The following is a 56,310-nucleotide window of genomic DNA, read 5'->3' on the forward strand; positions in this document are numbered from 1 at the left end:
TTCGATGCGGCAGAGGCCCGGTTCGGCACGATCGATGGCGTGATCTGCAATGCCGGTGTCGGCACCGGCGGCCGTTCCACCGATGTGCCGGAAGACGGGCTGCGCCGCGTGCTCGATACCAATCTGCTCGGCGCGATGCTGGTCGCGCGCGAGGCCGGACGGCGGTTGATCGCGGGCGGCAGTCGCGAGCATCAACGCGGGCGCGTGGTGCTGATCGGGTCGATCACCGCGCTGCAGAACGGCACCGGCGATGCCCTATATGCGGCCACCAAGGCGGGTCTTGCCCACCTGGGCCGGCAACTGGCGCGCGAATGGGTACGGCAGGGGATCAACGTCAACACCCTGCAACCCGGCTGGATCGCCACCGAGATCAACACCGACTGGTTCGCCAGCGAGCGCGGACAAGCCGATATCGCCGCCCTCCACCGCCGCCGCCTGCTCGATGCCGAGGCGCTGACGCCCACCCTGCTCTACCTGCTTTCCGACGCCTCCGCGCAAGTGACGGGCGCCACATTCACGATCGACGACGGGCAATCGTTATGACGAGTAGAGGCGCCCTTGAAGGGCTTACCGTGATCGAGGTCGCCGAGCGGGTGAGCGGGGAATATACCGGCAAGCTGCTGGCCGATCTCGGCGCCGAAGTGATCAAGGTGGAACGCCCCGGCGGCGCTCCGACGCGCGCGATGGGGCCGTTCGCGGCGGGGGAATCGACGCTGTTCGCCTACCTCAACACCAACAAGAAATCGGTCGTGCTGAACCTTGCCGATGCCGCGGATCACAAGGTGCTGGACCGCCTGCTGACCCGCGCCCATGCGCTGATCGACGATCACGACGCGGGCTGGTGCCGGGCGATGGGCCTGACGCCCGAAGCGGTCGCCCCCGCGCATCCCGCGCTGGTCCACACGCTGGTCACGCCGTTCGGGCAGGATGCGCCGGAAGGCTGGCAATCCGCCCGCCCGATCAACGTCATCGCGGCGGGCGGCTGGGCCTACCACAGCCCCAGCGAAACGCCTGCCGACAAGCCGCCGCTGAAAGGCGCAGGCCGGTTCCTCTCCGACTACGAAGCCGGGATCGACGCCGCGCTGGCCACCATGGCCTCGCTGCTGCGCCTGCGCCGCAAAGGTCAGGGCCAGTTCGTCGATATTTCCGAAGTGGAAGTGCAGTTGAACCGCATCGACTGCGTGCTGGACCGCATGCTGGCGGGCGAGGCGGAGCCCAGCGACGCGCGCACCGCCTACGACATGGGCGGCCCCGGCACGTCCTTTGCCTGCCGCGACGGGCATGTTTTCCTGCTGATGACCAGCCGCGCGCACTGGAAGGGCCTCTGCGCGCTGATGGGCGATCCGGACTGGACGCAGGAACTGCGGGAGGACTGGCTGGAGTTCGACTGCACCGCGCCCAATGTCGCGAAATTCCGCGAACACTTCACAGGCTGGATCGCCCGGCAGGACAAGCATCCGATTACCGAGGCCGCACAGAAGGCGGGCGTCGCCATGGTGCCGGTCCAGACCGCGAATGACCTGCCCCGCCACGAACAGTTCGTCCATCGCGGCTTCTTCCAGCAGGCGGTGCATCCGGCGTTCGGAGACGTCTCCTACCCCACCGCCGCCTACCGCATGAGCGCCACGCCGGTTTCGGTGAAGGCGGCAGCACCCTGTCTCGGCGCCGATCAGGAGGAGATCCTCGATGCCGCTTCCTGACCGGAAAGGCCCCCTTGCCGGCATCCGCGTTGTCGAACTCACCAAAGTCTGGGCCGGCCCCTACGCGGGCAAGCTGCTCGCCCACCTCGGCGCGGAAGTGATCAAGATCGAATCCCGCTCCAACCTCGACGAGATGCGCGCCTATGGCGGCGTGGACATCGACGCCGCGCCCTATTTCCTGTCGATCAATCAGGAGATCCTCTCGGTTCAGGTCAACATGAAGACCACCGAGGGGCTGGACCTCGTGAAGCGCATGATCGCCGAGACCGACATTCTGATCGACAACATCCGCCCCGGCGCGATGGAACGGTCCGGGCTCGATTACGAAAGCCTCAAGGCGATCAAGCCGGACCTCATCCAGTGCGCGATCAAGATGTGGGGCAGCGACGGCCCGCTGGGCTATCAGACCGGCTACGCCCCCTGCTTCGCCGCGCTCTCCGGCCTCACCGCGCTGGTGGGGCATGAGGGCGAGACGCCCAAGGGCATGAACATCCGCTACGGCGATTCCACCGCCGGCGCGCTGGCCGCACTCGCCTGCGTGGCCGCGCTCCACCACCGCGAGAGCACCGGCGAAGGCCAGTTCATCGACCTGTCGGCGGTGGAGGCGATGACCAGCCTCGTCGGAGACAGCCTCTTCGCCGCCAGCGTCACCGGAGACGTGCCCAAGGCCGACGGCAACCACCACCCGGAGATGGCCCCGCACGGTTTCTACTCCTGCGGCGAGAGCGACTGGACAAGTATCGCAGTGGCGAACGAGGCCGAATGGCGCACACTCTGCAACACTCTGGGCGCCCCTGCCCTCGCCACCGATCCGCGCTTTACGACGCTGGCGAACCGGCTGACCAACCGCGCCGAACTCGATGCCGAACTCTCCGCGCTCACCCGCCCGCACCACGCCGCAGACCTTGCCGAAAAGCTCAGAAACGCAGGCGTTCCGGCGTTCAAGGCGATGAGTTCGATGGACCTCTGCTCGGACGGTTTCCTCTGGGGCCGCGACGCCTTCCGCATGGTCAGCGATCACCGCAACGGCACCCGTCCGATCATCGGCCCGTCATGGCGGATCAGCCCCGAAGGCCCGCAGGTCGAACGCGGCGCTCCCCTGCTCGGGGAGCACAATGGCTATGTCTACCGCGAGCTTCTGGGCTTGTCGGAAAGCGAAATGGACGATCTGATAGCCCGCAAAGTGATCGACTGAAGGGTGAATTCTTGAAACTCGCATTCGCGATGCCGCACATGCTCGAACTCAAGGCAACGATGCAGCCATGGGAACTGGCCGTCACCGGCGCGGACCAGACCGCGCTCGCCAAATGGGCGGAAAAGCTGGGGTTCGAGATGATCGCGGTGCCCGAGCATCACGTGATCCCGAAAGCCCACGTCGATCTTTCCGGCCCATTCTACTTCAACGCCTATACCGCGATGAGCCACTTTGCCGGGGCCACGGAGCGGGTGCGGGTCAATTCCTGCATCGCCATCCTGCCCGCGCAGCACCCGATCGTCACCGCCAAGGCGCTGGCGACGATGGACTGGCTTTCTTCCGGCCGCGTGACGATCACGTTCGCAGTCGGCTGGCTGGAGGAGGAGTTCGCCCTGCTCGGCATCCCCTTCCACGAACGCGGCGCCATGGCGGAGGAATACATCCAGGCGATCCTCGCGCTCTGGACCCAGGAAAACCCGGAATTCGAGGGCAAGTACGTCTCCTTCCGCGATGTCGCTTTCGAACCGAAGCCGGTGCAGAAACCGCATATCCCGGTGTGGTTCGGCGGCGATGCCGATGCCGTGCTGAAGCGCACCGCGCGCTATGCGCAAGGCTGGTGGCCGTTCCTGACGAAGCCCGAGACGATCCCCGACAGGATCGACTTCATCCGCTCGCAGCCGGACTACAACGGCCAGCTTGCCGACGTGTTCTACGGCATTTCCACAGCGCGCGTCGGTGAGGGGCACAAAGTACAGCACGACCCTTCCGCCCGGCCCGGCCAGACCGGGCAGCAGCTTCTGGACCGGCTTGGCCAACTGGCCGAATGGGGCGTTACCTGGAGCTCGATCCCGATCCCGAATCTGCCCGGAATCGAGGCCTATCGCGATTACACCCAGTGGATCGCCGAGGAGATCATGCCCGGCCTGCGCTGAGCGGTGAATGCGGGGAAAGGATCGCGCGCGCCCCCGCGATCAATCCCCCGCTCGCCTTGACGCAAAGCCCCGCCACACCGAACTGTCCCGGCAAAACAGGGGAGAGACCCGACATGAATCCACCCAGGCCCAAGCCCAAGCTGGACCAGGAAAACACCGCCTTCTGGACCGGCGGTGGCCAAGGACAGCTCAACATCACCCGTTGCGGCGATTGCGGAGAATTCACGCATCCGCCGCGCATTCTGTGCCGCCATTGCCAATCGGAGAACGTTGCCCCCCACGCCGTTCCCGGAACCGGCACGATCGACAGCTTCACGGTGAACCACCAGCCCTGGGCCAAGGGGCTGGAAGTGCCTTACGTGATCGCCCGCGTGAAGCTGGACGGCGCGCCCGGCGTGTTTCTCACCACCAACATCGTCGGTAGCCCCGTGGAAACCGTGGACTTCGAGGACAAGGTTCGCGTCACATTCGAGGAACAGGACGGCATATTCTATCCCCTCTTCGAGAAAGTCGCCTGATGGCCGGCAAGGAAGCCTATATCACCGGCGTCGGCCAGTCCGAAGTCGGCGTGCGCCTGCCGCGCCATCCGCTGCTTCTCACGGTCGATGCGGTGCGCGAAGCGCTCGACAATGCCGGGCTCCGGCTCGACCAGATCGACGGCGTCTTCACTTACCCCGGCAAGATGAACGGCTATACCGCCTTCTCCCCGGTCGGCAGCGAAGACCTCATCGAAGTGCTCGGCATCAAGTCGAAGTGGCACATGGGCGCGATGGAACAGCCCGCGCAGCTCTCCGCCATCGGCATGGCGGCCATGGCTGTGAAGCAGGGGGTCTGCCGCCACGTCATCTGCTTCCGCACGGTCTACGAAGCGGGCGGCATGGCCGATCCGGCTCAGTACATGTCCGGCGCGAAGCAGGATACCGTCACCGGGTCCTCGCAGTGGACCAGCCCGTTCTGGGCCACATCGGCAGCCTGCTGGACGGCGCAGTACGCGGCCCGGCACATGCACCGCTACGGCATGACGCGCGAACAGCTCGCCCAGATCGCCATCAACGGTTCGAAGAACGCCATGGCCAACCCGCGCGCCCGGGCGATCACCAAGGAAGAACTGACGCTCGACAAGTACATGTCGGCGCGGATGATCACCACGCCGCTGTGCCTCTACGATTGCGACCGCTTCTCGGACGCTTCCACCGTCGTCATCGTCTCGGCGGGTGACGCGCTGGACGAAGTCACGGCAACGCCGATCCGCATCGCCGCCATGTCCGGTTCGGTGGATCGCTACTCGTGGGATCAGGTCGAGGAATTCGCCGCCTACGAAACCGGCGCCGATCTCTGGACCCGCACCGACTACACGGCGGCCGATGTCGATACCGTGCAGTTCTACGACGGGTTCGCGTTCCTGCCGATCACCTGGCTGGAAGGGCTCGGGTTCTGCCCCAAGGGCGAAGGCGGCCGCTTCATCGAAGGTGGAAAGCGCATCGCGCGCGATGGCGAATTGCCGCTCAACACGTTCGGCGGGCAGCTCGGCGCGGGCCGGCTGCACGGTTTCGGTTTCGCGCACGAGGCCGTGACCCAGCTTCGCGGCGCAGCCGGCGAACGGCAGATCGGCGGCGACCCCAAGCTCGCGGTCGCCACCTCGGGCGGCGGCCCGATGGCGGCAGCGCTGCTGCTGGCGCGCGATTGACTTGTAGACTCCGACCTCGCGGGCTCTCCTCCTGCGAGGTCGGGGATGTCCTGCGGGGGCGAGACCGGCAACTTGCCGAAGCACGCTAGAACCGAAACTCAGCCGATCGAGGCCAGCGCCGGTTCCTTTTCACCTACAGGCTTGCGGGTGCGGTGCCGCTTGAGCCCGATCAGGGGGCGCAGCGGGCCGATTTCGCGCCCGAGGAGATAGAACAGCCAGGAACCGCCCGCCACGGTGAGGCAGAGAGTCAGGAATTCCGGAAGCGCGGTCAGTCCCATGTCGCGCAGGCCGTAGCTCACGAAGACCATCACCGTCTGGTGCGCGATGTAGATCGGGAAGACCGCTTCCACCAGCGTCACGCGCCAGCGGCTGTCGAAGTTCCAGAACCGGTCGGCAATGCCGAACAGCGCGATCACGGTGCCCCAGCATTGCATCGACTTGGCGAAGGAAAGCGGCTGCTCCCAGGCAGCCGGGGTCGGAATATTTCCCGGATAGAGCAGCGAATCCCGGATCACCCACGCATAGCCCGCGATCCCCAGCACCAGCGCCACTTTCCACTGCCGCGCTATCGCCTGCTGGATCGGCACCGATCCGCGAAGCAGGAAGCCGAACAGGAACATCCCGCCGTAATGCAGATGCGCGGCCCGATCCTGCAGCAGGTTGTGGATGTCGGTCCAGCCATAAGGGATCAGGCGGACAAGGAAGATCAGGCCGATGCCCACCGGAAGCAGGGCCGGACCGGACAGCACGCGCTCCGCGGCCTTTTGCAGCTTGGCACGCCATGCATCGGGCAAGGCCATCAGGGCGAAGCAGAGCAGGAGCGTGTAGACCAGCAGGTAGATCACGAACCACATGTGCATCGTCGCAGGAAGGCTTTCATAGCCCACCTTCCGGAAGCTGAAGGCGTCGTGCAGCAGGAAATAGCCGTAGCCATGCGCGTAGCCGCTGTTGATCAGCCCCATGTAGGGCTGCGGCGGCACCACCACGGTCAACCCGAACAGCAGCGGAATGCCAAGGCGCAGCACCCTGCTTTTCAGGAAAACGCGGTTGTTGCCGTCCTTCTTGAGTAGCGCCGCGCTGGCATAGCCGGAGATCGCGAAAAGCAGCGCCAGACGCCATGCGCTCAGGCCGAGCAGCGGGATCTCGGCCCACGCCACGACACCGCGCGTGGGGGTCTGATAGCCCCACGGCGTGAACGAAAAGCCGACGTGATAGAAGATCAGCAGAACAAACGCGCCGACGCGCAGCCAATCCATTCCATAGTGGCGTTGCGACGGGACGGGCTTCATCATTCTCCGGTGGGGTGGGCGGATCCGCCAGTGCGGAAGCACGGCCCACTTAGGGATTTCGCCCGTTTTCCGCAATAACGGGGTTGTATCAGGTCGTCGCAGGGGCATTGCCGGGCGACCGATCCGGATCGGGGCGGATTGTGCTTGGGGGGTCTGCGCAGCCCTCCCATGATGGCCGGATGCCACCTCCTTCGCGCCCCACCATGGACGATGTCGCCCGGCTCGCAGGGGTTTCGCGCAAGACCGTCAGCCGCCTGGTGAACAGCTCTGCAACCATCAGCGAACATACGCGCGGCCTTATCGAGGCGGCGATGGCGGAACTGGGCTTCGCGCATCGCCAACCGGCCAGCGCAGGGCTTCGCCCCGCGCTCATCGTCCTACTGCACGACGGCTCGGACCCCGCCCTTGCCAGCGTGATGGAAACCGAACTTCTCACACAACTTCAGGACGGTGGCCCGGCCCTGGCCGTCCATCTGCTCGCCGCCGATCCCGCACAGCGATTGCAGCGGTTCCTGGCCGCTCACCGCCCGAGCGGCGCGATCCTGCTGCCGCCGCTCTCGTCCGATCCCGCCCTTGCCCAAATGTGCGCAGCGGCGGGCGTGCCCTGCTCCCGGCCCGGCGAACCCGGCCTTGCCTGTGACGACCGCGCGGCGATGGCCGAACTCGTGCACTGGCTGGCGGCCGAAGGGCATCGCCGCATCGGCCTTGTCGCCGGACCGGAAACCTCGCCCGGACCGCGCCTGCGCGAACAGGGCTACCTCGATGCCATGGCGGACCGGGGCGGAAGGGGGCCGCCCCTCGTCGTTTCCGGGAACGGCACTTTCGAATCGGGGATCGAGGCGGGCCTGCTCCTGCTCGACGTCAGCCCCCGCCCCAGCGCGATCGTCTGCTGCAACGACGAGATGGCGGCCGGCGTTCTCCATGCCGCCGCGCGAACCGGAACTTCGGTGCCGGGTGAACTCTCGGTCGTGGGGTTCGGCGATACGCCGCTGGCGGCCCGGACCCTGCCGCCACTCACATCGATGCGCGTCCCCTGGGCCGCCATCGCGCGAGAGGCGCTCACCCGGATCACGGACGGAGCAATCGCCCGCCACACCTTCGCGGCCGACCTCAGCCTGCGCGGCTCGGTCAGCCGCTACACCGGGGAAGGCATCGGCTCCGATCCCCTCATTCCGCCCGGGCGCGCAGCGCATTTCCCTGGCCGAGTTCCTCCAGCGTGAAGCCGTTGCCCGGCATGCATTGCTGCACCTCGATCACGTTGCCCTCGGGATCGTAGCCGTAGATCGTGCTTACATGGCCCACGTCAACGAAATCCCGGTCGCCGAAGGTCATGCCGCAGGCCTTCAGGTGGAGAATGTCCGATTCGATATCGGTCACATCGATGCAGAAATGCGTATAGCCGCGATCGTTGGGCCTGAGCGGCCGGGCGATGTCGGAAGGCGGAGCGGAATACTCGAACAGTTCGAGATAGCACTGCCCCGCCCGCAACATCACGCCCTTCGCCGCCGATCCGGCCACATCGACGATGCGGTCCATCACCGGCTCGTCCGCCCAGCCGAACCCTTCGTCCACTGGCTCGAAACCGAAGGCTTCGCAGTAGAAACGCGTCATTCGCGCAAGGTCGCGGCAGTTCACGCCGACATGATGGATGCCCCGGATCATCGCCTCTTCCCGATCGATTGAGGCGGCATTATCGGCGCCCGGCGGCCGGCGAACAACCGCGCCAGCTTGACCGGGAGGGAGCATCGCCGTTGGCGAAACGGCAATGAATGATGCCCCCCGGAGACCATTCAAGACCCTATGCTTAGTATTCCTTTTACCTTAAGTGCTTACCCCTAAGCCAAGCTCCCGTAACGGAGCGCGACCCTCTTCCCCCCGAGGTTCCCGCCTTTTGGATCACGCCGTCATCCAGTCCCGCACGACCCCCGCGCCCGGCGCTGCCCGCATGATCGCAAGCGATCCGGCGCAGCTATACGCGCAGGCAGCGGCACTGACATCGATCGGCGCCTGGTCCTGCGATCTGCGGACGCAAGAGCTTTCCTGGACGGAAGGTGTGTTCCAGATCTTCGGCGCCCCGCTCCACCGCCAGATGGACCGCCGCGAAACGCTGGAATTCTACGCCGAGGATTCGCGCGCCACGCTCGAGCGGCTACGCTCGCAGGCCATTGCCGCGCGTTCTGGATTCTCGATGGAAGCGCAGATCAGGCGCGCCGACGGCGAACTGCGCTGGATGCGCCTGACCGCGGCAACCCGCGTCGAGAACGGCCGCCCCGTCAGTCTCTATGGCATGAAGCAGGACATCACCGAGGAACGCCTGCGCTGGGAACGGCTTCGCCAGATGGCCGAGAATGACGCGCTGACCGGCCTTTCCAACCGCGCCCGTTTCCAGTCCGAATTCCTCGACCGACCCGCCGGTGACGATAGCCTTTCGGACATCGGCGCCATCGTGCTGTTCGACATGAACGCCTTCAAGGCCGTCAATGACAGGTGGGGCCATGCCGCCGGCGATGCTTGCCTGACCGGCTTCGCCCGCCGGCTGCGCGCCACGTTCCCCGAAGCCCGGCTCATCGCCCGCATCGGGGGTGACGAATTCGCGATGATCCTGGGCCGCACGGGATCGCGGATGGGGCTCGAGATATGCGTGCGGCACCGCATGAGCGCCCTGGCCTCTCCCGTGATCTGGCAGGAACGCTACCTCCCGCTTGGCGCCTGCGCGGGCATGGCATTCCCCGACAGCGCCGGGGGCGTCGATCCGGAAGCCCTGTTCCACCGGGCCGACGCGGCGCTTTACGAGGCGAAACGGCGCGGCGGAAACGTGGTCTGCACCGCGCCTTAATCCCGCTTACTCTCCGTCAGGCTCGACCCATGTGGTGCGGGTGACGCGGGGCGAGAGGTATTTCGTCGCCGTCCAGCCGCCATCGACGACGATCGACTGGCCATTGATCATCTCGCTGCCGGGAAGGCAGAGAAACGCGATCACCGAAGCGATATCCTCGGGCTGGGCAAGCCGCGGATAGGGCGTGGTTTCGACATTGGCGCGCTTGAAGCCCTCATCCTCGAAACGGTGGCGCACCATGTCGGTCATCGTCACGCCCGGCGCCACGCAGTTCGAACGGATGCCGCGCGGGCCGTATTCGCAGGCCATGTGTTCGGTCAGCGACTTGAGACCGCCCTTCGCCGCCGAGTAGGCGCCGCCCCGCCGCCCGCCGATATGCGCGAAAGTGCTGGTGACGTTCACCACGCTCGCGCCCTGCGAAAGGTGCGGGATCACATCGCGGCACAGGCGGAACGGAGCCACCAGCATGATGTCGAGGAAATCGTCCAGCGTTTCGTCGTCGGTTTCGTCCAGCGGCTTCGGACTGCCGACACCGGCATTGTTCACCAGCGCGTCGATCCGGCCGAACCGGTCCAGCGCGGCCTGCACGATCCGCGCGGGCGCGGCAGGGTCGGTAAGGTCCGCCGATATCGCCAGCACATGGTCGGGGTTGCCGATCTCTGCCTCCAGCGTGGCCAGCTTGTCCTTGCTGCGACCGACGCCGACGATGGCGAAGCCTTCGCCATGGAGTATCTTTGCGGTTTCAAGGCCGATGCCGCTGCCTGCCCCGGTGATGATGGCCGTCTTCATCTCGCCCAGTCCCTTTTTCATGTGTCCGTTGCGCCCGCGCTAACCGGCTTTGGCGGGCGGGATAAGCCCTGACTTGGGCGGCAGGCCGCCTTGATCGTCGCTGCGATAAGCGCCGCCCCCCGCCTTGGCCCGCCTCTCCGCTCTGACTAGGTTCGGACGATGAGCAACAACGACAAGAGCGCCGCCAAGGCGGCATTGGCCGGCATCCGCGTGATCGACATGAGCCGCGTCTTCGCCGCCCCCGTGGGCGCGCAGATCCTCGGAGACCTCGGCGCCGACGTCATCAAGATCGAGCGCCCCGGCGTGGGGGACGACGGGCGCGGCTACGGCTTCTCGTGGGTGCCCGGCAAGGACGGGATCGAGACCCGCCATTCCAGCTTCTTCACCGTGTCCAACCGCAACAAGCGCTCCATCACGCTCAACCATTCCAAGCCGGAAGGTCAGGCCATCCTCAAGGAGCTGGTGAAGACGGCGGATGTGCTGATCGAGAATTACAAGGTGGGCGATCTGGCCCGCTTCGGCCTCGATTACGAGAGCCTGAAGGCCATCAACCCGCGCCTGATCTACTGCTCGGTGACCGGCTTCGGCCAGACCGGCCCGATGGCGGCGCGGCCCGGCTATGACGGGCTGTTCCAGGCCACCGGCGGCATGATGGCCGTCACCGGCCTTCCCGAAGGCCAGCCCGGCGGCGGCCCGCTCAAGACCGGACCCAGCCTCGTCGATTTCGTGACCGGCCACAACACCGCCCTCGCCATCCTCGGCGCGCTGCAATACCGCAACCGAACTGGCGAGGGCCAGTTCATCGACATCGCCCTGCTCGACAGTTCGGTGGCGATGGTCAGCCACATCATGCAGGATTACCTCATCAGCGGGCAGGCCCCTCCCCGCCTCGGCAACGGCGGCAACGGCGGCGGCCCGGCAGACCTGATGCGCTGCGCCGACGGCATCATCTACCTCACCGCCGGCACCGACGAGCACTATCGCCGCCTGACCGTGTTGATGGAGCAGCCCGAACTGTTCACCGACCCGCGCTTCGACAGCAACCTGAAGCGCGGCAAGACCAACCGCGCCGAACTGATGGACCTCATCAACGCCTGGAGCGCGGGCTTCACCGTCACCCGGATGCAGGACATGCTCGACGGCGTCGGCATCCCCGCCGCGCGCTACAACGAACTGGCGGACGTGTGGGAGGATGAGCAGGTCAAGCACCGGAACTTGCGCGCCGCCACGCCGCACGCCTGGGCCGAAAGCGGTTCGGTGGACCTCATCGCCAGCCCGCTCGCCCAGATGTCAGCCAGCCCGGCAACCATCCGCATGGCCCCGCCCATGCTGGGCGAACATACCGCCGAAGTGCTGGCGGAGATCGGTATCGATGAAGCAAGGATGGCGGAATTGCGGGAAGTGGGCGCGATCTGAGGGCTTGCTGGGTAGACGCCTGCCCAACGCTCAAACTCCGTCGCCCAGGCTGGAACCCGCAGCCTTTTACCGCGCCGCGTCCGTCGGAATAGCGGAATCCCCGCCGGCGCAAGGATGACGAAGATGGTTGTTGCGAAGGCAAGGTGCCGTCGCGCAGTTCCTCATCCTGAACTTGTTTCGGGATCCATCCCACCGAAAGCTTCGCCGCCAAATCGCCCAAACCGAGGGCAAGTTTCCATGCCCAACAACAAGCATGGGTATAGACATGGATCCTGACAAAAGTTCAGGATGACAACGTGGAGGCCGGTTGCGAAAAAGGCGTCTCACCGGCTCACATCGGCAGATAGCTGCCCATCGCCTTCGGTATAGCGCATCGCCGACAAAGGAGATTTCCTGCCATTCCGGACACGCCCCATGCCGGATATACAAACTCTCATCTCCGCGTCAGTCGAGCACCATTCGGCTAACCCAAATTCTACATATGATCTTTATTCGATCGTCTTTGACGAGTGCAGTTATGTGTGGGGGAATGGAACAAACCGAATTGGAGCATGGAACCATTGCTGTTAGCTAGAGTCGGAATCAATATCATCATGGGGTAATGGCAATGCTGGTGTGTTGGGGGCGTCGATCGAAACTGGTCAAGGCGTTGGGGCTCTTTGCGCTTTTGACGACCCTAACGGCAGGGCGATTGCCGCTGCAATCTGCACGATCCGTGCTCGTGCCAATGGAAACCAATTCCCCGGTTGGTACGCCATTTAAGATCAAGGTAGGGGAATCTATCGCTTCTAGCCGGTTTATGCGTTGGAATTTGGGCCGCCTTGATCGTAAAATAACCGTCTCGATCGATAGGTTCGTCCAAGACGTTGGTACAGATCTCGATTTGGAAGGATTTGCTGCCACGGGGGCCTCCGCGAAGCGAACTGGGCTTAATAGCGACCACTATTATTGTTCTGCGGAGATCAAGGCCCACAACGATCTGTCATACCAGCTGGTCGCTAGCGTCTTCTCAAATGTGGAACAGTATGTGCGTTTCTGCTTTGCTGACGAGAACGCCGACGGACTGCTCGACCATGTTTTTCTTGGGGGGGCGAAGTCCAAGGAATTGCAAGCCGCTCGCGAGATCGAGCCAGTGCCGTTCCATACGCTGGAACTCACTCCAGACGCAGAAGGGAAGCAATTCCATCTCACGCTTAAGCGGATCGAGGCTGACCGCAACAATCTCCTGATCTATCTACGCCCTATGCGCGACGGAAAGGAAACGTCGTGGGGTAAGTTTAGTTTATGGGATGTCAGGACCGGCGCCGAGAGCCCCTTCAAAGATAAACTGAACGTCGCATATGGAACAGGTAAGCCTATTCCACTGCTTAATGTTGCGGGATACGACCTGGCCGTGATGAGCGTCGACCCCGAAGCCGGGGAGGTGACCTTCATGCTGAACAGAATTAGCGAACCAATGTACTATCAAAGCACTCAGCCTGAATTTAATATGATTTTTATTTATATCTAATTTTCCGAGGATTGATCATCCAATTGGGTTTTGGCTCCAGACGATTTTCACCGCAGTTCTGGCATTTGGCGGAGCTGGCAGCAATTTTCGGTGATCGTTGGAAGGTCGGAAGCTAACGTCCACTCACCACCCCTCATCGCCGCTAAAGCCGCGGATTTGGACTGCCTGAAAACGGTCGGGCGGCTTTACCTCGCCAAACGATGCGATCGGCGCCCCGGAAAGGCGATGAAGGGTGGAAAGCAGACCTCGGTGGCGGAGATGCTCTCCGGCACCGAGACTCTGTTTGATTTGCGTGTAGCCCCAATTATCAGTCACAAATGTCCATGTCGCGAAAGCTTGCCAGCCCTGAAGAATTAGCTTTCTTCAAAAAGACAATTGAGAACGCGGAGAGGCTTGCTTCAGACGCGCAGCTGATGGCCGACAATGAGCGTGCCCCGTCGGCTATGATGCTCTCCATCTTCGCTATAGAAGAACTCGGGAAGGCGCTGATAACGTCATGGGGCGTCAAAAATCAGGCTAACTCCCGGCCCTATCCGACTCATATCGAGAAGCAAGCCGCTACTTTCGCGCTGCTATCTGCATATGAAATGACCAAGATTTCCAAGGCAAAGCTTCGCCGAAAACTGGCCGCTGACGGTTTCGACTTCACCACAATAGGGCCGCTTTCTGAGCAATTTGCCTTTGCCCGTTCGGGCTTTTTTGATGACGTGAGGATGGCTGTAACCTACGCTGATCAACTGCCGAAGATGCCGTTGCACGATGTTGAAGACGGCGTTCATGTGGATCTCGCCAGCGAGATTTTAGGCTGGTTCAGGCTAGCACGCCGCTCGATGTTCAATGTATCCGCTATGGAAATGGCATCGGTCCTTTTCGAAAACAATCTCGGACGCCTTTAGTCATGGCGGAGAAACCCTCCCGCACTTCGATGTCCGCAACGGGGCGTAAGCCGCCATCCCAGCGCAAGCTGAAACAACGGCCAATAAACGGTGCCCGCGTTCAGCGCCCCTTGAACACCGGTCTGCGCTTTTCGGCAAAGGCCGTGACGCCCTCCACGAAATCCTGCGTGCGGGAGGCGTCGCGCTGGCCGAGGCGTTCGTTGGTGAGGGCCTGTTCCAGCGTGCAGTCGGTCGCCGCCCAAGCGACCTGCTTGATCCGGCGCAGCGACCACGGACCTTGCGCCAGTTCGCCCGCCAGCGCGAGGGCAGCGGCATCGAGGTCTTCGTCAGGCACCACGCGGTTGACGAGGCCCCATTCCAGCGCCCTGGCGGCAGGGAGACGCTCGCCCAGCAGCATCATTTCCATGGCGCGCACGCGGCCCACCGCGCGGGTCAGCAGCCACGAGGAACCGCCATCGGGCACAAGGCCGACGTGGCGGAAGGCCTGAAGGAAGAAGCCGCTTTCGGCGCAGAGGATCAGGTCGCCCGCCATGGCGAGGCCCGCGCCCACGCCCGCTGCCGCGCCGCGAACGGCGGTGACGACCGGTTGCTCCATGTTGCGCATGGCGATGATGACCGGATTGAAGTGACGATCCAGCAGAGTGCCCACGTCGCGGCGCGGATCGGCCAGCATGTCGGACGCATCGCCGAGATTCGCGCCCGAGCAGAACGCCTTGCCCTCGCCCGTCAGCACCACAGCCCGTGCCTCGAACGAGGCGCGGGTCATGGCGTCGAACAATTCCTCGCCCATCTGCGCGGAGCCGGCATTGCGGGTGGCGGGATCGTTCATCGAAACCCGCGCGACACCGTTTTCGAGGCTGTAGAGGACTTTCTCGTAGGTCATTTCAGGCATCGCTCCGTAATCCGTACCGGCTCAGGCCAGCATCTTTCCGAGACGGCCATTCACGATTTCCTCGGCCTCGGCAACGATCCTGTCGATCAGTTGCTTGCAGGTGGGAACATCGTGGATCAGGCCCTGCACCATTCCGGCCCAGAAGATGCCCTTCGTGAGATCGCCGCTCTGGAGCAGTTCGCGCCCGACGGCGCCTGCCACGAGGTGGCGGATATCGTCGAAGACCGCATCGGGCCGCGCCGAAATCTCGACGACCTCGTCGGATACGTCGTTCTTGCCGACGCGCGCGGTGTTCTTGAACTTGCGGAAGATGAGGTTGGTGCCCCGCTCGTCGTTCTCGACGTACTTGGCCTTCACGTTGTCATGGATCGGCGCTTCCCGCGTGGCGCAGAAGCGGGTGCCCATGTTGATGCCCTCCGCCCCCAGTGCCAGCGCCGCGACGAGACCGCGCCCATCGCCGAAACCGCCGCTGGCCAGCATCGGGATCTTCACCTTGTCCGCCGCCGAGGGGATCAGGATCAGGCCGGGAATGTCATCCTCGCCCGGATGGCCGGCGCATTCGAAACCATCGATCGAGATGATGTCGCAGCCGTGCTTCTCGGCCGAAAGCGCGTGGCGCACGGCGGTGCACTTGTGAAGCACGGTGATCCCGTGCGGCTTCACCATCTCCCAGATTTCGCGAACCTGCTGCGTGCCGGCGGTCTCGATGATCTTCACGCCGCCGTCGATCGCGGCCTGGGCATAGGCCTTGTAATCGGGCGGAAGGATGGTCGGGAACACGGTGATGTTCACGGCGAACGGCTTGTCGGTCATCGACCGGCAACGCTCGATCTCCTCGCGCAGCGCATGCGGGCTGGGCTGGGTGAGCGCGGTCAGCGTGCCGAGGCCGCCTGCATTGGACACGGCGCTGGCAAGTTCGGCCAGACCCACCCCCTGCATGCCGCCCTGCACGATCGGATGCTCGATACCGAGCATCTCGGTGACGCGGGTCTTGAACGCCATTGCCTGTGAACTCCCAAAAAGCCTCTTTCCGGCGGTCCTAGGGGGGATTGCCGCGCTTGGGGACACCCAAGGCGCAAAGGACGAAGCAATTCGCGCGGGCGATGCAGGGCGCGTTCCGGATATTGAAAGCCGGCATCTGATACCCAGATCCCGCATTCCACGATTTCAGGGAGTTTGACGAAGTGAACGGTTTCAAGACGGCCATGCTGCTGGCGGCGCTCACGGCGCTGTTCATGGGGCTGGGCTATATCTTCGGCGGCAGCGGCGGCGCGGCGATCGCGCTGGTCGTGGCGGCGGGGATGAACCTGTTCACCTTCTGGAACGCCGACAGCATCGTGCTCAGGATGCACAACGCGCGCGAAGTGGACGAACGCACCGCGCCGGAGTTCTACAATCTCGTCGCCGGGCTGGCCCGCCGCGCGCAGTTGCCGATGCCGCGCGTCTATCTGGTCGAGAGCCCCAACCCGAACGCCTTCGCCACCGGCCGCAATCCCCGAAACGCCGCCGTAGCCGCGACGACCGGCCTGCTCGACATGCTGGACCGCGAGGAAGTGGCCGCGGTCATGGCTCACGAGCTTGGCCATGTGAAGAACCGCGACACCCTCATCATGACCATGGTGGCGACGATTGCCGGCGCCATCTCGATGATCGCCAACTTCGGCCTGTTCTTCGGCGGCCACCTTGGTGGAGGCAGCGGCGAGAATCGGCCCAATCCGCTCGCCGCCATGGCAGCGGTGTTCATGGCGCCTTTCGCGGCGATGATCGTGCAGATGGCGATCAGCCGCACCCGCGAATTCGGAGCGGACAAGGCCGGCGCCGAAATCAGCGGCAACCCGCGCGCCCTCGCCTCGGCGCTGGCCAGGATCGCAGGCCCTGCACAAGCCGTCCCGAACGCCGCGTCCGAGCGCAACCCGGCAGCCGCCCAGCTCTACATCGTGCCGACTTCGGTATCGGACCTGTTCTCGACCCACCCGGCAACCGAGAAGCGCATCGCCGCGCTCATGGCGATGGAGAACCGCGGCATGGCTCAACCGTCACGGCGCTCCGCCTCTGCGCTCGATCCGAACCGGAGCTAGCGCAAGAGGCCAGCGAAACCGGGGCAGGCGCCGCCAGCAAGGAGCGCCCGCCCCTTCCTCCCGACCGCCCCCGATCCCTCGTTTCAAAAAGCGCGTCCACGATGCTCGGGACGCGCCCGGCCATTGCCTGCCTCGCCCACGGTTGTACATTCGTTCAACACGAATGAAGAACCATCTGAGAGGTGTCGGAGTGCTTAAATCTGTCGACGGCGGGCTGCGGTCCGTCCCGTTTCCGATCGATGATCCCGAACGGATCCCGGTCAAGCGCTACTACGACGCCGAGTTCTACCAGGCGGAGCTTGACCATCTGTGGCCTCACGTCTGGCAGATGGCCTGCCGCGAGGAACAGATCCCCGAAGTAGGCGACTGGATCGAGTACGAGAACGTCGGCAAGTCCGTCATCATCGTGCGCACCGCCAGCGGCGTGAAGGCGTTCCATAACGCCTGCCGCCATCGCGGCGTGCCTTTCGCGGGCGGCACCGGCAATGCCCATGGCAACTGCTCGAAGTCCGGCTTCGTCTGCCCGTTCCACGGCTGGCGCTGGAACATGGACGGCGAATCCACGCAGGTCTACGGCAAGCACATGTTCTCGGAGCGTCAGCTCCAGGAAGACGACATCAACCTGATCCCCTGCCGCGCCGAGACTTTCATCGGCTGCGTATGGATCAATCATGACCATGACGCACCTTCCGTGCGGGAATCGCTCGGCCCGATCGCCGAAAACCTCGAAGCGCGCGGGCTCGACAAGATGCGGGCCGAATGGTGCTACGGCGCCGTGCTGCCGGCCAACTGGAAGATCGCGATGGAAGCCTTCATGGAAGGCTACCACGTGATGCAGACGCATCCGCAGCTCCAGCACGCCGCGCCGATGATGTACGATTCCATGTACAAGACCCCGCGCGGCCCGGTTCCGATCATGGCCGAAGCCCACCTCTCCTATCGCGAGAACCAGGAGTTGCAGGTCAACTCGATGGCGCTCCTCAGCGAAGGCATGGCGGGCATGGTCCACGAAAAGGAAGTGGAAATCGCCCGCGGCCTCATCGGCATCGAGGAAGGCCTGCCCGAAGACCAGAACATGGCGATGTTCCACTGGCTCGGCATCGTCATGCACCAGATCACGGAACAGCTCAAAGCACGCGGCGAGCCGGTGCCCGATCTTTGCACGCTGTCGCAGACGCACCCCGTCAATGCGGTGGAATTCCTCTTCCCGCACTACTTCCTGCTGCCGTACTTCACCTCGATGTCGGCCTACCGCATTCGCCCGCTGGGCCCGGAAAGCTGCTACTTCGAGATCTGGTCGCTCACTTACTGCCCGGAAGGCAAAGAACCGGAGCCCGTCATGGAGCCGGTCGACCTGCCTTACAACAGCCCCGAATTCCCGCCGATCCCGCGGCAGGACTATGGCAACATCCCCATCCAGCAGAAGGGGCTGCACGCCACCGGGTTTGAATTCATGCGCCTGTCCAAGGACGTCGAAGGCATGATCAGCAATTACCAGCGGATCGTGGACGGCTATCTGAAAGGCGTGCCGCAGGACAAGCTCGCCAAAGCCATCCACAAGCTCGGCGGCAACTTCGACGGGAAGATCGAGGATCTCGGCTTCTGATAGCGGCCGGAGCCCTGCCCGTCCGGGCGGGGCTCCCTCCCCTTGATCCCGCGTTCCGGCAGGATGGTCCTGACCGCCATCACCGGAATGCGGATCGGCCTGCTCACTCGGCCCCGGCTTCGCCGGTCAGCGCCGCGACCAGCGCCTTGACCTTCTTCTGCCGCCATTGCGGCAGCGGCGCCACCAGCCAGTATCCGCGCCGGGACGGAACGGTGGCCTGAATGGCGGCGCGTTCGTCCGCCCCCATCAAGCCCCGCGCCAGCAGCCCCGGAACGCGCGCGCGGCCCAGCCCGGAACGCGCCGCCGCAATCGCCTGACCGGCATCGCTGACGGCGATCGCGGGCTTGGCCTCCTCGTTCTCCTGGCCCAGTTCGCCGCCGGGCGTGGGATCGCCCGGCCAGCCGATCCAGTCTCCCACACCGACTTCGACCCATTCGGCCGCGCCCAGTGCAGCGCCTTCCAGTTCGCCGGGCCCATCGGTCCAGCGGACGGCGAGATCGAGGTTGGCCTCGGTGAAATCGGTCAGTTCGCCATCGACGATGACGTAGCGCACCTGCGGATTGTCGGCACGGAACTGCGCAAGGCGCGGCGCCAGCCATGCGGCGAAGAATTCGCGCGGGGCGGCGATGGTATAGACATGGCTGGATTGCCCGGCCTGCATGGCCTGCACGGCATCCTCGAAATGCAGGAAACCGGTCCTGAGCGCGGCTAGGCCCGCTCCCGCTTCCTCGGTCAGCTCCAGACCCTTGCTGGTCCGCCGGAACAGGACCACGCCGAGGAGATCCTCAAGGGCGCGAATCTGCTGACCGACGGCGGCGGGAGTCACCGCCAGTTCGTCGGCCGCGCGGGTGAAGGAAAGGTGGCGTGCCGCTGCATCGAAAACGCGCAGGGCATTGAGGGGCAGGTGCGTGCGCTTCATGGAAGTTCCCTATGCGCAGTCGCCATAGCGGGCAATGGGCATCTGGAATGTATTGGCCGTCGGGAATGTTCTGCCGCAACCCCGGCGAGGGCGATGCCGCAATCCCGGCGAAGGCGATGCCGCAATCCCGGCGAAGGCGATGCCTCAACCCGCCGTTGCGGGAGCGGCCAGCGGGAAGAAGGGAATTGCTGCCTCCACCTGCTCGCCGTCGCTTCGCGTGAAGGTGTAGTATCCCTCCATCGAGCCCTGCGGGGTCGAAAGCGGGCAGCCCGACACGTAGTCGTGGCTGGCGCCGGGGCGAATGACCGGCTGTTCGCCGACGATGCCTTCACCCTCGACGATGCTGACATCGCCGTTTCCGTCCGTGATGCGCCAGTGCCGGGTGAGAAGCTGGAGCGTATCGTCCGAATCATTCTCGATGCGGATGTGATAGACCCAGAACCACTTGCCCGCCTCAATCCGAGATTGCTCGGGCAGGAAATTCACGGCGACCCTGACAGTCACGCCGTCGGTCAGTGCGGTATGCTGGAACAGTTCCTTCATAACACCCGCCAGCCTAACGACGAATCGGGATGCCTACAACAGGCTAGGCGGCCACCCCTGTCCCGGATGCGATCACCTTTGGCCACATTCCGGCGAAGCGCCGGCCGGACAGGAAACAACATCCATATCCGGCCGATTCACCGCCCGAAAAGCAAGGTATTGCAGGCCTCAGAGCCCCGCCCTGGTCAGTGCCTGGTCGAGATCCTCGATGATGTCGTCGGCATCTTCCAGGCCCACGTTGATGCGCAGCATCCCCTCGGAGATGCCCATGGCCTCGCGGCCTTCCGGCCCCATGTTGTGGTGCGTGGTGGATGCCGGGTGGCACATCAGCGAGCGCGAGTCGCCGATGTTGTTCGAGATGTCGACCAGTTCCAGCGCGTCGAGCAAGGCATGGGCCTGCTCGCGTCCGCCATCGACGATGAAGCTGAAGATCGGGCCGCAGGCATCCATCTGCTTGCGGGCCAGCGCCTGCTGCGGATGGCTGTCGAGCCAGGGATGCAGGATCCGCGGCACCCGGCCGGCAACGAACTCACCGACCTTCAGCGCGTTCTCGCTCTGCTTCTTCGCCCGCAGGTCAAGCGTTTCGAGACCCTTGAGCACGACCCAGGCATTGAACGGCGAAAGATTGGGCCCGGTGTTGCGCTGGAACGGCAGGAGCTTGTCGTTGATGAATTCCTCGGTGCCGCAAACGGCGCCCGCCAGAACGCGGCCCTGCCCGTCCATCAGCTTGGTGGCCGAATAGGCAACGACATCCACGCCGAACTCCATCGGACGCTGGAGAACCGGCGAACAGAACGCATTGTCGACCACGGTAGTGATGCCGTGCGCCTTGGCGATCGCGCAGATGCCTTCGATGTCGGCAATGTCCATCGTCGGATTGGCGGGCGATTCGAAGAAGAACACCTTGGTGTTAGGCCGGATCGCCGCTTCCCATGCAGCCGTATCGGTCGCGTCGATCACGGTGACGTCGATACCGAAACGCGGCAGCAGGCTATCGCCCAGCCAGCGGCACGAACCGAAAGCAGCGCGCGCGGAAACCATGTGGTCGCCGGCCGAAAGCTGGCACAGCAGCGCCGCCGTCATCGCGGCCATGCCGGAAGCCTGCGTGCGGCAGGCATCGGCACCCTCAAGCAGCGCGATGCGCTCTTCCAGCATCTGCACCGTCGGGTTCTGCAACCGCGAGTACGTCATGCCGTCGTCCTCGCCCATGAAGCGGGCGGCGACCGTGGCTGCGTCGTCGTAGCTGTAGCCCGAAGTGAGGAACAGCGCTTCGCTGGTCTCCCCCATTTCGGAGCGCCAGGTGCCCCCGCGGATCGCGCGGGTGGCAGGGCGCCAGTTGCGGGTCTTGGTGCGGTCCTGTCCGGTGGTGCGTTTCATGGGCCATGCCTCTAGGATCGTGAGCGACGCAGTGCAAGTCTAGGTGCCGTTCAACCCCATCTCAGCCGGCCTTGCAGTCGCTCGCTTTCCTCCCTATTCCGCCGAGCCGATGCCGACCGTTTCCCGTAATGACCGAGACCCGATCGGCTGGAGCCTGATCGTAACGGGCCTGTTCCTGGCCCTCGCCCTGTTCCGCATTTCCGAGCCGGGACGGTACTACTTCGACGAGATCCATTACGTTCCCGCAGCGCTCAAGCTGCTGGACATGGTTCCCGCCAATCGCGAGCATCCGATGTTCGCCAAGGAAGTGATCGCCGGGTTCATCGCCCTCATCGGCGACCGGCCCTTTGCATGGCGCATCGGCCCGGTGCTCTTCGGAACGTTGGGCCTGCTGGCCTTTTCGCGCTTCATCTGGCTCATTTCCGGCCGCCGCCGCGCGGCGATCACCGCCACGGTGCTTCTCGCGACCAATTTCACATGGTTCGTACAAAGCCGGATCGCGATGCTCGACATGGTGGAGGCGTCGCTCTGCATGGTCGGCCTCTGGCAGTTCGCCGCCGCGCTTCGATCGGGTTCGGCAGGAGCCGCGAGGGCGCGGCTGGCGATGACGGGGATCGCGCTGGGGCTGTCGCTGGGCGCCAAGTGGAGCAGCGCGCCGGCGCTTGCCATTCCCGGGCTCTGGTTCCTGGCCCTGCGCATCCGGGAGAATGGCTGGAAGATCGTCGGCAGCAGGAAAGCAGGCCCGATTCCCGGGATATCGCTGATCGAGGCGGGGTTCTGGCTCGGCCTGCTACCCCTGGCGGTCTATTGGGCGACCTACCTGCCCGCGATGTTCTATAGCGTTCGTCCCGTCTCGCCCTGGGGCTTCATCGAACAGCACCGCCACATGATAGCGCTGCAGGACAGCGTGAAGAAGCTCCACCCCTATCGCAGCCAGTGGTACCAGTGGATGGTCGACTGGCGGCCGATCTGGTACCAGTTCGAGAGTATCGACGGGCGTCAGCATGGCATCGTCATGCTCGGCAACCCGTTCTCCATGATCGCGGGACTTTTCGCCCTGATCTGGAGCATCTGGGCCGCGACGTTCCGCCGCCGATCGGAGCTCACGGTGCTCATCGCGCTCTATGCCGGGACGCTGGGCATGTGGATTGTCAACGGCAAGCCCATCCAGTTCTACTATCACTATCTGCTGCCGGGCGCTTTCCTCATGGCCATTCTCGCATTCGCTCTGGATGCCCTGTGGGATCGCCGCGACAAGTGGCGCCGTGCCGGAACGATAGCCATGTGGGGCTCCGTCGGCATGTTCGTCCTGTTCTACCCGATCATTTCAGGTGCCCCGCTGCCCACCAAGGAATTCTACAATTTCTGGATGTGGCTGCCGAACTGGCGCTGATCCTCAGAGATCGGCCCGCAGCCGCAACCGGATTGCTTGGGCCGACGCGCTGACCACCGCCCCGAGCCCTGCCATGGCCATGTCCTTCTGCGGGTCCCAGGGATCGCCCTGCTGTCCATTGTAGGCCAGCGCATCGGGGCCGGCCATGAACACCGTCAGCAGCCATTCGAATATCTCGTAGAGAGCGCTGCCCGCCAGCACGAACTCGACTGAGATATAAGTGGCAAGGGACAGCGACAGCCCCTTATGCCGGACGAGCCATACCGAGATCGGATGGACCCACAGCGCACCGAAACTGAAATGGACGAGCCGGTCCCAGGCGTTGCGCTCCAGGCCCAGCGTCGCCGCTGGCGACGGCAGACCGAGCGCCCGCGCCCAATACTCGTAGGGGACATGGGAGTAGACGTAACGCCCACCGATCGTGTGCAGCACAAGGAACAGGCAGATGCAGGCGACGGCGCTGGTCGGTAGAGGCCACCGCCGCAACGACCAGAAGATCGCGCCGAGAATCGCCAGAGTGGGAAGATTCTGCATCGGCGCCAGACGCGGAAACGGCGTGTCAAGCAAGCTGAACAACGCCGCTACGCTCGTGAGCACGAGCCACAGAACCTGACTGCGCGGCACCGCGTGCCGCGGCATATTCACGCTCAGTACTTGCCCCAGACGAACTTGGAGGACAGTGCGAAGTTCCACACCGAACCCAGCACGATGCCGGTGATGACTGCCACCACGGCATGGATGCCGATGGTCTTGAGCACGGCGGCCGAACCGATGTTGGTCAACAGGCCCAGCGAGCAGGTCACCGCGAACTGGGCCCAGCCGCGCATCAGCGGGCCGAAGCCGCGCAGGCGCTTGTCAGAATAAGTCAGTTCGTTGTTCAACACGAAGTTGAACGTCATCGCCACGACCGCAGCAATGGTGTTCGCGATGTTGAATGTCGCGCTCTCCGACCAGTTTCCGTAGACGAAGCGCTCGGCGAACACGAGGTGGAGCATGATCCACAGCGCGCTCAGTTGCACCAGCACGCCCAAGGCGCCAACGGTGCCGAACAGCGCGAAACGGGTCGGAATGATCCGGCCCAGCCATTTGTCGTAAAGGCCCACGAGGAATTCGAACACGACGGTCTGGTCCAGTTTGCTTTCGCCTTCGGCTCGCGCCGCGAAATGGAGCGGAAACTCCTTGACGCGGAGCGGACGATCGACAGTTGCGAGGATATCGAGAAGAATCTTGAAGCCCACCCCCGACAGGCGGTGGGCATCCGCACGCAGCGTCTCGGTGCGCAGCATGAAGAAGCCGCTCATCGGGTCGGTCAGCTCGACGCCGGTCACCTTGTTGGCGATCCGGTTGGCAAGGCCCGACGCCTTGACGCGATCGGGACGACCCCATGCCTCGGTGCTGGCGCCTTCGGCGAAGCGCGAGGCATAGGCAAGGTCGTACTCGCCCGAAGTCACGGCCTTCAGCATCTGCGGCAGCAATTCGGGATCATGCTGGTGGTCGGCATCCATCACCGCGACGATTGGCGCGGCGGTGGAGCACATGCCCTCGATGGCGGCGCTGGCAAGGCCGCGCCGACCGATGCGCTGGATGCAGCGTACACGCGGATCTTCCAGCGACAGGCGGCGCGCCTCGTCCGAGGTGCCGTCGGGGCTGTTGTCATCGACGAAGACAGCCTCCCACACCACGCCCTTGAGCGCGGCGTCGAGCCGCTCGATCATCGTCGCGATGTTCTTGCGCTCGTTGTAGGTGGGCAGGACGATGGCCAGCTCAAGCGGCTTGGCTGCGACGTCGAGCGCCTCTGCGAGATCCGAACGAGTAATGTTCATGCGCCCCGTACTAGGTGGAAAACCTGAATAAAAATCTATCGTCAGTTAAGGTCGCGGGACCTTACAGGCGTTCGACGACCGCGTCACCGATTTCCCGCGTTCCCGCAGAACCGCCCAGATCGCCGCCCTTGATGCCGTCCGCCAGGGTCTTCGCCACGGCCGCCTCGATACGGGCAGCTTCGACTTCGAGGCCAAGCGAATGGCGCAGCAGCATCGCCGCGGAGAGGATCGTTGCCATCGGATTGGCAAGGCCCTTGCCCGCGATGTCCGGCGCCGAACCGTGGATCGGCTCATAAAGGCCGTAAGTACCCTCGGCAAGGCTGGCCGAAGCCAGCAGCCCGATCGAGCCCACGCACATAGAGGCCTGGTCGGAAAGAATGTCACCGAACAGATTGCCGGTGACGATCACGTCGAACTGGCCGGGGTTCTTCACCAGCTGCATCGCCGCATTGTCGACGTACATGTGGCTGAGTTCGACCTCGGGATATTCCTTGGCGACCTCGATCACGACATCGCGCCAGAGCTGCGAGGTCTCGAGGACGTTCGCCTTGTCGACCGAGCAAAGCTTCTTCGAACGCCCCATTGCCGCCGTGAAGCCGACATGCGCGATGCGGCGCACTTCATCCTCGGCGTAGGACATCATGTCCCAGCCCTGGCGGCGGCCGTCTTCCAGCGTGCGCATGCCCTTCTCGCCGAAGTACACATCGCCGTTGAGTTCGCGCACGATCAGCAGGTCGATCTTGCTGGCGACTTCGGGACGAAGCGTGGTCAGGTCCTCGAGGCCCGCGAAAACCTGCGCCGGGCGCAAGTTGGCGAAGAGGCCGAGCTCCTTGCGCAGGCCAAGAATGGCCTGCTCCGGGCGCAAGTGACGCTCCAGATGATCGCACGAGAAATCGCCCACCGCGCCGAACAGGATCGCCTGCGACGAACGCGCGATTTCCAGGGTTTCGGCCGGAAGCGGATGGCCATGCTTGCGATAGGCGACGCCGCCGACATCGCCTTCGACGAGTTCGAGGCCTGGAAGATCGAGCTTCTGAAGCACGCGCACTGCCTGCTCGGTGACCTCGGGACCGATCCCGTCTCCTGCAAATACCGCAATGCGCATGTCGTTCTCCGCTTGGCGTCAACCGTGAATCCGCCCCAGCCGCTCACGCAGCAGGACGCGCGCCCCCATAGCGTCTCCACGCCGATCGGCAAGCGGATAGCGCGCCAGTTCGCGGCCGAGCAGGTCGAAAGTAGTGAGTATCGCCCCCCAGTCGTCATCCTCGGGACGCGCAACCGGCACGCCGTAGCCAAGCTCGCGCAGCAGGAGGACTTCGTAGGACAGGAGCGGCAGCGCCCAGCCCCGGGCGGAGGGGGCAACGCAGATCGCCTCCAGCAGCGCGCCAAGCGCCTGGTAAAGCGCGGGATAGGGATGGCGCTCGGGCAGGCAGGTGGCGGTAAGCGCCGTGACCCAGGCGATAGCGGCGGCGGGGAGCGGTTCACCCAGCCATGGGCCGCGACTGGAAACCAGTTCGATGCGGGCGAAAGGAAGCTGACTATCGCTTTTCGAGCGGATTTCCGCCTCGACGCCGTTGCCGGGAATCAGCACCGGCCGCAGTTCACGCCCCCTGCCTCCGGCGACATAGGCCGCGACGAGACCCGCTTCCGCCGTCAACAGGCGAACGATGGCGGCTGTTTCGCCGTGAGGCCGGGAGGCACAAACGATGGCGGAAGCGCGAAGCTGCATGATGCGGCTTGCAGGGCCTCAGCTACAGCGACGCACGATCAGGGAAACGAAACGCGAGAAGGCGTGGGACGACCCGGCCTTCGCGGGGCCGGAACTACGAACCGGACTTGGCTTCGAGTGCGGCGATCCGGTCCTTGAGCGTTTCCACTTCGGCACGCGAGGTGGCGGCAAGTTCCTTTACCGCTTCGAATTCCTCACGGGTGACATAGTCCATGTCGCCCATGAATTCCTTGAAGCGCTCACGCGCATTGTCGCGGGCTTCCCGGCCCACGCCGGCGAGCGTGCCGGCGGCACTGTTCATCATCTTGACGAAGTCGGCGACGAAAGGGTTTTCGCTTTGCATGGGAGCCTATTTGGTATGTTGCGCGAAGCCGCGCAAGAGCCCTTTGCTCAAATCTCGAAGCGTTCCACCGCCCGCGGCCCTTCAGCACCATCGAGAGAGGTATTCGCCTCAAGAAACGCGTAGTTCAGGTATGTCGCGAAGCAGATCCACACGAGATAGGGCACGAGCAGCAGCGCCGCGACGGGGCGAATCCGCCAGAACAGCGCTATCGTCAGAAGCACCGCGAAATCCATCGCCGCGATCACCGCGAGTCCGATGGTCATCTGATGGGCGCCGAAGAACACCGGGCTCCACGCCAGGTTGAGCGCGAACTGCAGGACGAACGCGGCCACCGCCAGCCCGCGTCCGCGCGCGCCGCGCGCCGAACAGACCATCGCCAGCGCCACGCCCATCAACACATAGAGTAGCGTCCAGACGATCGGGAAGGCGATGGGCGGCGGATAAGTGGCGGGCTTTGCCAATGCATCGAACCAGGCATTGCCGGGCCCGCTCTGCGAAACCTTGCCCGAGATGAAGCCCAGCAGCACGACCAGCGGGACGAGCACAAGCGACCAGCGCAGCAGGCTGGCGCGCAACTGGCCCGACGAAGCGATCAGGTTCATTCCCCTAGCAACTCCCGAATCAGGAAAACCGCGACATCAGGCGGTGGATTCCGGCAAGTTGTGTAACGAGCCTGCCCGGCGCGCAATCACCTGATATCCCGAAATTCATCCACGTTGCGCCGAAACGAGAAACTCGACGTTACCTTCCGGGCCCTTGATCGGACTTTCGACGATCCCCTGGATCGCCCAGCCATCGCCTTCGAGCCAGTCCCGCACCTCGTTGCAGACTCGCTCGTGCAACAGGGGGTCGCGCACGACTCCGCCCTTCCCCACCTCGCCCCGTCCGACTTCGAACTGCGGCTTGATAAGCGCAACCAGCCTGCATTCGGGTGCGGCAAGGCGGAGCGGTACTTCGAGAACCTTTGCGAGCCCGATGAAGCTCGCATCGCAGACGACCCAGTTGCACGATGCATCGATCTGCTGCGCCGTGAGCACGCGGGCGCTGGTCTGTTCCAGCACGGTTACGCGCGGGTCCTGACGCAGCTTCCAGGCGAGCTGATTGGTGCCCGAATCCACCGCAAACACGCGCTCAGCGCCATTGCTGAGCAGCACGTCGGTGAACCCGCCCGTGGAACTGCCGATGTCCATGGCGACAGCCCCCGCCGGGTCGAGGCCGAAATGCTCGATCGCATGAGCCAGCTTGATGCCCCCACGCGAAACCCAGGGGTGATCGCGCCCGCGCACTTCAAGCGGCGCGTCGGCCTTAAGGCTCTGCCCGGGCTTGGCGATCTTGGTCTCGCCGGAAAACACCAGCCCTGCCAGCACCAGCGCCTGCGCACGCGTGCGGCTTTCGGCAAGTCCGCGGTCCACCAACGCCTGATCGACACGCAATTTTGCGGATGCCCCCTTGGAATGCGGAGCTTTCTTTTCGACGGAGCGGGGTTCGGACGGGTCAGTCATGGCTTTGCATACTTGAGATGAAGCGCGCCTCATTCCATACCGGGCTCATGAAGGCAAATCCGCGCCGACGCCCGGCTCTCTCCGCGTTCCCCCAGAAACTCGCTTTCGCCCCGCTCGCCGCGCTGGCGATGGTCGCCGGCTGCGTAGCGCCGAGCAGCCCGCCGCCTGCACCGCGCCCGGCGCCTGCCCCCGTCGCGCCTCCCGCTCCGACAGCCCCGCCTGCCGCAGACTGGCGAGACGCCCCGCAGACACCGGGCGACTGGAGCATCGCCTCGCCAGGTATCGCCAGCTTCGCCAATGGCACTTTCGGAATACGCTGCAATCGAGGATCGGCCACGGTATCACTGTTCCGCAGCGGCGCGGCGAACGGCTCGGTACCGCTTTCCATCTCCACCTCGGACACCAGCCGCGTGCTCACGGCATCGCCCGTGAACGGCGGCGTTCAGGTGGACCTGCCGGCACGGGACCGCCTGCTTGACGCCATGGCCTTCAGCCGCGGTCGCTTTGCCGCCGAAGTCCAGGGCATGGCGCCGCTCTACATCCCGAGCTGGACCGAAATCTCGCGCGTCATCGAGGACTGTCGCTGAGAGCGCAACGTGCAAAATTGAACAGGAATCGTGGCGAGAAGGCGGATAAATAGCCCATAACTTCTCGCCCTTCCGGAATGTTTTCACGTCATTTCAAGGGCATTCGGGCCGCACTTTCCAGCCCCCGAAATCGAGCCGTCAAAGCGGCGCGAAGGCTGGGGAAAACTCACCCGAAGCGTCGATAATGACCGCAAAAAATATGAATTCAAGACTTGTTGTGCGGTGCGGAATCGGACACAAATTTTCTCAGGACGACGGGCCCCGGGAAACGCGCCCGAGAGTTACCGAAGTCCGGCCGCTTCAGTGCGGCAACCTTGGCTCAACAGCGCGAAAGGAGGTGATCCGATGTCTCATGGTTCAGCAGAGAGGTCGGCAATTTCCGTCGCGAGGCATTATCGCTAAATTTTGATGAAGCGATAAAGGCTTTCGCTGGCGGCACTTCCCGGCCGCTGACCATGCGAAGGGCCGCACCGGGCAACCGGGGCGGCCCTTCTCATTTGCATGGCGCGTATTGATTCCCGCAGGTCGAACGCCGTCTCCGGGCAGGGTTTCTCGGGCTGTCGCCTCGCAAGGTCACGCCTCCGGCTTATCCTCCCCGCATCGCGGCAAGCGAATTTCGCACTGGCACTTGCGGGTTTTCCGGGGCTAAGGCCGTTCCGCGACAGTTTTCCCGCCGATCTGCGGACGGCCCATGCCATGGCTCCGCCCGCTGCAGCGTGGTAATACTATAAAATTGAGTATCAAAATTACTTTTCGGTTGCCTTGAGTGTAATTTTCATTCAACGGAGCCGGAACGTCTACAAGAGGATTTCGTTCGATGGCGACTCTCGCCGATGCCGGCCTGACCTTCACCACCCTGCCCCACCCTTCGCCCGCCAGCGCGGAACAGCGTGAGGCCGTACTTGCCAACCCCGGTTTCGGCACGAACTTCTCCGATCACATGGTGGTCATCGAATGGACCGAAGGCCAAGGCTGGCATGACGCGGTCATCGGCCCGCGCCAGCCGATTGCGCTCGATCCCGCGGCAGCAGTGTTGCACTACGCGCAGGAAATCTTCGAAGGCCTCAAGGCCTATGTCCAGACCGACGGTTCGGTGGCGTTGTTCCGCCCCGAGGCGAACGCCGCGCGCTTCAACCAGTCGGCCCAGCGCCTCGCCATGCCCGAGCTTCCCGAGGCCCTTTTCGTCGAAGCCATCGAACGCCTCGTGAAGATCGATCGCAGCTGGATCCCGGACGGCGAAGGCGCCTCGCTCTACTTGCGCCCTTTCATGATCGCCACCGAGGCGTTCCTCGGCGTGCGCCCGGCCAAGCAGTACAAGTTCATCGTCATTGCCAGCCCGGCAGGCAATTACTTCAAGTCGGGCGCGCCTGCCGTCTCGATCTGGGTTTCCGACTACACGCGCGCCGCCCCCGGCGGCACCGGCGCGGCCAAGTGCGGCGGCAACTACGCTGCCAGCCTCGTCCCCCAGGCCGAAGCCATCGCTCGCGGGCACGACCAGGTCGTCTTCCTTGATGCTGCCGAGCACAAGTGGATCGAGGAACTGGGCGGCATGAACCTCTACTTCGTGTTTGAGGACGGCACCCTGCTCACGCCAGCGCTGACCGGCACGATCCTGCCCGGCATCACCCGCGACAGCCTGCTGCAGCTCGCCCGCGAGGAAGGCCTCAAGGTCGAGGAAGGCAAGTACAGCCTCGATCAGTGGCGCGACGATGCGAATTCAGGCAAGCTGATCGAAACCTTTGCCTGCGGTACCGCCGCCGTGGTCACCTCGGTCGGCAAGGTTTCGGGCCGCGACGGTGAATTCACCATCGGTTCGGGCGGCCCCGGCCAGCTTACCGCCAAGCTCAAGAACCGCCTGGTCTCGATCCAGCGTGGCGAAGCTGCCGATACGCATGGCTGGATCCGCAAGGTCTCCTGAACATGAAGCAAGCATCGGGGAGCCATTCTCCCTGATGCTTTACTTCTACCTTTCCGGCGCGCCCCGCTCTCGCGGTTGGCGCGCCGATTGCATCGGACATCGTCGGCCTCGGCGTTCAAGCCCCTGCCGGTGTCCGCGTGATCTCCATGAACTTGCGAAAAGTGGCATGTGTCGCCTCGGCGTCCTTCTGAAGCTCTTCCGCCAGCGCAACGTGCGCAAGGCTCAGCATGAGGTTCATCAGCCTGTCATCCGCCTGATCGAACTCGTGCAGCCCGCGCGCATCGAGATGATCGAGAGCGGCGCCAAGATGCGCGCTGGCCGCCACGTAGAACGCCTCACGCTGCTCTTTCAAAGAACGGCCACGTTGCTCGGCACGCGCGGCGGAGCCACCGATGGCCCATTGCGACACGAAGGGTTCCAGCACCGCGAATCCCGCCGGAAGCGATACGCTCATCGCACCACCTCCAGCCGCTCGGCGCGAAAGGCCTGCACCATACGCTCGACCTCGTTGAACAGGTGCCGGCAAAGCGATTCCTGAGACTGGAAATGGATATGCCGCAAGGCCCCGCTGGCGAGCCCTTTGTGCCCGCGTTCGATCACCGATCTATCCTCGGCATGAACATCCCGGGCCGTCGCCATGACATATTCACGAGCGAACCGCTCACTCGCACTCTCGTCTTCCCCCACCCAGTAAAGCCGGATAACCCCACGAGAACGATCATGGGCGAGCGGCATGACCACGTGCGAGAAATGCTGCACCGGTGAGCCGAACAGGAAGAAGTTCGGGAACAGCGCCAGATAGTCCTTCACGGTTTCGGCGCCGAACAAACCATCCGCCATGGCGGATACCCCGCCGCGCCTGAAAGCCTCGCCCTGTATCGGCGCGGGGGGAGGCATATTCGGGTTCGTCCAGATCCGTTGCGCTCGGTGGGCCCCATGAAAATCGTAGGAGACCGGATAACCGAACGGATTGTCCGCGCTGCAAACCGGTTGCGCGGCAGCAGGGTGAATGAAGCGCAGATGATAGTTTTCCTGGAAATTATCGAACGTCAGCTTCCAGTTCGCGTCGATCTCGTAGACATATTCCGAGAAGGTGGTGGCGCGGCCCACCGGCATCTGCTCCAGCTTTTCCGCAAGCGGTCCCAGTTCCTCACGCAGGCTCATCGCGGGCGTTCCGAAGTGAACGAAGATGAGGCCGCCAATCACCTCGCAGGCCAGGCCGGGCAAAGCGCAATCCGACTTGGAAACGTGGAAGGATTCGAAATCCGGCGCGGAGATGAGTCCGCCGTCCAGCCCGAAAGTCCACATGTGATAGGGGCAACTGAAGGTGCTCTGCTTTCCCTCGCAGGCATCGACCAACTGGGTGCCGCGATGCGTGCAGACATTGTGGAAAGCCCGGATCACCCCGTCCTTGCCGTGCGTGACGAGGATGGACGCCTTGAGCACCTCGACCTCGCGGCGGATGAAACTGCCACGATCGGGAACCTCGCAGACATGGCCGATCTGGAGCCAATTACGGCGAAACACCGCCTCTCGCTCCAGTTCGAACCAGTCCGGATCGTGGTAGGGTGCGGCGGGCACAGGCCGCGTGCCAAGCCACGCCAGTTCGTCCTTGCCCACCGGCTCGAAGGCCGCGTCCTGCCCGTTCATTGCATCCTCTCCCTTGCTTTTGTCGGGAGCAGGATATGGTGGCCTATCGATTCTTACAACACATCTGTCGTAATATCGCGGCCTGGCGTAACGCCTATCAGGCGCAGCATGGCGAGTTGGCTCTTCGCCAGCCGTTCGACGACATCGTCCAGCGGCAGGTCAGGCCGGACGCTATTGCGATAGACGCGCGGCCCGATCATCGCCCATGTCAGCAGCAATGTGCTGAACGATTCCGCGTCGATGTCCGTTTCTCCCATCTCCGCGAACTGCTCGCGTAACCCGTCCACAAGGGCATCCCAATGGGGGTAGCGATTGCCGATACGGCCCGGCGCGAGGAATTCCTCGGTCCAGAGCGCGATCACCTCGGGATTTTCGAGCACGAAGCGGGTGATGAAGCGGGTGCGGTTCTCTGCCGTGTCGGACGGTGCGAATGCGGCCGCCAACTGGTTTGCCGACCATTCCCGAACCGCCACCAACAAGGCATCGCGGCTGTCGAAATGGTAATAGACGGTGGTGCGGTTAACACCCGCTTCGCGCGCAACTTCGGACAGCGAAAGCGCTTCGGTCCCTTTTTCCGACATCAGCCGCACAGCCGTGTCGATCAGGACCCCATGGGTTTCCTCGAAGCCCTTGTTGCGGCGGCGCGAAGGCTGCCGCCGGCCCGCCGGAGTTCCCGGTGCGTCGATCGGTTTAGTCATTCGCCTCCTGCCAGTTTGCCGGCGCCGTTTTGCCGAGTGCCGTATAAAACCACTAGCTGATTGATTTACAATCGAAATCACCGACAGTCGAGTATCTCTTCGGACTATTGTGTCGCCCACAGCACAAAGGTCGCAATCAGCCGCATCGGGGTTGCCGCCCGAGAAGGCCATTCCTAGATCAGCCCCCACGACATCAAGGAGTTGCTCATGTCCGATCCCACTTACACGCCGCCGAAAGTCTGGACCTGGGACAAGGGGAACGGCGGCGAATGGGCGAGCATCAATCGTCCGGTTTCCGGGGCGACGCACGACAAGGAACTGCCACGCGGAGAGCACCCCCTGCAACTCTACTCGCTAGGTACTCCCAATGGGCAAAAGGTCACGATCCTGCTGGAAGAACTGATTGCCGCAGGGGTAGCGGAGGCGGAATACGACGCCTGGCTCATTAATATCGGCGAAGGCGACCAGTTCGGTTCGGGCTTCGTTTCGGTGAATCCGAACTCGAAGATCCCCGCCCTGCTGGACTATTCCGCAGACAAGCCGGTGCGGATTTTCGAATCGGGCGCCATCCTGCTCTATCTTGCGGAAAAGTTCGGCAAGTTCGTGCCGGCCAACTATCCCGAGCGCGCGGAGTGCCTGTCCTGGCTGATGTGGCAGATGTCGACGGCTCCGCTGATCGGCGGCGGTTTCGGACATTTCTACGCCTATGCACCCGAGAAGTTCGAATATCCGATCAATCGCTATGCCATGGAAACGAAGCGCATCCTCGACGTGGCGGACAAGCGCCTCGGCGAGTCGCGCTATCTGGCGGGAAGCGAATATTCTATCGCTGACATAGCCGCCTATGGCTGGTTCGGCGGCTTCGTGCGCGGCGACGCCTATGGCGATGCGGCGACTTTCCTTGACGTTGCCAGCTACGAAAACCTGATGCGCTGGGGCGAGGAAGTCGGCGCCCGCACGCCGGTTCAACGCGGCCGGATCGTAAACCGCAACGGTGAAGGCATGGTCCGCGAACGGCATTCCGCCGCCGATATCGACATTGTTCTCAAGGCCTGAGCCTGCTGAAATGCCGGCGCTGGAAAACTCTCTTCAAAGGGCTTTTCAGCGCCCGCATTAGCCGCTAAGCGCGCATTCCCTGCTGGGGCGTCGCCAAGTGGTAAGGCACCGGTTTTTGGTACCGGCATTCGCAGGTTCGAATCCTGCCGCCCCAGCCAGGTAGTTCTGCTGAAGTTATGATATGCCAATCATGCGGCATGTCCTCCATTCGGCATTAGCGGCGTTGAGCTTTAAGTTCCGTCTCCCCAAATCAAACCCTCGCGCCCCATCACCTGATCGCGTTTCAGAATGCGAGCGGCGCCCACAGCAAACTGCTGCCCTGCACCGGCCAGACAAGGCCGGGCTCATATCCGCGCACCCTCGGACTGCCGACCGGCGCAACCACCTTCCCGAACACCGCCGACCGCGAAATGCCGAGACGTTTCGCGACGGCACTATTGCAAATGTTTCGCATTTGCGTATTTGCGCGACCATAAGTTTGATGTTCAGGGAGATTAGTTTTGTCATCAGTCACGCGTGCTCGGCCCGGGATCTGCATGGCCCTTGTCGGCGCATCGATTCCGGCGATTGCCCTCGCTGCGATGCCCGGTGTCGCAGCGGCTCAAGGCACTGAGGAAACTAGCGCTCCCGCCCAGGATATCGTTGTCACAGCAGACCGCAGAGACAGCTTCAGCGCGGATTTCGTGCAGGCCGGCACCTTCCGCGACGCACGCCTGCGCTATACGCCGCTGACGATCGCAGTCATGACCAAGGACTTGCTGGAAGCGCAGCAGGCCCGGTCCCTGATCGACGCCGTGCGGAACACCCCGGGCGTCACGCAGGCCCAGATCAACAGTGCCATCTACAGCAACCTGGCGATCCGCGGCATCACTCTCAACAACTTCACGAACGTGCGCTGGAACGGCGTCCTGCCGATCGTCAACCTGATCGAGCAACCGATCGAGAGCAAGGACCGCATCGAAGTCCTCAAGGGTGCGGCGGGGCTCTACTACGGCTTCGCAACCCCTTCCGGCATCGTCAATCTTGTGACCGAACGCCCTGAGAATGCACCGATCAACCGTATCGACTTCATGGGCGATTCCAACGGATCCGTCGGCGCGAACTTCGATGTCAGCCGCAGCTTCGGATCGGCGGGCCTGCGGGTAAATGCCGGGACATCCTCGATCGAAACCGGGATCAAGCGCAGTTCCGGCGCCAGACGCTTCATTTCGGGAGCGTTCGACTGGCGCCCCCTCGATGGCCTCGAAATCCTGCTCGACGCCGAATACAACTACAAGTCCGTGACCGAGCCGACGGAGTTCAGCCTGCCCGCCGCCGTGAACGGAGCCATCGCGCTTCCGCCCCTCCAGTCCCCTTCGAAAAACCTGGGCGCGTCATGGATGCAGGGTCGCGGGCATTCGACGAACCTGCTGGCGCGCGTGAATTACGATTTTGCGCAGAACTGGCGCATCGCCTTCGCCGTCGGCCAATCCTACCTGACGCGAAGCCGTTATTATTCCTCCTTCGGCGGCTACAATCTCGACACCGGGGACGGAACCGTCTCCGTGGCGATGACCAGCGGCAACGACTACAAGAACAATATCTATCGCAGCGATGTCTCCGGCTCGTTCCAGACCGGACCGATCACGCACAATGTCATGGTCGGCGTATCGTACTACACGCGCGACAGCAATGTGCCGACGGCGGTGCGATACAGCTTTGCCCAGAACCTTTACGACCCGGTTGCCATTCCGCAGCAGCCAAAGCCGCCACGTATCATTCCCAACCCGTCGCGGGTCGAGGACCTTGGCGTCTACATCTTCGACAGGGCCTCGCTCGGCGACTGGCTTCAGGCGACCATCGGCTATCGCAAGACCGACTACAGCGATGTCAGCCGCACCTCGGACTACAAGATCAAGCCGGGAACCTGGTCCTACGGGCTGATGGTAAAGCCGGTGGCCTGGGCGAATGTCTATGCCAACTATATCGAAGGCCTCGAACCCGGACCGATCGCGCAGCAGATCGCCAACAATGCGGGTGAAATCCTCCCGGCGGCGGTCAGCAAGCAGAAGGAAGTGGGCCTCAAGGTCGAGCCGATCCGGGGCATGTTGATGACGGCCGCCTATTTCCACATCAAGCGTCCCTCGGCCTACCTCAACAGCGCGAACTACTTCGTCCAGGATGCCGAGGCCGTGTACGAGGGCATCGAGGTAAGCGCAGTCGGTGAAGTGCTTCCGCGCCTGTCGATCTCCGCCAGCGCCCTCTATCTCGACGCCCAGCAGAAGTCCGGGAACGCTACTGTTGTCGGGAAGCTGATCGAGAATGTCTCGAAGTATTCGGGTTCGATCTTCGCCGAATACCGCGTCCCCGTGATCGAGGGCCTGCGGGTCTCGGCCGGTATGTTCCATGTCGGCCGCCGCGCGGTCAATGCGCTCAACCAGGCTTTCGTGCCGGGCTACGTGACCTTCGACCTCGGAGCGAGCTACAACTTCGACCTTGCCGGAAGCCCGACGACGATCCGCGTCTATGCGGATAACGTGACAGGCAAGCGCTACTGGGCGTCGACCGGCTCGAGCCTTCTTGCCCAGGGGCTCCCGCCGAGCGTCAAGCTGAGCCTTTCGACCCACTTCTAAGGCCGACCCTCACCCGGTTTTCTCCGGCGGGGCATGAATGCTTCGCCGGAAATTCCTGCCCCGAAAACAGGCTGAGATCGTTCATATCGGCGGGAAATGGAGGACCACGGCAAGACCGGGAGCGCCGTTCCTCAACTCGGCCCGCCCGCCATGTGCCTGCGCGATGGCGCGAACCATGCTCAGGCCCAGCCCATGCCCCGGACTGGACCGCGCCTGCTCGCTGCGGGCGAACCGCTCGAACAGGCGCTGTCCTTCGACCTCGTCCACACCGGGACCGTTATCCGCGACCTCGACGCTTATGCCCTCGTCGCCGGAACTGGCCGTCATGCAGATTGCGGTGCCGCCCGGCGTGTGACGCAAGGCATTGTCGAGAAGGTTGGCGATTGCCTGGCTCACAAGGCGGCGGTCGCCTTCGATTTCCAGTCCGGCGGGGAAATCAACCTGGAGAGTGCGGCCGCTGTCCTCGATGTCGGGGCGGTAGCTCTCTGCCATCTGGTCGAGCAGCACCGACATATCCACGCGGCGGCGCGGAAGCCGGTCGGACAAGCCCTCGATTTCCGCCAGCCGCAGCAAGGCCGAAAACAGTTCGAGCAATTCGCCCGCCTGCGCACGCGCTGTGTCGAGGATATCTGCGCGAATTCGCGCTTCCGGTTCGCGCGCCGCTTCATCGAGCTTGTTGCAGAGCCTCGTAAGCGGCGTGCGCAGATCGTGAGCGACATCGCTCGATACCTGTCGCAGGTTTTCCATCAGGCTCTCTATCCGGTCGAGCATCCGGTTGAGCGTGCCGGCCAGCCGATCGAACTCGCTTCCGGAATTGTCCCGGGGAATGCGCCGGGCCAGATCGCCGCCGATGATCGCCTGTGCCGTCGCATCGATCCGGCTCAGGCGTCTCCGGGTAATCCAACCGATCAGGACCGCCGCCGCCAACCCGAGGATGAGCATGGCCGCGAGCGAGCTTGCGAACAGCGCGGCCAGCGTCCGGTCGATCTCGTCGAGGTCGGAGCGATCAGCTGCAATCACGAGCGTGCCGCCCGGAACCGCAGTTGTCAGGGCCTGTGCGATGGCATCCTCGCTAAGGTAGCCCTGCCCTTGCCGCCGATAGTGGAGAAACTCCTCGAAGCCCTGTTTTCCGGGAACCGGGGCATCGAGAGAGCCCGCCAGTCTTTCACCGGCTTCGTCCACCAGCAGGTACTCGAGGCTGGAGGTCGACCGCGCGGCTTCGCGGCGACCGATGGCAGCGGCGAGCGCCGGGAGTCCGCTGGAATGTGCTTCCGCCAGCAACCCGGCGGTTTCAGTGGCGATACGATGGTCGAGCTGCTGCTCCAGCGCCTCGTGAGTGACTTCGTAAGCCGCGAGGCCGATCGCTAGCGTGGCAAGCGCAAATGCGACGGCGACGATCCCGACCAGCCCTGAAGTGGTTCGCCAGAGGTTCCGCAGCATCTATCCGCCCCGGATCATGTAGCCGGCCCCGCGTATCGTCTCGATGGCATCCTCTTCGAACCCGGCGTTGAGCTTGGATCGCAAGCGGCTGAGGTGGGTCTCGACAATGTTCGTCTTGGGATCAAAATCGAAATCCCACACCCGTTCAAGCAGCATCGTGCGCGTCATCACCCGCCGGGGATTGCGCATCAATTCGGCCAGCAGCGCGAATTCGCGCGGCTGCAAGGCAATGCGGCTTCCCCGCCGTTCGACCGTGCGGCGATGGAGGTCGAGCAGGATGTCGCCCACAGCGAGCAAGTGCCCCTCCATCCGGGCCTGCGGCCGCCTGCCCAGAGCATTGATCCGCGCGGCGAGTTCGGAAAAGGCAAAGGGCTTCACCAGATAATCGTCAGCCCCGGCCTCCAGCCCGTCCACCCTGTCGGCAATTCCGCCGATCGCGGTCAACATCAGGACCGGCGTTGCGTCCGCCGCCGCGCGCAGCGCCTTGAGCAACGAAAGCCCGTCGAGCCCCGGCAGCATGCGATCGAGCACAATGACATCGAATCCGCCACCGGTCGCCTGAAACAGCCCATCGCGCCCATCGCGGCTCAGGACGACGGCTTGCCCGGCTTCCTCAAGTCCCTTCGCGATGAAGCAGGCGGTTTCTTCGTCATCTTCCACTATCAGGATTCGCATGGACGCAGCCTAGCGCGCCTGCGACCCGCTACGCCAGCCGCCACCGAGCGCGCGAAAGAGCGCGACTTCCGCCTGGGCGACCGCAAGATCGCTCTGGATTTTCGCAAGGCGCGCGGCAGCCAGGGTGCGCTCGGCATCGATCTGGAGCAGGCTTGCCGCATCGCCCAGCCGGACGCGCGCCGCGGACCGGCGGGCATAAGCGCGTGCCTCATCTGCCGCAGCCCCGAGATCGCGATTGCGTCGCAGTTCGGCATCGTAGGCGGCAAGCGCGGTCTCGACCTCCCGGAGCGCCTTCAGGACCGCTACATCCCAGCCGGCAAGGGCGGCCTGCTCCGCAGCCCGGGCTTGAGCAAGCTTCGCCCGTGCCGGCCCTTGATTGGGAAAGGCCCAGGTTATCAGCGGCGATATGGCCGCGTCGAAACCGCCCGAGAGCAGGCCCAGCGCCCCGCCCAGATTGACGCGGGGATAGAGGTCGGCGCGCGCCACGCCGATCCGGGCGGCAGAGGCTGCCAGCCTGCGTTCGGCCTCGCGCACATCGGGCCGGCGGAGCAGCAGTGCAGTGCCGTCCCCGACCGGCGCCGGCACCTTCAGGCGCGGGATCATCGTGCAGCCCGGCCCATCGACGCGCGCCTCGGCGGGGGGGCGACCTCTCAGCGTGGTGAGCCGATAGAGCGCATTCGCGCGCGCCGCCTCGAACGGCGCGATACCCGCTCTGGTCGAGGCAGCCAGGGTGGCTGCCTGCGAAACTTCCAGCGGCGAGACTTCCCCGGCCGACAACTGTTCGCGAACCAGCGCAAGCGAGCGCTCCTGCGCTGCTGCCACCGCCCCAGCCTCTGCGATTGCCTGCGAGGCGGCACAGGATTCGAGATAGGCCTGAACCGTATCGGCCACGACCGCAACCCTGACTCCATCAAGCGCCGCCGCCTGCGCTTCGGCATCGGCGCTGGCGGCGAGCGCGCCGGACCGGAGCCGACCGAACAGGTCGATATCCCAGCTTGCGGTCGCCGCGATATCCCAGTCGCTCGCCGGAACGGACACCGCACCGGGCTGGTTGCCGGGATCGTCGACGGTGAGCGCGCTTTCGATCGTCGTGGTGGGAAGCCGCGCAGCGCGCGCCAATCTCGAGGCCGCGCGCGCGCCTTCGAGATTGGCATAAGCGACGCGCAGATCGGCATTGGCCAGGAGACTGGCTTCGACGAGGGAATCCAGTGCTGGATCCTCGTAGAGGCGCCACCAGTCTTCGGGCACCGGGTCGAGCGTCGCGACCGGGAGATCGGCGAAGCGGCCGGCAGCCGCTGGCGGAATTTCCGGCTTGATCGGCGCGGGAGGGGCCATGCATCCGGTCACGGCCAGCGCGGCGAGCGGACCGGCCCATAGTGGAAGGCGCAAGATCATGCCGATACCTCCGCGCCCCGGACCGGTCCTTCTGCGCGTTCCTGGCCGTACCTTGCGTAGAGCGCGGGCATCAGGAAGAGATTGAGCAAGGTCGACGATACCAGCCCGCCAAGAATGACGATGGCCATGGGATGTTCGATCTCGTGGCCCGGGGCATTGCCCGCCGCAATCAGCGGAACCAGCGCCAGACCGGCGCAGGCGGCGGTCATCAGGATCGGCACCAGCCTTTCCTCGGCGCCGCGCAGCACGAGTTCGCGGCCGAATGCCATGCCCTCCTCACGTTCAAGATGCCGGTAATGCGAAAGCAGCATGATGCCGTTGCGCGCCGCTATGCCGATCACCGTTACGAAGCCCACGAGCGAGCCCAGCGACAGCACCCCACCGGTGAGCGCGACCGCGACGACGCCCCCGACAAGCGCGAAAGGCAGGCTGACGCCGACCAGCGCCGTGATCCGGCGCGAGCGGAACTCGATCCAGACCAGCAGCAGCACGCCGAGAAGGCAGAGCGCGCCGGTCGTCCAGAGCCGCTGGCGCGATTCCTTCAAGGCAGCGTATTCACCCAGCACTTCGGGATGATAACCCGCGGCGAAGGGCACTTTGGCAACGGCAGCCTCCACCCCGCGCGCCACCGTTCCAAGGTCCGCTCCGGCAACGTTCATGGTCACGTCGAGGCGGCGCTGGCCGTTTTCACGCTTCACCTCGTTAGGCGCGGGAACCACTTCCACCTCGGCGACGTCCGAAAGGCGCACGGGTGCTCCGGCGGGCGACTGGATCATCAGGTCACGCAAGGCGTGGATAGAGCCGCGAACCCGGGGCTCGCCCCAGAGCGTGACGTCGAACGATTTCTGGTCCCGGTAGATCTCGCCCACTTTCTGCTGCGCCACAAGCGTCTGGGCCTGACGGCGCACCTCGCCGGCGGTCAGCCCCAGACGGGCCAGCTCCTCCGGGCGCGGTCGGATGCGCAATTGAGGCACGAGCACCTGGCTTTCCAATTTGAGATCGGAAACACCGCCCACCCCCGCCACGGCATCGCGAACGCGCTCACCTGCGGCGCGCAGTTCCGCCTGATCGGGCCCGTATATCCGCACGACCACAGTGGCACCCGCGCCTGTGAGCACTTCCTTGATACGCTCGCGCAGATAGGTGAGCACGTCGCGGAACAGGCCGGGGTAGCCGTCGATCACGCGCTTGATGCGGGCAACGGACGCATCATGGTCGGCCTGTTCGTCAAGGCTGATCCACAATTCGGTGAAGTTCGGCCCGACGACCTCGTCAGCCTGTTCGGCACGGCCGATATGCGCTCCGAAATTGCGCACACCGGGTATCGCGCGCAGTTCCTTCGAGGCACGCATGGTGATGCGGTCCATCGCCTCGATCGAAGTGCCCGGCTTCTCCACGAAATGCATGAGGAAGTCTGTCTCGCGAAAGTCGGGAAGGAACTGGTCCTTGAACCCCGCATAGCCCAGCCCCGCGAGCACCAGTCCTCCTGCAACGACACCCCCCGCCATGCGCGAGCGCATCAAGACCCAGGGCAACGCGCCGGAATAGCCGCGCTTCAGCCAGCGTACGAAGCGGGTATCGCGTTCCTGCGTCACCGGAGCGTTGGGAAGGATCAAAAGGCAGAGCGCCGGTGTCACCGTCAGCGCAACCAGCAGCGAAGCCGCGATCGCAAGTACGTAGGCGACCGCCAGGGGCTGGAAGAAGGTGCCCGCCACGCCGCCGAGGAAGAAGATCGGCAGGAACACGAGCATCACTATCAGCGAGGCGAAAACGACCGCCGAGCGCACTTCCAGCGAGGCGGCGAGCACCACCGCAAAGGCGGGCCTGACATCTTCCGCCTCGCGGTTGAGCCGTAGCCGCCGGGCGATGTTCTCCACGTCGATGATCGCATCATCCACCACTTCGCCCAGCGCGATGACCAGCCCGGCGATCACCATGACGTTGATCGTCGCCCCGCTCCACAGCAGCACCAGCCCCGCGCCAAGCAGCGAAAGCGGAATCGCCGTGAGGCTGATCACCGCCTGCCGCCAGTCCCTGGTGAATAGGAACAGGACCGCCGCCACCAGTGCGCAGCCGATCAGCAGCGCCCGTGTCAGGTTGTCGATCGAACGCTCGATGAACGTGGCGGGACGGAAGATGGTCGTGTCGACCTTCACGTCCGTCAGGCCCGGCTTCAGTTCATCAAGAGCGGCTTCGACCGCGTGGGTCAGTTCCAGCGTATTGGCGGTCGGCTGCTTCTCGACAATCAGCATGATGCCGGGAACGTCGTCGATGATGGCGTTGCCGATGGGCGGTGCGTGACCGTCCACCACGCGGGCGACATCGGCAATCCTCACCGGCGCATTGCCGGACTGGCGCACGATGGCCTGCCCCAGTTGCGCGGCGTCCTGCACCATGCCGCCCTGCTGAACGGCAAGACGCTGGTTCGGCGTGTCGATGAAGCCGCCGCCGCCCACCAGAACCGCGTCTCCTGCTGCAGCCCGCACTTCGGCAAGGGTGACGCCCGCGGCGCGAAGCCGGTCCGGATCGACGAGGACCTGAAGCTGGCGGTCGCGCTGGCCCCAGACGGCGACATTGGCAACGCCGGGGACCGCCATCAGCCGGGGGCGGATGGTCCAGCGAACCAGCTCCGAAAGCTTCATCTGATCCAGCCTGGCCGAGGTGATCCCGATCTTCATCGCGCGGCTGGTGGAAGAGAGCGGCGGCATGAGCACCGGTTGGCGCGCCGCCACCGGCAGGCGGGGCTGGACCTGCGCGATGCGCTCCCCCACCATCTGGCGCGCGCGCATCACATCGGTCCCGCGCGCGAAAAGGATCTGCACCGAGGACAACCCAAGCACGGACTTCGAGCGCAGCGTCATCAGGTCGGGCACGCCATTGACCGCGGTCTCGATCGGCACGGTGACAAGGCTTTCCACTTCTTCGGTGGACAGGCCGGGCGCCTCGGTCTGGATTTCGACCATGGGCGGCGCAAATTCTGGAAAGACGTCAAGCGGGACATCGCGGCCCGCCCTTACGCCCAGCACGACAAGCAATGCGGCCAGGGCAAGCACGAGCACGCGCTGGACCAGCGCGAAACGGACAAGACCGGCCAGCATCAGTGAGCCGCCCCGAATTCGGTGCCGAACAGCTCTGCCGCGCCTACCGTCACGACTTCGGCGCCCGGCTCCAGCCCCCGCGCGAGCAATGCGGTGCCGCCGGTTTCACTCGCCACTTCGACGCGCTGCCGGACGAAAGTGTCCTTGCCTGTCCGCCGATAGAGCCATTCCCCGCCGTAGATGTCCCGAACGATAGCCGAGGAGGCGACCGAAAGACCCTGGGTTCTGCCGGAAAGCGGCAGGTCCACCGCCACGCGCTGCCCGACACGGAAGCTGCGCCCGTCGTTGCCGAGCGCGTAATAGATATCCACGGTGCCGGCCGTTCCGTCGGCGGAGGGCGGGGCCTGGACGGGGCGTGCGCTGTGCGACACCGCATCCGCGCCGAGCGCCCGAACCGTGGCGGAGCCACCCCGCTGGATCGCGCCGACATCGCTGGCGAAGACCGAGGCCCTCACCCAGAGAACGGACTGATTGCCGAGCGATCCTATCGCCGGCCCCAGCAGTGCTCTCTGCTGCCGTGCGGCGCCAAGCCCGGCCTGCGCTGCCGCGAAGGCCGCCGCCGCTTCGTCCCGCGCCCGGATGCTTCCTGCTTCCTCCCGCACGAGGTTTTCGGCGCGGGTCAGGGCGATCCGCGCCAGTCGCGCCTGAGCCTCGGTTCGCGCCACTTCGCCATCGGCCGCCGCCTGCTGCGCGCCGACCTGCTGGAGGTTGGTGAGCGAGTTGGTAGGCACCCCGTTGGCCGTGGTGGGAGGAACCACGATCTCGCCGGTCACCTGCCGGACTTGCCCGGCCGCGCCGCCTCCCGGCCGCGCCGTGACAATGCCGAGCCGGCGCTGCGCCTCCGGCGTCAACGTCAACTTCAGCAATTCGCTTTCATGAGCGATCAGTTCGGCATGGGATGGCGGCGCGGAGCTCCGCGAATCCGTTTTGCTACAGGCCGCAAGGGCGATCGGCAGGGTCAGATAGGCAAGCTGGCGCATGGCCGACGCTTACCCGGCGCGCATTGGGCGGCGCTGGACGTCCCTATACAAATTCCCAATGTTTGCGTCCCGGCCCGTTTCCTGTCTTCGGCAAGGTCAGCCGCACGAGGAGCGGCATGGCCAGCAGGACCAGCGGATATTGCAGCAGCAGGCCGGAGACGATCGCGATGGCCAGCGGCTGCTGGATGCCGGAGCCCTGCCCGATCGCCAGCGCAAGCGGCAGCAGCGTGAGAATGGCGGCCAGCGTCGTCATCGTGATCGGGCGCACACGGTTGCGGCTCGCCTCGCGCGCGGCATCTGCGGGCGGCATGTGACGGGACATCTCCTCGAACTCGGAAACGTAGAAAATCGCCATTTCGGTGCCGATACCGATGATCATGGTCATGCCCATCAGCGCGGTGATGTTGAGATCCACCCCGGCAAGCCACAGCCCGGTGAAGACCGCTGTCGTCGAAAGCAACGAGCAGCCGATGATGATGACCGGCAGCCAAAGGCGCCGGTAAAGCACGAGCAGAAGGATGAATTCGGCGACCAGAGCGGCACCGAAGACATGCAGAAGCCCGGAGAAAGCGATCTGCTGTTGCTGATAGAGCCCGCCCATCTCGTAGCGCACCCCGGGCGCGAGAACACCGGGCCTGTCGAGCGCGGCGGTAACGTCGGCAACCGCCGCGCCGATGCCGCGTCCCTGGATGCGGCCCGTCACCGCCACCATCGGTTCCAGATTCTCACGCGCGATCTGTGGCTGGCCGGCGACCGATGTCAGGCTGGCCACGCGCGACAGCGGAAACAGGTGTCCATCGCTCGCCCGGATCGGCAGGCGGGCGAGTTCGGTTTCGCTCATGGTCGTGGCATTCGGCAGGCGAACCCGCACGTCGACCGTCTTGCTCGCCTGGGGCAGCGTTGTGGCGACGGTGCCGCTGAGCGCGTCTGCTAGCTGGGTCTCGACGTCGGCGGGCAAGACGCCTTCCATTCCGGCACGCACCGGATCGACGGCCACATCGATGGCATCGCCCGCAAGCTGTACGCCGTCCTTGACCTCGACCACGCCGGAAATCCCGGAAACGACTTTAGCCACCTTCTTCGCCTGATCGTCGAGCACCGACGGATCGGACGAGAACAGCTTCACTTCGATGGGCTGCGGCACGGCGGTCAGGTCGCCGATGAGGTCTTCCATGAGCTGCGCCACTTCGACCTCGACACCGGGGACTTTCATGGAAACTTCGTCCGCGACGGCGGCGGCCAGTTCCTCGGTCGGCGTGGCATGGCCGGGCTTCAGGCGGACGAAATAGTCTCCGTGGTAGCTCTGGCCAAGGTCCCCGCCCAGCCCGGTGCCGAGGCGGCGGGAAAACGTGAGCACTTGCGGATTGCCGCTCAGGATACGGTCGACTTGCGCGATCTGCCGCGTGCTTTCATCAAGCGAGGTTCCCGGCGCGGTGTAGTAATCCATGACGAAACCGCCCTCGTCGACCCGGGGCATGAAGCCGGTGGGCACATTGCTGTAGCCGAGATATCCCACGATCAGCAGCGGCACGAGGATAGCGGCCAGCAGCCACGGCCTGCGCCCCAGCGCATCGAGCGTCCGGTCGTGCGCGCGTCCCAGGCGCCCCTCTCCCGCCTCGCCCGGATCGCGCCACTTGCCGAAGTCCACCAGCCGGTGGACCAGCACCGGCACGACGAAGGCCGTCATCGCCCATGAGATCGCAAGCGCGGCGGCCATGGTCACCGAAAGCGCCTTGGAGAAGGCCCCGGTCACGCCCGTCAGGAACGAGAGTGGCAGGAACACGATCAGCGTTGCCAGGCTCGATCCGGTGAGCGGCGCCATGAATTCGCGCGCGGCGGGGAACACTGCATCCTTGCCCGCCACCGCGCCGTCCTTGCCGCTGGCACCGGCGCGCCGGGCGATGTGCTCGACCATGACGATCACGTCGTCGATCAGCAGGCCGACAGCCGCCGCGATGCCGCCCAGCGTCATGATGTTGAACGACATTCCGAGCGCACTGAGCACCAGCACCGTGGCCGCCAGCGTGGCGGGAACCACGATCGCGGCCACCAGCGTCACGCGCCAGCTGCGCAGGAACCAGAGCAGCACCAGCCCGGCAAGGACCAGGCCGATCAGCACCGCGTCGCGAACGCTCGCCACGGATTGCGTGACCAGTTCGCTCTGGTCGTACCAGTTCACCAGCCTGACGCCTGCAGGCAGCTTCAGGGTCGCCAGCTTGGCCTGCACTTCCCGCGCGATCTGCACGGCATTGCCGTCCGGCTGCTCATAGATGTTGAAGAGCACCGCCGGCCGCCCATCCTCGACGATGCGCTGCCATTGCGGCACGGTGCCGTTCTGGACGGTCGCCACGTCGCGCACGCGGACGATTCCGGCGGGGTCCGACTGGACGACGATATTGCCGACCTGATCCGCGCCCGGCACGCTGCGGTCGGCGATCACCAGAGACAGGCGGCCGCGATCCTGCACCTGGCCCACCGCGCTGAGCACGTTGCCGCCCCGGATCGCGGCTGCAAGGTCCGCCATGGCGAGGTTGTGATCGGCAAGGCGCTGCGGATCGGCCAGAACCTGGACTTCGGCAGTCTCGCCGCCCTGCACACCCACGCGGGCAAGGCCGGGGATCGAGGACAGCAGCGGCGTGACCTGATAGCGCGCGAAGTCCTGCAGGGCGACCGGATCGGCGGTGTCGGAAACCAGCGCATAGGAGATGATCGGGAACACCGTCGGGTCCATCCGGCGCACGTCGTACTGTGTTCCGGCGGGCAAGGTCGGCAGGATGCGGGCGATGGCGGAATCGACCATCAGCGTGCTCGACACCATGTCGCGGCCCCAGCCGAAGTCGATGGAGATCTGCGCCGAACCGCGACTGGTTTCCGAGCGCACGTCCTGCACACCGGGCACCGCGCGAATGGCTTCCTCCACCGGACGGGTCACCGTCAGCGCGGTCTGGTCGGCGGGACGGCTGCCTGCATCGAGATCGACGACGACGCGGGGAAACGAGACTTGCGGAAACAACCCGATCGGCAGCGAGAACGCCGCGATCAGCCCGGCCAGCGCCATCGCCAGCGCAACCAGCACGAAGGCGCGCGATTGCGAGCGCAGCAGACGTTCGAGCATCAACGCCCCCACCGCACGGCATCGCCGTCGTTCACCTGATAGGCCCCCTCGACGATGATCGGCCGACGGGGATCTACCGGCCCGTCCACCACGTCACCCTCGGGGGAGGAAAGCCGGACCTGCACCGGCACGGCCTTGGCCTTGCCACCGGCCTCCTGGAAGATGCGCGCGGGGCCTCCTGCCGTGACGACCGCCGCATGAGGCACGACCCATCCCGCCACGTCGCCGGTGCGGATGGCAACTTCCATGCCCTCTCCCGGCAGCAGCGCACCGGCCGGGAAGCCGAGGTCTACATCGACCATCCGTGTCTTCGGGTTGAGCATGCCGTCCACCCGCACCACCTTTCCGGCGATGCCGCCGCCGCCCGAAAGGCGTTTCATGCTGGCCGCCTGCCCGGGAGCCACGCCGCCCCGCTCCGCGGGATCGATGCCGACGGTCACGACTATTCCGCCCTGACGGGCAAGGGTCATGATCGCAGCGCCGGGCTGCAAGCGATCGCCGCTCGCGGCCGTAACCGAAGTGACGATACCGGCGAACGGCGCCGTGAGCGTCTGAACCGACCTGCCCGCGCCTTCGGCCGCAAGCGCGGCCAGCGCGGTGCGCGCATCGGCAACTGCCTTGTCTGCCTGGACGAGCTGGTCGGACGTCGCAAGTTGCTGGGACAGGAGCTGCGCGGCCGAGCGGCGCTGCTTCTCTGCCGCCGCAAGGGCATCGGCGGCTTGCAGGTAGGCGCTCCTTGCGGAAGGCGCGACGGCGAAGGTGCCCAGCACCTGCCCCGCCCGCACCGCAGTGCCCTGCGTCACCGCCAGTGAAGTGAGCTGTCCGGGCTGCGCCATGCTGATGGAGGATGTACCCGCCTCGGACGGCGAGGCGGAGCCATAGGCGGTGATCGTGGCTGGAAGCGCCCCGCGCACCGGCCGCACGACCGTGACGAGGACGCTTGGCGTCCTGTCGGGCTCCGAAGGGCCGCTCCCGCAGGCGCTGAGTACCAGCAGGGTAGCGGCAATCGGGAAATGCATGATTTTCAAGGGTTCACTCCGGGTTCCGGGGCGGGCTCCGAGGGAAGGTCGGCAGTGGGCAGCCCGGCCCCCGTAAGCGTCAGGATCGCGATCTTGCGGTCCAGCAGGGCAGCTTCCAGCGTCATCGCTTCCTGTTCCTTGGCGAAGCGGTTCGCGGCGAGATCGAGGTAGGCGCGCTCATCGAGGTTCGATGCGGAGAAAGCGGTCCTTGCCCGTTCCGCAGCCATGCGGGCGGCAGGAAGGTCGCGGCGCACATTTTCGAGCTGGGCCGCGAGTTGTTCCGTCTCCGCCAGCAAAGCGCCGACTTCGCCGACAGTCGCCGCCAGACGCGCGGCATACTCGGCATGAAGCCTGGCCCGCGTCGCATTGGCGATGGCGATGTTGCCCTGCCCGCGGTCGAAGATCGGCAGGCCGAGGGTGACGTTGGGGCCGCCGCTGACCACTTTGGAATTGTCGCTCGCCGCGCTGCCGCCCAGCACGAAGTCCGGGAACTGCGACAGGATGGCTTGCCGGACGGACTCGTCAGCAGAGGCATAGCCCATGCGCAGGGCGAGCAGATCCGGGCGCCGACCTGGCAGGTCGGCAAGGGTCGCCCTGATTTGCGCAGGATCGAAAGGCGGCAGCTCCGCCTTGTCCGCCAGCGCGATCACCGCATCGGGCCGGAGCCCGAGCAGGGCATTGAGCTGATGGCGCAGGGCAAGCTGGTTCTGATCGAGCGCATCGAGCGCGGCGCGGGCCGATTGCAGCGCCACGCGATCGGGCGCGACGGTGCTCAAGGTCACGGTCCGCGCGGCCAGCGCGGTCTCCAGCCGGGCGTTCCTGCTGCGGAGCAGTTCATAGGCCTCGACGTAGACCGGGCGGCTGCGCGCGCCCATTATCAGGCTCGCCGCGAGTTGGCGGGCCTTTCCGGCAACCTGCCACTCCTGCCAGACCACGTCTGCGGCGACCTGCCGCTCGCTGTCCGATGCGGCGCGGCGCCGCGACTTGTAGGTGATCAGCGCCTTGATGTCCTGCGCGATGCCGATGTTCCAGCCCGGCACCGTGCCCGCACCGGACAGAAGCGGAAGAAAGGCGGCAGACAACGACGGATTGGGCAGCAGGCCCGCCTGCCTCGTCTGCCCCGAGGCGACCGCCCTGCCCGCCCGGACGGCCTGGAGATCGGGATTGTTCGCCAGCGCCAGCAATGCCACCTCGTTCACCGAAAGCGGCGCGGACGGCGCCTCGCCGGACAGGCCCTGCACATCGCTTGCCAGCGGCGCCGAAGTCGGCAGCGGAAGCGGCGTGTAATGCGCGCAGCCGCTGACCGTGGCCACGGCGATGCCGATCAGAACCTTCATCGCGCCCCGGATCAGGACGGGACCAAGGGGATGCGGACGCATGGCGGCGAAAGAGCGTGCCACGGCGCTATGCCTGTTCCGCAAGGACGATCTTCGATGCGCTGCATGCCATTATCGCCAATCACCTCCGGCAAGACCTTCGGACGCGTAATAAGAGCAGGTACATTCGCCCAAGGTGAGCCGAATGTTAGGAATTCCCAACTTGCATGGCGATGCCGAGTGTGCGCCATAATGGAGGCGATACAAGTACCTGCCGCGGAGAACGGGCCGAGATGAAAATCCTCTTCCTCGAGGATGATGAAGAGCTGCAAAGGCACGTCGGACGATCGCTCGAATCCGCGGGCCATGTGATCGACGGCTGCAGCTCTGGCGCCGACGCGCTGTTCATGGCGACGAGCGGCCAGTACGATGTGCTGGTGCTCGATCGCATGGTCCCGGGCGTTGACGGCCTCAGCGTGATGAAGGCGCTGCGTGCCGCCGGCATTCGCACGCCGGTCCTGCTGCTGACGGCGATGGATGGCGTGGACGACCGGGTCCAGGGCCTCGAAGCGGGTGCCGACGATTATCTCGTGAAGCCGTTTGCCGTATCGGAACTGGTGGCGCGCCTCAATGCGCTGCTGCGGCGACCTCCGATTCCCGACGCCGTAGCGGTCCTGAAAGTCGCCGATCTGGAAGTGGACCTGATCCGCCGCACCGTGATGCGCGCGGGCGGAAAGATCGAACTGCAGGCGCAGGAGTTCAAGCTGCTCGAATACCTCATGCGCCACGCCGGCGAACTGGTGACGCGCACGATGTTGCTGGAGAACGTCTGGTCGTTCCACTTCGATCCGCGCAGCAACATCATAGAGAGCCACATGAGCCGGCTGCGCACCAAGGTGGATCGCGGCTTCGATCGCGAATTGATCCAGACGGTCCGGGGGGCGGGATATCGGATCGACGGTGGCTGAGCCGCTTAGCCGCAATGTCCTGCGCAGCGGGGCGTTCCGCTTCGCCGTGCTGTTTGCCGCCGTCTTCGCGGTGGGCTCGCTGCTCGTGCTCGTGGCGGTGCAGCGCCAGATCGAAGGCTATGCCGTCGCGGCAACGGACGGGACTCTCAGCAACGAAGCCAAGGTGCTGGCATCGGAATATCGGGCACTCGGCCTTTCCGGCCTCACCGACGCCATCCGCCGCCATTCCCACACCGGCAAAGATCCCCAGTTCCGGTTCCGCCTGGTGCGCGGCGACGGCATCCGGATCGCGGGCGACCTGCCCTCCGGCGTCCGGCTCGACGGGCGCGGCACGCTCAGCGTCCGGGAAGTCAACGTGGCCGTGCGGGGCGAGGCGATGGAAACCTTCCAGACCCTCGGCACAGCCTTGCCGGACGGGCTCCATCTTGTGGTTGCCACGGACACGTTCGATGTCCGCGCGCTGATGGCGCGGCTGCGGGCGTTCACGCTGGCCTGCGGGGTCGGCATTACCCTGTTCGCGCTGGTCGGAGGCTACTTCGTCGGCAGTCTGTTCGTGCGCCGTCTGCACGGGGTCAACACTTCGGTGAGCAGGATCATGGCCGGGGCCATGGACGAGCGGCTTCCGGCCATCGGCATGGGGCCCGAGTTCGACGAATTGTCCAGCAACCTCAATCTCATGCTCGACCGCATCCAGGGCCTGATGGAGGGCCTGCGCCAGGTATCTACCGACATCGCGCACGACCTGAGAACCCCTCTCACCCGTCTCCGCCAGCAGCTGGAGGCCCTACGCGGCCAGCAGACGATCGATGCCTACGATGCCGGCATCGACGTTTCGCTGGAGCAGACCGACGAAATCCTCGCCATCTTCCGGGCCTTGCTGCGCATCGGCACGCTGGAGGGCGGCGCCGGACGCGGCAGGCTCGCCCCGGTGGACATCAGCGAGATCGTGGAACGGGTGGGGCTGGCTTACGAGCCGGTCGCGGAAGATGCCGGCAAGCGTCTGGAGACCTGCATCGAGCCGGGACTTGCGGTGCTGGGCGATGGCGAATTGCTGGCCCAGATGTTCACCAACCTGGTGGAAAACGCGCTGATCCACACACCGCCGGGAACGCGGCTGACCCTGCGCGTCGCGCATCGCGGCGGATCGGTGCTTGCCGAAGTGGCCGACGACGGCCCCGGCATCCCGCCCGAGGAGCGCGACAAGGTGCTGGTCCGGTTCTACCGCCTGGACGCGAGCCGCAGCACACCGGGTTCCGGCCTCGGCCTGTCGCTGGTGCGCGCCATCGCGGCCCTGCATGACGCCCCGCTTCTGCTGGAGGACAATCGGCCCGGCCTGCGAATAAGCGTGAGGTTCCAGCTTTCCGGCGGTTCCGGTGAAATTCTGATGGAACATGCACGGTTGCCGAAGCCGGGCAGCGAGCTATGAGGGCCCATGCCTAGACGCAAGGACATCTGGCAGTGCGGATTGCTGCCGCACCCGGCAAGCCGGGTGCTCGCGGCGGACTATGCCGCAGCGGACATCGTGTGGTTCCCGCAGGAACCCGCGTTCACCTTCCTGGCCGACCCTTTCGGCTTCGACGACGGCAACCGGCTTCACGTCTTTGCCGAGCAATACGATTACCGCACACGTCACGGGGTGATCGAACGGCTGACGTTCGACCGGAGCTTCACGCTGATCGATCGCCGACTGGTGCTGGAGGAGCCCTGGCACTTGTCCTATCCGCAAGTCTTTCAGGGCGAAGGCGCGGTCTGGATGCTGCCGGAGGCGCATCGCTCGGGCAAGTTGACGCTCTATCGCGGCGATGACGCGCTGGACCGCTGGCGCCCGGAATGCACGATCGAGGTGGACTGCCTGCCAGTCGACGCATCGATCCTGCGACATGAGGGCCGATGGTGGCTGTTCTATTCGTCGGCCGAAAGTCGCGACACCAAGCTGGGCACGCTTCACGTCGCCTGGGCGGATACACTCACGGGCCGGTGGACGCCGCACCCCGGCAATCCGGTGCGACGCGGGCGGCAATCCTCGCGCCCCGGCGGAACCCCGCTGGTCGTGGAGGGGCGCATCATGCTCCCGACGCAGGACTGCATGCGGACTTACGGCGGCGCGATCCGTCCGCTCTGGATCGATCGCCTCGACGAGACCGGATTCTCGGCCGAAGCAGGCGATGCGATGGCGATCCCCTCCGGTCCTTCGGGCCGGTACGAAGGCATGCATACCCTGAGCGCGTGCGGCGCCGTCACCCTCATCGATGTGAAGACCATCGACCGTTCGCTGGCGGGCATGGCGCTCGATCTCAAACGGGCGGCGGGGCGATACGCTCGCAGATAGCAGTCCCCGCGCGCGCGAAGTTCGCCGGAGAAAAGCGGGCGAGCATATCCCGGCGGCTTGCCTGCCCCATGTCGGCCAGCCTGCTGGGATAGCTCAGCGCCTGACGCAGGTTCTCGGCGAGCGCGGCGGGGCTTTCCGGCGGACAGAGCCAGCCTGTCTCGAAAGGCCTTACCGAATGGACCAGTTCGCCCACGCTGGAGGCGATGACGGGAAGGCCTGCGGTAAGCCCCTCATGCGCCGCGATGCAGAACCCTTCCGAACGGGAAGGCTGCACGTAGAGGTGCCGCGTTGCCAGAAATCGCTTTGGATCCTCGGCATAGCCCGGCAAGCGAATGTCGCCGATCCTCGCCGCCTTCGCCTGTGCCTCCAGCGCGCCGCGCTCGCTTCCCTCGCCGGCGATGTCCAGCGTCCAGGGCACCGGCGCCGTAAAGCCGTTCTGCCGCAACCGCGCCAGCGCCTCGATCAGGACATCGTAGCCCTTTACCGGATGAAGCCGGCCGAGGCTGCCGATCCGCAGCACCTGCCCCGGCTGCCAGGCCCGGGCGACCGGCATTCGCGGATCGACGGCGTAGATCGGCCAGGTCGCGATCCGTTCCGGCCTTATCCCGAGCCGGTCCTTCATGAACCCGGCAACGGTCTGCGAATCCGCGACCCACAGCCTCGCCCGCGGTTGCAGCGCGCGCAGCAGGCGGAGGTTCCACGGCTTGAGGAAGGCAGCGTGCTGCCAGCAGACGACCGGCAGGCCCAGCCTCGGGCCGGCCAGCAGGCCCAGCGCCGTCGCCCGGCTCAGCGAGGTCCACAAGTGCGTGGCGTGCCATGCCCTCAACTCGCGCAGGAGCCAGCGCAGCGCCTGTGCGTGGTCCTTGTCGCCGCCGTCACGCACGCAGGGGGCGAGCCCGGCGGCTTCCATCGCGGCAAGCGCCCTGCCGTCCCGCCGGGTCAGCGCGAAGACGCGAACCGTGGCCCCGGCCTCTGCCAGCACCCGCGCGATCGACGGCACCGGCAGCGCCGCGCCGCCGCCTTCCACCGAATTGATGATATAGGCGATCCGCATCGTCCTAGCGGCCCATGCTGCTGCGCCAGACGAGCAGCACGAGCAGCCCGCTGGCAAGAATGGCCTGTCCCAGTGCCTGGATACCTGCCCCCATCAGCCCGTAGCGCTGGAGCAGCCAGGGCATGGCCGAGAGGAACACGAGGCTTGCAAAAAGGTTCGCGGCCATCGACCGCGACGGATGGCCCAGCGCGGAAATGGCCGAACTGCACGGCGGTCCGATCAGCGCTATCGCCCGGGCCAGTACCAGCACGATCATCACGCCGGCAGCCTCGGTGAAGGCCCGGCCCGCAAGGAGCTGGAGGATCTGCTGCGGGAACACCGCCACGACCAGCACCACCGGCGTTGCCGCGACCAGACCGACCGTCACGATCTTTCGCAATATCCGGCGCAGCGCTTCGCCGCCCCGGCCATCGGCAACCACATGGGCCAGTTCTGCATATGCGGTATTGCCCAGTATCTGGGCCGGCTGCGCGATGATGACGGTCGCGCGCTGCGCGACCGAATAGAGCCCCGCCATCGCCGGTCCCAGCACCCAGCCCACCACCAGCGGCGCCACTCTTCCCGCCAGTTCGCTTAGAGTCACGTCGGCATTGCTGGCGATGAGGAAGCGCCAGATTCCCGGGTTCTCCTGCGCCGCGCCGCCGGGCGCGGCGCTACCCGCAGGATGCGGCAAGGCCGCGCCGAGATTGCGGGCGGCGAGCCATATCCCCATGCCCCACATGAGCGCGAACTCGGCCAGCGCGGCGACCAGCCATGCGAACAGGAAGGAGCGGATACCCCAGCCGCAGGCAATGACGATCAGCGCGCCGCCAAGTCGGAAGAGCGGCTGCACCAGATTGTGCAGTCCCAGCAGGTCGAAACGCCCGCAGAGCTGGAGATATCCCGCCGGAGTAGAGCGCACCGATCCCAGCACGGCCAGGGCATAGAACGGTGCGAAGGCCATGGCTTTCGGCGGCCAGCCGAGATGCCCGCCCACCAGCGGCACCAGCAGAGCCGCGGAAAGTATCGCCAGCACGCCGCCGACCAGCTCAACCTTCGCCCCGAAGCGCAGCAGGCGGACGAGGCGATGCGGATCTTCCTGCCGCTGGGCCTCGGCTCCATACCGCACGATGGCCTGCCACGACGGAAACTCGACGATGCCGCAAACCGTGGTGATATAGGCATGGACCAGCACGAGCACGCCATATTCGGTCGGCCCCAGGAAACGCGTCGCCAGCAGCAGATAGGCCAGGCTGACCAGCCCCGCGCCGGCCTTCCCGCCCAGGACCATGCCGAGTGAGGCGAAGATGCGGCCCACTATGCCGCCGGGCAACGCCTCCGGCCGAACCGGGCTGTCCTGCCTGCGGATCGGCCCTTCACCGGCCGCGCGGCGCCAGAAGAATGCGTCGAGCGGCTTCATGCCGAAAGACGGTTCATGGGGCGGAAGGACGGCGACCGATGCTCTGCGAAGGTCGCGATGGCGATGGCGGCGCGAACCGAGGACGGCGTGTCCTGCAGATCGAAACTGCTGGCGAAAAGTTGCTCCTGCACCGCGCGATAGTGCTCCTCGTGCAGTTGCTCGGCACGGTCGATCGCGGCCGGCAGCTCGTCCGGTTTGCGGATGACCTCGCCCGCTGTCCAGTGGAGGAAATTGGGATCGCCGCGCCATTCGTGCCCGTGGCTGTTGAGGAAGATGCAGGGCCTCGGGCGCAGCATGAATTCGTAGACCTGGCTGCTGGCATCGCCGAGGTAGATATCGGAGGACAGCGTATAGGTCATGTCGGTCGAGGCGCGGCTGCCGAGGTCGATCTTGATATTCTCGCCCCGCAGGAAGCGCTGCGGAATGGCCCCCGCCTTTTCGATGCTGAGCTTGTCGATGGCCACGACGAACTGCCGCTGGAACAGCATGACGTGCGGTGCAAAGACCAGCCCGCTGCCCTCGTCGTTCAGGAAATGCTCGAAAACG

50 protein-coding genes and 1 tRNA gene (2 of these 51 only partly in view) are annotated in these 56,310 nt (G+C 65.0%); 22 read left to right on the forward strand and 29 right to left on the reverse strand.

The features are described 5' to 3' along the window. The 6 genes from ACLIMP_RS13175 to ACLIMP_RS13200 form a co-directional block, all read left to right on the forward strand. Positions 1-543 carry the 3' portion of an SDR family NAD(P)-dependent oxidoreductase gene (locus tag ACLIMP_RS13175; RefSeq protein WP_324695968.1) on the forward strand. The gene continues 210 nt to the left of window position 1, outside the view, so the window shows 543 of its 753 coding nt (coding positions 211-753); its start codon lies off the left edge, out of view; the stop codon is at positions 541-543. Beyond that, on the forward strand, positions 540-1,700 hold the full coding sequence (locus ACLIMP_RS13180; RefSeq protein ID WP_324695970.1) for a CaiB/BaiF CoA transferase family protein: 1,161 nt from the start codon (positions 540-542) through the stop codon (positions 1,698-1,700). Before ACLIMP_RS13175 ends, ACLIMP_RS13180 begins: the two co-directional genes overlap by 4 nt. Then, positions 1,687-2,895: a CaiB/BaiF CoA transferase family protein gene (locus ACLIMP_RS13185; protein ID WP_324695972.1), complete on the forward strand. Its 1,209-nt coding sequence runs from the start codon at positions 1,687-1,689 to the stop codon at positions 2,893-2,895. Before ACLIMP_RS13180 ends, ACLIMP_RS13185 begins: the two co-directional genes overlap by 14 nt. Positions 2,896-2,906: 11 nt before the next feature. Then, positions 2,907-3,827: a TIGR03619 family F420-dependent LLM class oxidoreductase gene (locus ACLIMP_RS13190; RefSeq protein WP_324695974.1), complete on the forward strand. Its 921-nt coding sequence runs from the start codon at positions 2,907-2,909 to the stop codon at positions 3,825-3,827. 113 nt (positions 3,828-3,940) lie between these two features. Then, the gene (locus ACLIMP_RS13195; RefSeq protein WP_054440887.1) at positions 3,941-4,345 is read left to right on the forward strand and encodes a Zn-ribbon domain-containing OB-fold protein; all 405 of its coding nucleotides are present in this window, start codon (positions 3,941-3,943) and stop codon (positions 4,343-4,345) included. Beyond that, positions 4,345-5,514 carry a thiolase family protein gene (locus ACLIMP_RS13200; RefSeq protein ID WP_207906105.1) on the forward strand — a complete coding sequence of 390 codons (1,170 nt, stop codon included), beginning with the start codon at positions 4,345-4,347 and terminating at the stop codon, positions 5,512-5,514. The genes ACLIMP_RS13195 and ACLIMP_RS13200 overlap by 1 nt, the downstream gene beginning before the upstream one ends. A 98-nt stretch (positions 5,515-5,612) precedes the next feature. Here ACLIMP_RS13200 and ACLIMP_RS13205 read toward each other — a convergent pair whose 3' ends face one another. After that, positions 5,613-6,806 carry an acyltransferase family protein gene (locus ACLIMP_RS13205; protein ID WP_324695980.1) on the reverse strand — a complete coding sequence of 398 codons (1,194 nt, stop codon included), beginning with the start codon at positions 6,804-6,806 and terminating at the stop codon, positions 5,613-5,615. Between the two features lie 176 nt (positions 6,807-6,982). Between ACLIMP_RS13205 and ACLIMP_RS13210 the strand changes: the two genes are divergently transcribed. Then, the gene (locus ACLIMP_RS13210; protein WP_324695982.1) at positions 6,983-8,023 is read left to right on the forward strand and encodes a substrate-binding domain-containing protein; all 1,041 of its coding nucleotides are present in this window, start codon (positions 6,983-6,985) and stop codon (positions 8,021-8,023) included. On the opposite strand, the gene ACLIMP_RS13215 is transcribed toward ACLIMP_RS13210, so the two are convergent. Next, positions 7,971-8,465, reverse strand: coding sequence for a VOC family protein (locus ACLIMP_RS13215; RefSeq protein ID WP_324695984.1), 495 nt, complete (start codon positions 8,463-8,465; stop codon positions 7,971-7,973). The genes ACLIMP_RS13210 and ACLIMP_RS13215 overlap by 53 nt on opposite strands. Before the next feature lie 229 nt (positions 8,466-8,694). On the opposite strand from ACLIMP_RS13215, the gene ACLIMP_RS13220 reads away from it, so the two are divergent. Next, positions 8,695-9,639, forward strand: a complete 945-nt coding sequence (locus ACLIMP_RS13220; RefSeq protein WP_292636423.1) for a GGDEF domain-containing protein — start codon at positions 8,695-8,697, stop codon at positions 9,637-9,639. A 6-nt stretch (positions 9,640-9,645) separates the two neighbouring features. On the opposite strand, the gene ACLIMP_RS13225 is transcribed toward ACLIMP_RS13220, so the two are convergent. After that, positions 9,646-10,449: an SDR family NAD(P)-dependent oxidoreductase gene (locus ACLIMP_RS13225; protein ID WP_324695988.1), complete on the reverse strand. Its 804-nt coding sequence runs from the start codon at positions 10,447-10,449 to the stop codon at positions 9,646-9,648. 138 nt (positions 10,450-10,587) lie between these two features. On the opposite strand from ACLIMP_RS13225, the gene ACLIMP_RS13230 reads away from it, so the two are divergent. The 3 genes from ACLIMP_RS13230 to ACLIMP_RS13240 all read left to right on the forward strand — a co-directional run bounded on the left by ACLIMP_RS13230 (position 10,588) and on the right by ACLIMP_RS13240 (position 14,250). Continuing rightward, positions 10,588-11,844, forward strand: a complete 1,257-nt coding sequence (locus tag ACLIMP_RS13230; protein ID WP_324695990.1) for a CaiB/BaiF CoA transferase family protein — start codon at positions 10,588-10,590, stop codon at positions 11,842-11,844. A gap of 601 nt (positions 11,845-12,445) precedes the next feature. Continuing rightward, positions 12,446-13,354, forward strand: coding sequence for a hypothetical protein (locus ACLIMP_RS13235; protein WP_185997040.1), 909 nt, complete (start codon positions 12,446-12,448; stop codon positions 13,352-13,354). 323 nt (positions 13,355-13,677) lie between these two features. Beyond that, positions 13,678-14,250 (forward strand): AbiV family abortive infection protein, encoded by a 573-nt coding sequence (locus ACLIMP_RS13240; RefSeq protein ID WP_324698714.1) that lies wholly within the window; start codon positions 13,678-13,680, stop codon positions 14,248-14,250. Positions 14,251-14,350: 100 nt separating this feature from the next. Here the strand turns inward: ACLIMP_RS13240 and ACLIMP_RS13245 are convergent, their stop codons facing one another. Both ACLIMP_RS13245 and ACLIMP_RS13250 read right to left on the reverse strand, forming a co-directional pair. Further along, positions 14,351-15,142 (reverse strand): enoyl-CoA hydratase-related protein, encoded by a 792-nt coding sequence (locus ACLIMP_RS13245; protein ID WP_324695996.1) that lies wholly within the window; start codon positions 15,140-15,142, stop codon positions 14,351-14,353. 21 nt (positions 15,143-15,163) lie between these two features. Next, complete coding sequence (locus ACLIMP_RS13250; protein WP_185997038.1) at positions 15,164-16,144, reverse strand: NAD(P)H-dependent flavin oxidoreductase; 981 nt, start codon at positions 16,142-16,144, stop codon at positions 15,164-15,166. 182 nt (positions 16,145-16,326) lie between these two features. Between ACLIMP_RS13250 and htpX the strand changes: the two genes are divergently transcribed. Beyond that, positions 16,327-17,220: a zinc metalloprotease HtpX gene (gene htpX / locus ACLIMP_RS13255; RefSeq protein ID WP_324696000.1), complete on the forward strand. Its 894-nt coding sequence runs from the start codon at positions 16,327-16,329 to the stop codon at positions 17,218-17,220. A gap of 190 nt (positions 17,221-17,410) precedes the next feature. Beyond that, complete coding sequence (locus ACLIMP_RS13260; protein WP_324696002.1) at positions 17,411-18,826, forward strand: aromatic ring-hydroxylating oxygenase subunit alpha; 1,416 nt, start codon at positions 17,411-17,413, stop codon at positions 18,824-18,826. Positions 18,827-18,929: 103 nt separating this feature from the next. Here the strand turns inward: ACLIMP_RS13260 and ACLIMP_RS13265 are convergent, their stop codons facing one another. The 3 genes from ACLIMP_RS13265 to ACLIMP_RS13275 form a co-directional block, all read right to left on the reverse strand. After that, positions 18,930-19,745 carry a LysR family transcriptional regulator gene (locus ACLIMP_RS13265; protein WP_324696004.1) on the reverse strand — a complete coding sequence of 272 codons (816 nt, stop codon included), beginning with the start codon at positions 19,743-19,745 and terminating at the stop codon, positions 18,930-18,932. A gap of 144 nt (positions 19,746-19,889) precedes the next feature. Further along, positions 19,890-20,288 (reverse strand): Co2+/Mg2+ efflux protein ApaG, encoded by a 399-nt coding sequence (gene apaG / locus ACLIMP_RS13270; RefSeq protein ID WP_185997035.1) that lies wholly within the window; start codon positions 20,286-20,288, stop codon positions 19,890-19,892. 168 nt (positions 20,289-20,456) lie between these two features. Further along, positions 20,457-21,665, reverse strand: coding sequence for a trans-sulfuration enzyme family protein (locus tag ACLIMP_RS13275; RefSeq protein ID WP_054440416.1), 1,209 nt, complete (start codon positions 21,663-21,665; stop codon positions 20,457-20,459). Positions 21,666-21,774: 109 nt separating this feature from the next. On the opposite strand from ACLIMP_RS13275, the gene ACLIMP_RS13280 reads away from it, so the two are divergent. Continuing rightward, positions 21,775-23,058, forward strand: coding sequence for a phospholipid carrier-dependent glycosyltransferase (locus tag ACLIMP_RS13280; protein WP_324696010.1), 1,284 nt, complete (start codon positions 21,775-21,777; stop codon positions 23,056-23,058). A gap of 3 nt (positions 23,059-23,061) precedes the next feature. Here ACLIMP_RS13280 and ACLIMP_RS13285 read toward each other — a convergent pair whose 3' ends face one another. From ACLIMP_RS13285 to ACLIMP_RS13315, 7 genes are all read right to left on the reverse strand, one after another. Then, complete coding sequence (locus ACLIMP_RS13285; protein WP_491716054.1) at positions 23,062-23,697, reverse strand: DUF2238 domain-containing protein; 636 nt, start codon at positions 23,695-23,697, stop codon at positions 23,062-23,064. An 8-nt stretch (positions 23,698-23,705) separates the two neighbouring features. Beyond that, positions 23,706-24,881 (reverse strand): glycosyltransferase, encoded by a 1,176-nt coding sequence (locus tag ACLIMP_RS13290; RefSeq protein WP_054440423.1) that lies wholly within the window; start codon positions 24,879-24,881, stop codon positions 23,706-23,708. A 61-nt stretch (positions 24,882-24,942) separates the two neighbouring features. Next, the gene (gene leuB / locus ACLIMP_RS13295) at positions 24,943-25,986 is read right to left on the reverse strand and encodes a 3-isopropylmalate dehydrogenase (protein WP_324696015.1); all 1,044 of its coding nucleotides are present in this window, start codon (positions 25,984-25,986) and stop codon (positions 24,943-24,945) included. Between the two features lie 18 nt (positions 25,987-26,004). Next, positions 26,005-26,610, reverse strand: a complete 606-nt coding sequence (recO, locus tag ACLIMP_RS13300; RefSeq protein WP_054440427.1) for a DNA repair protein RecO — start codon at positions 26,608-26,610, stop codon at positions 26,005-26,007. A gap of 94 nt (positions 26,611-26,704) precedes the next feature. Beyond that, positions 26,705-26,953 (reverse strand): accessory factor UbiK family protein, encoded by a 249-nt coding sequence (locus ACLIMP_RS13305; protein WP_054440429.1) that lies wholly within the window; start codon positions 26,951-26,953, stop codon positions 26,705-26,707. A 47-nt stretch (positions 26,954-27,000) separates the two neighbouring features. Further along, the gene (locus ACLIMP_RS13310; RefSeq protein WP_324696019.1) at positions 27,001-27,555 is read right to left on the reverse strand and encodes a TspO/MBR family protein; all 555 of its coding nucleotides are present in this window, start codon (positions 27,553-27,555) and stop codon (positions 27,001-27,003) included. Positions 27,556-27,660: 105 nt separating this feature from the next. Beyond that, the gene (locus tag ACLIMP_RS13315) at positions 27,661-28,455 is read right to left on the reverse strand and encodes a TlyA family RNA methyltransferase (RefSeq protein ID WP_324696022.1); all 795 of its coding nucleotides are present in this window, start codon (positions 28,453-28,455) and stop codon (positions 27,661-27,663) included. A gap of 17 nt (positions 28,456-28,472) precedes the next feature. On the opposite strand from ACLIMP_RS13315, the gene ACLIMP_RS13320 reads away from it, so the two are divergent. Both ACLIMP_RS13320 and ACLIMP_RS13325 read left to right on the forward strand, forming a co-directional pair. After that, positions 28,473-29,042: a hypothetical protein gene (locus ACLIMP_RS13320; RefSeq protein WP_443477896.1), complete on the forward strand. Its 570-nt coding sequence runs from the start codon at positions 28,473-28,475 to the stop codon at positions 29,040-29,042. Positions 29,043-29,859: 817 nt separating this feature from the next. After that, positions 29,860-30,960 carry a branched-chain amino acid aminotransferase gene (locus ACLIMP_RS13325; protein ID WP_054440437.1) on the forward strand — a complete coding sequence of 367 codons (1,101 nt, stop codon included), beginning with the start codon at positions 29,860-29,862 and terminating at the stop codon, positions 30,958-30,960. A gap of 115 nt (positions 30,961-31,075) precedes the next feature. Here ACLIMP_RS13325 and ACLIMP_RS13330 read toward each other — a convergent pair whose 3' ends face one another. Genes ACLIMP_RS13330 through ACLIMP_RS13340 form a run of 3 tightly spaced genes read right to left on the reverse strand, consistent with a single transcriptional unit; the run spans position 31,076 to position 33,308 of the window. Continuing rightward, positions 31,076-31,414, reverse strand: a complete 339-nt coding sequence (locus ACLIMP_RS13330; protein ID WP_324696027.1) for a hypothetical protein — start codon at positions 31,412-31,414, stop codon at positions 31,076-31,078. Next, positions 31,411-32,610: an aromatic ring-hydroxylating oxygenase subunit alpha gene (locus ACLIMP_RS13335; RefSeq protein WP_185997028.1), complete on the reverse strand. Its 1,200-nt coding sequence runs from the start codon at positions 32,608-32,610 to the stop codon at positions 31,411-31,413. The genes ACLIMP_RS13330 and ACLIMP_RS13335 overlap by 4 nt, the downstream gene beginning before the upstream one ends. A gap of 53 nt (positions 32,611-32,663) precedes the next feature. Then, on the reverse strand, positions 32,664-33,308 hold the full coding sequence (locus tag ACLIMP_RS13340; RefSeq protein ID WP_054440443.1) for a TetR/AcrR family transcriptional regulator: 645 nt from the start codon (positions 33,306-33,308) through the stop codon (positions 32,664-32,666). A 207-nt stretch (positions 33,309-33,515) separates the two neighbouring features. On the opposite strand from ACLIMP_RS13340, the gene yghU reads away from it, so the two are divergent. The 3 genes from yghU to ACLIMP_RS13355 all read left to right on the forward strand — a co-directional run bounded on the left by yghU (position 33,516) and on the right by ACLIMP_RS13355 (position 36,976). Then, positions 33,516-34,364, forward strand: a complete 849-nt coding sequence (yghU, locus tag ACLIMP_RS13345; protein WP_324696030.1) for a glutathione-dependent disulfide-bond oxidoreductase — start codon at positions 33,516-33,518, stop codon at positions 34,362-34,364. Between the two features lie 83 nt (positions 34,365-34,447). After that, positions 34,448-34,522: transfer RNA gene (locus ACLIMP_RS13350), tRNA-Gln, on the forward strand. Positions 34,523-34,900: 378 nt separating this feature from the next. Next, positions 34,901-36,976, forward strand: a complete 2,076-nt coding sequence (locus tag ACLIMP_RS13355) for a TonB-dependent siderophore receptor (RefSeq protein WP_443477897.1) — start codon at positions 34,901-34,903, stop codon at positions 36,974-36,976. Between the two features lie 81 nt (positions 36,977-37,057). On the opposite strand, the gene ACLIMP_RS13360 is transcribed toward ACLIMP_RS13355, so the two are convergent. From ACLIMP_RS13360 to ACLIMP_RS13395, 8 genes are read right to left on the reverse strand one after another with little or no spacing between them, the layout of a single operon-like run. After that, positions 37,058-38,416 carry a HAMP domain-containing sensor histidine kinase gene (locus ACLIMP_RS13360; protein ID WP_324696034.1) on the reverse strand — a complete coding sequence of 453 codons (1,359 nt, stop codon included), beginning with the start codon at positions 38,414-38,416 and terminating at the stop codon, positions 37,058-37,060. Next, positions 38,417-39,091 (reverse strand): response regulator transcription factor, encoded by a 675-nt coding sequence (locus ACLIMP_RS13365; protein WP_054440456.1) that lies wholly within the window; start codon positions 39,089-39,091, stop codon positions 38,417-38,419. A 9-nt stretch (positions 39,092-39,100) separates the two neighbouring features. Continuing rightward, positions 39,101-40,486, reverse strand: a complete 1,386-nt coding sequence (locus tag ACLIMP_RS13370; RefSeq protein ID WP_324696036.1) for a TolC family protein — start codon at positions 40,484-40,486, stop codon at positions 39,101-39,103. Further along, positions 40,483-43,584: an efflux RND transporter permease subunit gene (locus ACLIMP_RS13375; protein WP_324696038.1), complete on the reverse strand. Its 3,102-nt coding sequence runs from the start codon at positions 43,582-43,584 to the stop codon at positions 40,483-40,485. Before ACLIMP_RS13375 ends, ACLIMP_RS13370 begins: the two co-directional genes overlap by 4 nt. Further along, entirely contained in the window at positions 43,584-44,564 is a 981-nt protein-coding gene (locus ACLIMP_RS13380) for an efflux RND transporter periplasmic adaptor subunit (protein WP_324696040.1), read from the reverse strand. The genes ACLIMP_RS13375 and ACLIMP_RS13380 overlap by 1 nt, the downstream gene beginning before the upstream one ends. A 43-nt stretch (positions 44,565-44,607) precedes the next feature. Further along, positions 44,608-47,679: an efflux RND transporter permease subunit gene (locus ACLIMP_RS13385; protein WP_324696042.1), complete on the reverse strand. Its 3,072-nt coding sequence runs from the start codon at positions 47,677-47,679 to the stop codon at positions 44,608-44,610. Continuing rightward, the gene (locus ACLIMP_RS13390) at positions 47,679-48,698 is read right to left on the reverse strand and encodes an efflux RND transporter periplasmic adaptor subunit (protein ID WP_185998737.1); all 1,020 of its coding nucleotides are present in this window, start codon (positions 48,696-48,698) and stop codon (positions 47,679-47,681) included. The genes ACLIMP_RS13385 and ACLIMP_RS13390 overlap by 1 nt, the downstream gene beginning before the upstream one ends. A 5-nt stretch (positions 48,699-48,703) precedes the next feature. Next, entirely contained in the window at positions 48,704-50,035 is a 1,332-nt protein-coding gene (locus ACLIMP_RS13395) for a TolC family protein (RefSeq protein ID WP_324699061.1), read from the reverse strand. Positions 50,036-50,307: 272 nt separating this feature from the next. Between ACLIMP_RS13395 and ACLIMP_RS13400 the strand changes: the two genes are divergently transcribed. Genes ACLIMP_RS13400 through ACLIMP_RS13410 form a run of 3 tightly spaced genes read left to right on the forward strand, consistent with a single transcriptional unit; the run spans position 50,308 to position 53,311 of the window. Continuing rightward, positions 50,308-50,982 carry a winged helix-turn-helix domain-containing protein gene (locus ACLIMP_RS13400; protein WP_443477898.1) on the forward strand — a complete coding sequence of 225 codons (675 nt, stop codon included), beginning with the start codon at positions 50,308-50,310 and terminating at the stop codon, positions 50,980-50,982. Then, positions 50,975-52,408, forward strand: a complete 1,434-nt coding sequence (locus tag ACLIMP_RS13405) for a sensor histidine kinase (RefSeq protein WP_054440463.1) — start codon at positions 50,975-50,977, stop codon at positions 52,406-52,408. The genes ACLIMP_RS13400 and ACLIMP_RS13405 overlap by 8 nt, the downstream gene beginning before the upstream one ends. 6 nt (positions 52,409-52,414) lie before the next feature. Next, the gene (locus tag ACLIMP_RS13410; protein ID WP_324696048.1) at positions 52,415-53,311 is read left to right on the forward strand and encodes a glucosamine inositolphosphorylceramide transferase family protein; all 897 of its coding nucleotides are present in this window, start codon (positions 52,415-52,417) and stop codon (positions 53,309-53,311) included. Here the strand turns inward: ACLIMP_RS13410 and ACLIMP_RS13415 are convergent. The 3 genes in view from ACLIMP_RS13415 to ACLIMP_RS13425 are tightly spaced (at most 4 nt apart) and all read right to left on the reverse strand, a layout consistent with a single transcriptional unit that may run on beyond the window. Next, positions 53,277-54,365 (reverse strand): glycosyltransferase family 4 protein, encoded by a 1,089-nt coding sequence (locus ACLIMP_RS13415; RefSeq protein WP_054440467.1) that lies wholly within the window; start codon positions 54,363-54,365, stop codon positions 53,277-53,279. The genes ACLIMP_RS13410 and ACLIMP_RS13415 overlap by 35 nt on opposite strands. A gap of 4 nt (positions 54,366-54,369) precedes the next feature. Next, positions 54,370-55,764, reverse strand: coding sequence for a lipopolysaccharide biosynthesis protein (locus ACLIMP_RS13420; RefSeq protein ID WP_324696050.1), 1,395 nt, complete (start codon positions 55,762-55,764; stop codon positions 54,370-54,372). Then, positions 55,761-56,310, reverse strand: partial view of a CDP-glycerol glycerophosphotransferase family protein gene (locus tag ACLIMP_RS13425; RefSeq protein ID WP_324696052.1) — the 3' end only. It continues 644 nt past the right edge of the window; only the last 550 of its 1,194 coding nucleotides appear in the window; the start codon falls outside the window, past its right edge — the gene reads right to left on this strand; its stop codon occupies positions 55,761-55,763. Before ACLIMP_RS13425 ends, ACLIMP_RS13420 begins: the two co-directional genes overlap by 4 nt.

This window comes from Novosphingobium aeonii (assembly GCF_052279045.1).
In the GTDB taxonomy this organism is placed as follows: Bacteria; Pseudomonadota; Alphaproteobacteria; order Sphingomonadales; family Sphingomonadaceae; genus Novosphingobium.

Excerpts from the sequence above, each read along its gene's own strand:
- ACLIMP_RS13180 (WP_324695970.1), top strand. The coding sequence starts at position 540 with ATGACGAGTAGAGGCGCCCTTGAAGGGCTTACCGTGATCGAGGTCGCC.
- ACLIMP_RS13185 (WP_324695972.1), top strand. The coding sequence starts at position 1,687 with ATGCCGCTTCCTGACCGGAAAGGCCCCCTTGCCGGCATCCGCGTTGTC.
- ACLIMP_RS13195 (WP_054440887.1), top strand. The coding sequence starts at position 3,941 with ATGAATCCACCCAGGCCCAAGCCCAAGCTGGACCAGGAAAACACCGCC.
- ACLIMP_RS13200 (WP_207906105.1), top strand. The coding sequence starts at position 4,345 with ATGGCCGGCAAGGAAGCCTATATCACCGGCGTCGGCCAGTCCGAAGTC.
- ACLIMP_RS13205 (WP_324695980.1), bottom strand. The coding sequence starts at position 6,806 with ATGATGAAGCCCGTCCCGTCGCAACGCCACTATGGAATGGATTGGCTG.
- ACLIMP_RS13210 (WP_324695982.1), top strand. The coding sequence starts at position 6,983 with ATGCCACCTCCTTCGCGCCCCACCATGGACGATGTCGCCCGGCTCGCA.
- ACLIMP_RS13215 (WP_324695984.1), bottom strand. The coding sequence starts at position 8,465 with ATGATCCGGGGCATCCATCATGTCGGCGTGAACTGCCGCGACCTTGCG.
- ACLIMP_RS13225 (WP_324695988.1), bottom strand. The coding sequence starts at position 10,449 with ATGAAAAAGGGACTGGGCGAGATGAAGACGGCCATCATCACCGGGGCA.
- ACLIMP_RS13230 (WP_324695990.1), top strand. The coding sequence starts at position 10,588 with ATGAGCAACAACGACAAGAGCGCCGCCAAGGCGGCATTGGCCGGCATC.
- ACLIMP_RS13235 (WP_185997040.1), top strand. The coding sequence starts at position 12,446 with ATGGCAATGCTGGTGTGTTGGGGGCGTCGATCGAAACTGGTCAAGGCG.
- ACLIMP_RS13240 (WP_324698714.1), top strand. The coding sequence starts at position 13,678 with ATGTCGCGAAAGCTTGCCAGCCCTGAAGAATTAGCTTTCTTCAAAAAG.
- ACLIMP_RS13245 (WP_324695996.1), bottom strand. The coding sequence starts at position 15,142 with ATGCCTGAAATGACCTACGAGAAAGTCCTCTACAGCCTCGAAAACGGT.
- ACLIMP_RS13250 (WP_185997038.1), bottom strand. The coding sequence starts at position 16,144 with ATGGCGTTCAAGACCCGCGTCACCGAGATGCTCGGTATCGAGCATCCG.
- ACLIMP_RS13265 (WP_324696004.1), bottom strand. The coding sequence starts at position 19,745 with ATGAAGCGCACGCACCTGCCCCTCAATGCCCTGCGCGTTTTCGATGCA.
- apaG (WP_185997035.1), bottom strand. The coding sequence starts at position 20,288 with ATGAAGGAACTGTTCCAGCATACCGCACTGACCGACGGCGTGACTGTC.
- ACLIMP_RS13275 (WP_054440416.1), bottom strand. The coding sequence starts at position 21,665 with ATGAAACGCACCACCGGACAGGACCGCACCAAGACCCGCAACTGGCGC.
- ACLIMP_RS13280 (WP_324696010.1), top strand. The coding sequence starts at position 21,775 with ATGCCGACCGTTTCCCGTAATGACCGAGACCCGATCGGCTGGAGCCTG.
- ACLIMP_RS13285 (WP_491716054.1), bottom strand. The coding sequence starts at position 23,697 with ATGCCGCGGCACGCGGTGCCGCGCAGTCAGGTTCTGTGGCTCGTGCTC.
- ACLIMP_RS13290 (WP_054440423.1), bottom strand. The coding sequence starts at position 24,881 with ATGAACATTACTCGTTCGGATCTCGCAGAGGCGCTCGACGTCGCAGCC.
- leuB (WP_324696015.1), bottom strand. The coding sequence starts at position 25,986 with ATGCGCATTGCGGTATTTGCAGGAGACGGGATCGGTCCCGAGGTCACC.
- recO (WP_054440427.1), bottom strand. The coding sequence starts at position 26,610 with ATGCAGCTTCGCGCTTCCGCCATCGTTTGTGCCTCCCGGCCTCACGGC.
- ACLIMP_RS13305 (WP_054440429.1), bottom strand. The coding sequence starts at position 26,953 with ATGCAAAGCGAAAACCCTTTCGTCGCCGACTTCGTCAAGATGATGAAC.
- ACLIMP_RS13310 (WP_324696019.1), bottom strand. The coding sequence starts at position 27,555 with ATGAACCTGATCGCTTCGTCGGGCCAGTTGCGCGCCAGCCTGCTGCGC.
- ACLIMP_RS13315 (WP_324696022.1), bottom strand. The coding sequence starts at position 28,455 with ATGACTGACCCGTCCGAACCCCGCTCCGTCGAAAAGAAAGCTCCGCAT.
- ACLIMP_RS13320 (WP_443477896.1), top strand. The coding sequence starts at position 28,473 with ATGAAGCGCGCCTCATTCCATACCGGGCTCATGAAGGCAAATCCGCGC.
- ACLIMP_RS13325 (WP_054440437.1), top strand. The coding sequence starts at position 29,860 with ATGGCGACTCTCGCCGATGCCGGCCTGACCTTCACCACCCTGCCCCAC.
- ACLIMP_RS13330 (WP_324696027.1), bottom strand. The coding sequence starts at position 31,414 with ATGAGCGTATCGCTTCCGGCGGGATTCGCGGTGCTGGAACCCTTCGTG.
- ACLIMP_RS13335 (WP_185997028.1), bottom strand. The coding sequence starts at position 32,610 with ATGAACGGGCAGGACGCGGCCTTCGAGCCGGTGGGCAAGGACGAACTG.
- ACLIMP_RS13340 (WP_054440443.1), bottom strand. The coding sequence starts at position 33,308 with ATGACTAAACCGATCGACGCACCGGGAACTCCGGCGGGCCGGCGGCAG.
- yghU (WP_324696030.1), top strand. The coding sequence starts at position 33,516 with ATGTCCGATCCCACTTACACGCCGCCGAAAGTCTGGACCTGGGACAAG.
- ACLIMP_RS13355 (WP_443477897.1), top strand. The coding sequence starts at position 34,901 with ATGGCCCTTGTCGGCGCATCGATTCCGGCGATTGCCCTCGCTGCGATG.
- ACLIMP_RS13360 (WP_324696034.1), bottom strand. The coding sequence starts at position 38,416 with ATGCTGCGGAACCTCTGGCGAACCACTTCAGGGCTGGTCGGGATCGTC.
- ACLIMP_RS13365 (WP_054440456.1), bottom strand. The coding sequence starts at position 39,091 with ATGCGAATCCTGATAGTGGAAGATGACGAAGAAACCGCCTGCTTCATC.
- ACLIMP_RS13370 (WP_324696036.1), bottom strand. The coding sequence starts at position 40,486 with ATGATCTTGCGCCTTCCACTATGGGCCGGTCCGCTCGCCGCGCTGGCC.
- ACLIMP_RS13375 (WP_324696038.1), bottom strand. The coding sequence starts at position 43,584 with ATGCTGGCCGGTCTTGTCCGTTTCGCGCTGGTCCAGCGCGTGCTCGTG.
- ACLIMP_RS13380 (WP_324696040.1), bottom strand. The coding sequence starts at position 44,564 with ATGCGCCAGCTTGCCTATCTGACCCTGCCGATCGCCCTTGCGGCCTGT.
- ACLIMP_RS13385 (WP_324696042.1), bottom strand. The coding sequence starts at position 47,679 with ATGCTCGAACGTCTGCTGCGCTCGCAATCGCGCGCCTTCGTGCTGGTT.
- ACLIMP_RS13390 (WP_185998737.1), bottom strand. The coding sequence starts at position 48,698 with ATGCATTTCCCGATTGCCGCTACCCTGCTGGTACTCAGCGCCTGCGGG.
- ACLIMP_RS13395 (WP_324699061.1), bottom strand. The coding sequence starts at position 50,035 with ATGAAGGTTCTGATCGGCATCGCCGTGGCCACGGTCAGCGGCTGCGCG.
- ACLIMP_RS13400 (WP_443477898.1), top strand. The coding sequence starts at position 50,308 with ATGAAAATCCTCTTCCTCGAGGATGATGAAGAGCTGCAAAGGCACGTC.
- ACLIMP_RS13410 (WP_324696048.1), top strand. The coding sequence starts at position 52,415 with ATGCCTAGACGCAAGGACATCTGGCAGTGCGGATTGCTGCCGCACCCG.
- ACLIMP_RS13415 (WP_054440467.1), bottom strand. The coding sequence starts at position 54,365 with ATGCGGATCGCCTATATCATCAATTCGGTGGAAGGCGGCGGCGCGGCG.
- ACLIMP_RS13420 (WP_324696050.1), bottom strand. The coding sequence starts at position 55,764 with ATGAAGCCGCTCGACGCATTCTTCTGGCGCCGCGCGGCCGGTGAAGGG.